This is a genomic window from Actinomycetospora lutea, from assembly GCF_028737205.1.
In the GTDB taxonomy this organism is placed as follows: Bacteria; Actinomycetota; Actinomycetes; order Mycobacteriales; family Pseudonocardiaceae; genus Actinomycetospora; species Actinomycetospora lutea.
The window spans coordinates 171,492-214,192 of sequence record NZ_JAQZAL010000007.1 but is presented as its reverse complement, the minus strand read 5'-3'; the positions used below and the strand labels follow the sequence as shown (position 1 = coordinate 214,192).

General features: G+C 76.1%; 41 protein-coding genes (1 of these 41 only partly in view). 29 read left to right on the top strand and 12 right to left on the bottom strand.

Features of this window, described 5'->3' with window-relative positions; translation table 11 throughout:
• On the top strand, positions 1-516 hold a 516-nt coding region (locus tag PHK61_RS10480; protein ID WP_274280905.1), incomplete at its 5' end, for a diol dehydratase reactivase ATPase-like domain-containing protein.
• Positions 513-956 (top strand): glycerol dehydratase reactivase beta/small subunit family protein, encoded by a 444-nt coding sequence (locus PHK61_RS10475; protein WP_274280904.1) that lies wholly within the window; start codon positions 513-515, stop codon positions 954-956. The genes PHK61_RS10480 and PHK61_RS10475, both read left to right, overlap by 4 nt.
• Positions 957-1,016: 60 nt before the next feature.
• Here the strand turns inward: PHK61_RS10475 and PHK61_RS10470 are convergent, their stop codons facing one another.
• Positions 1,017-1,982, bottom strand: a complete 966-nt coding sequence (locus PHK61_RS10470) for a patatin-like phospholipase family protein (protein WP_274280903.1) — start codon at positions 1,980-1,982, stop codon at positions 1,017-1,019.
• 82 nt (positions 1,983-2,064) lie between these two features.
• On the bottom strand, positions 2,065-3,765 hold the full coding sequence (locus tag PHK61_RS10465; protein WP_274280902.1) for a metallophosphoesterase: 1,701 nt from the start codon (positions 3,763-3,765) through the stop codon (positions 2,065-2,067).
• 132 nt (positions 3,766-3,897) lie between these two features.
• Here PHK61_RS10465 and PHK61_RS10460 point away from each other — a divergent pair, with 132 nt between their 5' ends.
• The 5 genes from PHK61_RS10460 to PHK61_RS10440 all read left to right on the top strand — a co-directional run bounded on the left by PHK61_RS10460 (position 3,898) and on the right by PHK61_RS10440 (position 9,294).
• The gene (locus tag PHK61_RS10460) at positions 3,898-4,905 is read left to right on the top strand and encodes a CocE/NonD family hydrolase (protein WP_274280901.1); all 1,008 of its coding nucleotides are present in this window, start codon (positions 3,898-3,900) and stop codon (positions 4,903-4,905) included.
• Positions 4,902-5,588 (top strand): CocE/NonD family hydrolase, encoded by a 687-nt coding sequence (locus tag PHK61_RS10455; RefSeq protein ID WP_274280916.1) that lies wholly within the window; start codon positions 4,902-4,904, stop codon positions 5,586-5,588. The genes PHK61_RS10460 and PHK61_RS10455 overlap by 4 nt, the downstream gene beginning before the upstream one ends.
• 145 nt (positions 5,589-5,733) lie before the next feature.
• Positions 5,734-6,744, top strand: coding sequence for an alpha/beta fold hydrolase (locus PHK61_RS10450; protein ID WP_274280900.1), 1,011 nt, complete (start codon positions 5,734-5,736; stop codon positions 6,742-6,744).
• Between the two features lie 163 nt (positions 6,745-6,907).
• A complete protein-coding gene (locus tag PHK61_RS10445; protein ID WP_274280899.1) occupies positions 6,908-7,699 on the top strand; it encodes a SigB/SigF/SigG family RNA polymerase sigma factor in 792 nt (263 codons plus the stop codon).
• A 47-nt stretch (positions 7,700-7,746) separates the two neighbouring features.
• Entirely contained in the window at positions 7,747-9,294 is a 1,548-nt protein-coding gene (locus PHK61_RS10440) for an FAD-dependent oxidoreductase (RefSeq protein ID WP_274280898.1), read from the top strand.
• Positions 9,295-9,310: 16 nt separating this feature from the next.
• On the opposite strand, the gene PHK61_RS10435 is transcribed toward PHK61_RS10440, so the two are convergent.
• On the bottom strand, positions 9,311-10,558 hold the full coding sequence (locus PHK61_RS10435) for an aromatic acid exporter family protein (RefSeq protein WP_274280897.1): 1,248 nt from the start codon (positions 10,556-10,558) through the stop codon (positions 9,311-9,313).
• Positions 10,559-10,739: 181 nt separating this feature from the next.
• On the opposite strand from PHK61_RS10435, the gene PHK61_RS10430 reads away from it, so the two are divergent.
• From PHK61_RS10430 to PHK61_RS10420, 3 genes are read left to right on the top strand one after another with little or no spacing between them, the layout of a single operon-like run.
• Positions 10,740-11,867, top strand: coding sequence for a hypothetical protein (locus PHK61_RS10430; RefSeq protein WP_274280896.1), 1,128 nt, complete (start codon positions 10,740-10,742; stop codon positions 11,865-11,867).
• A gap of 32 nt (positions 11,868-11,899) precedes the next feature.
• Positions 11,900-12,226 (top strand): YrhK family protein, encoded by a 327-nt coding sequence (locus PHK61_RS10425; protein ID WP_274280895.1) that lies wholly within the window; start codon positions 11,900-11,902, stop codon positions 12,224-12,226.
• A 60-nt stretch (positions 12,227-12,286) separates the two neighbouring features.
• Positions 12,287-13,165 (top strand): DUF1206 domain-containing protein, encoded by an 879-nt coding sequence (locus PHK61_RS10420; RefSeq protein WP_274280894.1) that lies wholly within the window; start codon positions 12,287-12,289, stop codon positions 13,163-13,165.
• On the opposite strand, the gene PHK61_RS10415 is transcribed toward PHK61_RS10420, so the two are convergent.
• The 4 genes from PHK61_RS10415 to PHK61_RS10400 all read right to left on the bottom strand — a co-directional run bounded on the left by PHK61_RS10415 (position 13,159) and on the right by PHK61_RS10400 (position 16,562).
• Positions 13,159-14,025: an acyl-CoA desaturase gene (locus tag PHK61_RS10415; protein ID WP_420791379.1), complete on the bottom strand. Its 867-nt coding sequence runs from the start codon at positions 14,023-14,025 to the stop codon at positions 13,159-13,161. The two genes, PHK61_RS10420 and PHK61_RS10415, sit on opposite strands and share 7 nt — an antisense overlap.
• 349 nt (positions 14,026-14,374) lie before the next feature.
• Positions 14,375-14,674, bottom strand: coding sequence for a hypothetical protein (locus tag PHK61_RS10410; protein ID WP_274280892.1), 300 nt, complete (start codon positions 14,672-14,674; stop codon positions 14,375-14,377).
• A gap of 64 nt (positions 14,675-14,738) precedes the next feature.
• Complete coding sequence (locus PHK61_RS10405) at positions 14,739-15,620, bottom strand: Rieske (2Fe-2S) protein (RefSeq protein ID WP_274280891.1); 882 nt, start codon at positions 15,618-15,620, stop codon at positions 14,739-14,741.
• Between the two features lie 81 nt (positions 15,621-15,701).
• Positions 15,702-16,562: an IclR family transcriptional regulator gene (locus PHK61_RS10400; RefSeq protein WP_274280890.1), complete on the bottom strand. Its 861-nt coding sequence runs from the start codon at positions 16,560-16,562 to the stop codon at positions 15,702-15,704.
• Positions 16,563-16,677: 115 nt separating this feature from the next.
• On the opposite strand from PHK61_RS10400, the gene pcaH reads away from it, so the two are divergent.
• The 5 genes from pcaH (at position 16,678) to PHK61_RS10375 (ending at position 21,769) form a co-directional block, all read left to right on the top strand.
• Positions 16,678-17,388, top strand: coding sequence for a protocatechuate 3,4-dioxygenase subunit beta (gene pcaH, locus PHK61_RS10395; RefSeq protein ID WP_274280915.1), 711 nt, complete (start codon positions 16,678-16,680; stop codon positions 17,386-17,388).
• The gene (gene pcaG / locus PHK61_RS10390; protein ID WP_274280889.1) at positions 17,388-17,996 is read left to right on the top strand and encodes a protocatechuate 3,4-dioxygenase subunit alpha; all 609 of its coding nucleotides are present in this window, start codon (positions 17,388-17,390) and stop codon (positions 17,994-17,996) included. The genes pcaH and pcaG overlap by 1 nt, the downstream gene beginning before the upstream one ends.
• Positions 17,993-19,192, top strand: a complete 1,200-nt coding sequence (locus tag PHK61_RS10385) for a 4-hydroxybenzoate 3-monooxygenase (RefSeq protein ID WP_274280888.1) — start codon at positions 17,993-17,995, stop codon at positions 19,190-19,192. Before pcaG ends, PHK61_RS10385 begins: the two co-directional genes overlap by 4 nt.
• 217 nt (positions 19,193-19,409) lie before the next feature.
• On the top strand, positions 19,410-20,246 hold the full coding sequence (locus PHK61_RS10380; protein WP_274280887.1) for an MBL fold metallo-hydrolase: 837 nt from the start codon (positions 19,410-19,412) through the stop codon (positions 20,244-20,246).
• Positions 20,247-20,347: 101 nt separating this feature from the next.
• Positions 20,348-21,769, top strand: a complete 1,422-nt coding sequence (locus PHK61_RS10375) for a glycosyltransferase (protein WP_274280886.1) — start codon at positions 20,348-20,350, stop codon at positions 21,767-21,769.
• A 66-nt stretch (positions 21,770-21,835) separates the two neighbouring features.
• Here PHK61_RS10375 and PHK61_RS10370 read toward each other — a convergent pair whose 3' ends face one another.
• Entirely contained in the window at positions 21,836-22,324 is a 489-nt protein-coding gene (locus PHK61_RS10370; RefSeq protein WP_274280885.1) for an Lrp/AsnC family transcriptional regulator, read from the bottom strand.
• Positions 22,325-22,404: 80 nt separating this feature from the next.
• Between PHK61_RS10370 and PHK61_RS10365 the strand changes: the two genes are divergently transcribed.
• Positions 22,405-23,439 carry an EamA family transporter gene (locus tag PHK61_RS10365; RefSeq protein ID WP_274280884.1) on the top strand — a complete coding sequence of 345 codons (1,035 nt, stop codon included), beginning with the start codon at positions 22,405-22,407 and terminating at the stop codon, positions 23,437-23,439.
• A gap of 311 nt (positions 23,440-23,750) precedes the next feature.
• On the opposite strand, the gene PHK61_RS10360 is transcribed toward PHK61_RS10365, so the two are convergent.
• Together PHK61_RS10360 and PHK61_RS10355 are read right to left on the bottom strand one after the other, a co-directional pair.
• A complete protein-coding gene (locus tag PHK61_RS10360; protein ID WP_274280883.1) occupies positions 23,751-25,058 on the bottom strand; it encodes a sensor histidine kinase in 1,308 nt (435 codons plus the stop codon).
• A 31-nt stretch (positions 25,059-25,089) separates the two neighbouring features.
• Positions 25,090-25,755, bottom strand: coding sequence for a response regulator transcription factor (locus PHK61_RS10355; protein ID WP_274280882.1), 666 nt, complete (start codon positions 25,753-25,755; stop codon positions 25,090-25,092).
• A 73-nt stretch (positions 25,756-25,828) separates the two neighbouring features.
• Between PHK61_RS10355 and PHK61_RS10350 the strand changes: the two genes are divergently transcribed.
• The 4 genes from PHK61_RS10350 to PHK61_RS10335 all read left to right on the top strand — a co-directional run bounded on the left by PHK61_RS10350 (position 25,829) and on the right by PHK61_RS10335 (position 30,391).
• Positions 25,829-26,869: a LolA family protein gene (locus PHK61_RS10350; RefSeq protein ID WP_274280881.1), complete on the top strand. Its 1,041-nt coding sequence runs from the start codon at positions 25,829-25,831 to the stop codon at positions 26,867-26,869.
• Positions 26,866-27,825: an ABC transporter ATP-binding protein gene (locus PHK61_RS10345; RefSeq protein ID WP_274280880.1), complete on the top strand. Its 960-nt coding sequence runs from the start codon at positions 26,866-26,868 to the stop codon at positions 27,823-27,825. The genes PHK61_RS10350 and PHK61_RS10345 overlap by 4 nt, the downstream gene beginning before the upstream one ends.
• Positions 27,822-28,715, top strand: a complete 894-nt coding sequence (locus tag PHK61_RS10340; RefSeq protein ID WP_274280879.1) for an ABC transporter permease subunit — start codon at positions 27,822-27,824, stop codon at positions 28,713-28,715. The genes PHK61_RS10345 and PHK61_RS10340 overlap by 4 nt, the downstream gene beginning before the upstream one ends.
• Before the next feature lie 248 nt (positions 28,716-28,963).
• Positions 28,964-30,391 carry an acyl-CoA synthetase gene (locus PHK61_RS10335; RefSeq protein ID WP_274280878.1) on the top strand — a complete coding sequence of 476 codons (1,428 nt, stop codon included), beginning with the start codon at positions 28,964-28,966 and terminating at the stop codon, positions 30,389-30,391.
• 40 nt (positions 30,392-30,431) lie between these two features.
• Here PHK61_RS10335 and PHK61_RS10330 read toward each other — a convergent pair whose 3' ends face one another.
• Positions 30,432-31,067, bottom strand: coding sequence for an SAM-dependent methyltransferase (locus PHK61_RS10330; protein ID WP_274280877.1), 636 nt, complete (start codon positions 31,065-31,067; stop codon positions 30,432-30,434).
• Entirely contained in the window at positions 31,064-32,020 is a 957-nt protein-coding gene (locus PHK61_RS10325; protein ID WP_274280876.1) for an NAD(P)/FAD-dependent oxidoreductase, read from the bottom strand. The genes PHK61_RS10330 and PHK61_RS10325 overlap by 4 nt, the downstream gene beginning before the upstream one ends.
• A 49-nt stretch (positions 32,021-32,069) precedes the next feature.
• On the opposite strand from PHK61_RS10325, the gene PHK61_RS10320 reads away from it, so the two are divergent.
• The 9 genes from PHK61_RS10320 to PHK61_RS10280 all read left to right on the top strand — a co-directional run.
• On the top strand, positions 32,070-32,630 hold the full coding sequence (locus PHK61_RS10320) for a helix-turn-helix domain-containing protein (RefSeq protein WP_274280875.1): 561 nt from the start codon (positions 32,070-32,072) through the stop codon (positions 32,628-32,630).
• A gap of 121 nt (positions 32,631-32,751) precedes the next feature.
• On the top strand, positions 32,752-34,698 hold the full coding sequence (locus tag PHK61_RS10315) for a methylmalonyl-CoA mutase family protein (RefSeq protein WP_274280874.1): 1,947 nt from the start codon (positions 32,752-32,754) through the stop codon (positions 34,696-34,698).
• On the top strand, positions 34,695-36,902 hold the full coding sequence (gene scpA, locus PHK61_RS10310) for a methylmalonyl-CoA mutase (RefSeq protein ID WP_274280873.1): 2,208 nt from the start codon (positions 34,695-34,697) through the stop codon (positions 36,900-36,902). Before PHK61_RS10315 ends, scpA begins: the two co-directional genes overlap by 4 nt.
• Positions 36,902-37,876 carry a methylmalonyl Co-A mutase-associated GTPase MeaB gene (gene meaB, locus PHK61_RS10305; RefSeq protein ID WP_274280872.1) on the top strand — a complete coding sequence of 325 codons (975 nt, stop codon included), beginning with the start codon at positions 36,902-36,904 and terminating at the stop codon, positions 37,874-37,876. Before scpA ends, meaB begins: the two co-directional genes overlap by 1 nt.
• Positions 37,877-37,901: 25 nt before the next feature.
• Complete coding sequence (locus PHK61_RS10300) at positions 37,902-38,531, top strand: SRPBCC family protein (RefSeq protein ID WP_274280871.1); 630 nt, start codon at positions 37,902-37,904, stop codon at positions 38,529-38,531.
• A 17-nt stretch (positions 38,532-38,548) separates the two neighbouring features.
• Positions 38,549-38,920 carry a hypothetical protein gene (locus PHK61_RS10295; RefSeq protein WP_274280870.1) on the top strand — a complete coding sequence of 124 codons (372 nt, stop codon included), beginning with the start codon at positions 38,549-38,551 and terminating at the stop codon, positions 38,918-38,920.
• A gap of 123 nt (positions 38,921-39,043) precedes the next feature.
• Entirely contained in the window at positions 39,044-39,421 is a 378-nt protein-coding gene (locus PHK61_RS10290) for a hypothetical protein (protein WP_274280869.1), read from the top strand.
• 140 nt (positions 39,422-39,561) lie between these two features.
• Positions 39,562-42,336: a helix-turn-helix transcriptional regulator gene (locus PHK61_RS10285; RefSeq protein WP_274280868.1), complete on the top strand. Its 2,775-nt coding sequence runs from the start codon at positions 39,562-39,564 to the stop codon at positions 42,334-42,336.
• Between the two features lie 125 nt (positions 42,337-42,461).
• Positions 42,462-42,701, top strand: the 5' end (the start) of a protein-coding gene (locus PHK61_RS10280; protein ID WP_274280867.1) for a methyltransferase. 801 nt of this gene lie beyond the right edge of the window; only the first 240 of its 1,041 coding nucleotides appear in the window; it begins with the start codon at positions 42,462-42,464; its stop codon lies beyond the right edge, outside the window.

Below are 42,701 nucleotides of genomic sequence, written 5' to 3'. Positions count from 1 at the left end.
ATCGACTCCGAGCTGGGCCTGGAGGACCGCGAGGCCGCGGAGTCGGTCAAGCGCCACCCGCTGGCGAAGGTCGAGAGCTTCTTCCACGTGCGCCACGAGGACGGCACGGTGCAGTTCTTCACCGAGCCGCTGTCCCCGCACGTGTTCGCCAAGGTCGTCACCGTGACCCCCGACGGGCTCGCGCCGGTGCCCGTGCGCGGCTCGCTGGAGGAGGTCCGGCGGGTCCGGCGCGAGGCCAAGCGGCGGGTGTTCGTCGTCAACGCGCTGCGGGCGCTGGTGCAGGTGGCACCGCAGGGGTCGCTGCGGCTGCTCGGCTCGGTGGTCCTGCTGGGCGGGTCGGCGCTGGACTTCGAGATCCCGGGCATGGTGGCCGACGCGCTCGCGCCGCACGGCGTGGTGTGCGGCATCGGCAACGTGCACGGCACGGAGGGCCCGCGCAACGCGGTGGCCGCCGGGTTGGTCGACGCCCACGCGGGCACCGCGGCCGGGCCCGCACCGGAGAAGGTCGCGTCGTGACCAGCCCGCTGTCCGGGGTGTCGGCGTCCGGCGGGCCCGGCTGCCACGGGCGGATCGACCGCCCGCCCCGGGATCGTGATCTGGCCGACCCGGCGCTGCCGCCCGCCGTGCTCGTCGCGGTGCACGACGACGCCCCGCCGGGCGTGGTGCGCGAGCTGTGCGCCGGTGCGGAGGAGCAGGGAGTCCCCACCGCGCTGCTCGGGGCCACCGCCACGGGGGCCGACGCCGCGGGGCGGCACGCCGCGTCGGAGTCCCGCCTCGAGGTCGGGGTCGGGGTCGGGGTCGACGGGGCCGTCGTCGTGCGCCACGCGCTCGTGCCCGACGCCGTGCTGGCCCTCGACGCCGGTGCGGCGACGCACGACCTGCGCGTGCTCGGCGGGGACGCCGCCCGGATCGTCGCGGGGTTGCCGCTGCGGATGGTGCTCGGTCAGGCCGAATGAGCGCGGTTACTGGCTGGTATCGCTCGCTTGATGAGCGATACCAGCCAGTAACCGCTCTCGTCAGGCGCTCGTGCGCTCCTCGTCCGGCACGTCGAGCGCCTCGCGCAGGGCGCTCTGCCCGGTCTCGATCCCGCGGCGCAGCACGTCCGGGTCGGTCTCGAGCGGGTTGATCGTGTCCGCGCCGGTCGGCGGGCGGACCTCGAACAGGTGGGGCTCCTCGCCCGGGGACGCCGTGGCGTGGGCGAGCCGGGAGTCGTCGGCGCGGCGGTTCTCGAGCCGGGTGCCCAGCACCTGGACCAGGCCCGGCACGTTCACCGCGCCCAGCCGGGACACCAGGGCCCGCTCGAGGCGGGTCACGTCGATCGCGGTCTGGTCGGAGCGGCGGGTGCGCAGCACGAGCACGTGGGTGGCGCCCTGCGCGAGCGCGGTGCGGAAGGGGATCGGCTCGGCGACCGCGGCGTCGACGTAGCGCCGGCCGTCGATCTCGACGGGCAGGCCCGCGAGCACCGGCACCGCGGCGCTCGCGCGCAGGGCGAGCTGGAGGCTCGCCTTGTCGACGAGCGTGTCGTGGAGGTCGACGGCCTCGCCGGTCTCGACGTCGGTGGCGATGGGGTGCAGGGGGACGTCGGCGTCGAGCACCTGCTGCCAGTCGAACGGCACGACCTCCTCGCCGACCGTGTTGATCAGGTACTCGACGTCCACCACCGGCTGGCCGCGCAGCCCGCGCCCGGGCCGGGTGACACGCTCCATGAGACCCGGGCGGTACCAGCCCGCGCAGCAGTGCGCGGCCTGCGCCCCGACCAGCCAGCTGCCCGCGAGCGCGCCGGCCGAGGAGCCGTAGACCGCGTCGAAGCACTCGGCGAGTCCGAGCTCCTCGAGGGCCAGGACCATGCCGCTGGAGTACGTCGCCCGGCTCCCGCCGCCCTCGACGGCCAGGGCGACGCGGTGGGGGTCGGTGCGGGTGCTCGGCAGCGTGCCCTCGGCGCGGCGGGCCGCGAGCACGTCGAGGACCGGGTGGGCGCGCACCGGGGCATCATGCCCGCTTCACAGCTCGCTGCGCCGAACGGGCCATGTGAGCGATCTCCGGGGCTATAGCCCCGGAGATCGCTCACCTGAAGGACCGGCGCTCCAGGACCACGCGGTCGATCTCGAGGCCGGTGTCGGTGGTCGCGCGGACGGTCAGGCTCGTCGTCGATCCCGGCGCGGGCGGGGGCGCGACGTCGACCGTGACGTACGCGTAGTCGAGGTAGCGCGCCTGCGACCAGTCGACCTGCTCGGGCTGCTGCGCGTCCTCGCCGAGGGCGACGTAGCTCGCCACCGTCGTGCCGCTGTCGGGGCCCGGGTTGCCCCGGTAACGGTCGGTCTCGCCGGGCTGCCAGCGGTAGCGGGGCCGTCCGCCCGACCCGACGCACACGTACGTCGTGCCGTCGGTCTCCGGGCGCACGGTGGCCCCGTCGGGCGCCCGCACGGCGGCCCGCCCGCGCCGGATCGGGTCGGTCCGCTCGTACTGGTGGTTGTGGCCCTGCAGCACGAGGTCGACCCCGAACTCGTCGCACAGCGGCGCGACCGCCGCGCGCACCCCGGCGTCCGACGCGTGCGCGCGCGACGTCGCGAACGCGCAGTGGTGGAAGAACGCGACGACCCAGTCGACGCCCGGGTCGGCCCGCAGGTCGCCGAGCGTCCGGCGCAGCCACGCCGCCTGCGCGCCGCCCGAGTAGCCGGCGTTGGTCGGGATCTCGGTCGAGAGGTCGTTGGCGTCGATGCTGACCACGCCGACCGTGCCGTACCGGAAGACGTACACCGACGGGCACGCCGACGGCCCGGTGCCCGGCAGGTCCAGCCGCGCCGCGTGCCCGCCGTAGCCGTGCGAGGCGCCGCGGGCACGGTTGTCGTCGTAGAGCGCCTCCATGTCGTGGTTGCCGGTCGCGAACATCCATGGCGTGGCGGCGGCGCTGCGCTCGATCAGTCCGAAGTAGGTGGTCCACACCGTCGGGTCGAAGCTGTCGAACCCGCCGCCGCTGCGGCTGCGCTCCGGCAGGCCGTGGCCCGAGGGGTCGGCGTAGCAGATGTCGCCCGCGAGCAGGTGGAACGCGGGGCGCTGCGCGGCGACGCGGTCCACCAGCGCTGTCGCGGGGGTCATCGTGCGGCGGGTGTCGTCGGGCTCGTAGGCGTTGGTGAACTCGTCGCGCCCGCTCGGCGGCACCGTGTCGACGCCCTGGTCGGCGAAGGCGGTGAAGCTCCACGGCGCCGTGGAGCCCGGGCCCGGCGCGGTGGTGAACCCGGCCTCGGCGGTCGTCGACCCGTCCGGGAGCCGGAAGCGGTAGCGGTAGTGCTCGCCGGGCGCGAGGCCGTCGGCGCGCGCGTGCACGAAGAACTGCTCGCTGCCCCGGATCGCGCCGTCGGACTGCGGCACCTGCGACACGAGCCGGCGCACCTCCACCGGCAGCGTCGTCCCGAACGACGAGTCGCGCCCCAGGTCGACGACGACCCCTCCCGCCGGCGGCGCCGCGGTCAGCTCGCCCGCGAGCGCCATCTGCCGCTGCGGGTCGGCGCCGAAGGCCAGGTGGCGGCCGACCACCGACACCGGCGCCCGCGCGGCCCGCGCGCACGCCGCGAGCGTCCACGGCGCCGACGCCAGCCCCATCGCCGCGACGACCCCGGCGCCGCCGCGCAGGGCGCTGCGCCGGCTCACCGGGTGCCGGCGCAGGTAGGACGCCAGCCACGCGTGCTGCTCGCCGACGGACATCCGCGCGGCGAGGTGCGCGGGGACGCCGACGTCGGGGGCGCCGCCGGGCGGGGTGGAGGTCACGAGAGGGCAGGCTCGCCCCTCGGGGCGCGCGAGGCCAGTCCGGGCGGCGGCCACGCCGTGCACAGGCGGCGACGCCGCGGGGCACCCGGCGCCCCTCGGCGAGCCCCCGGCCTGATCGGCGAGACTGCGGGCGTGAGCCTCGCGAGCGGGATCCTGCGGCGGGCGCTGCGCCTGCCCGCGCCGCGCACGCCCCGGATGGCGGTGGACCGCGACGTCGCGGTCCCGATGCCCGACGGCGTCGTGCTGCGCCACGACCTCTACCGGCCCGCGGGCGTGCACCGCGGGCCGGTCGTCATCGTGCGCAGCCCGTACGGACGGGCGGGCTGGGTGGGCACGGTGTTCGGGCGCCTCGTCGCGGAGCGCGGCCTGCAGGTCGTCGTGCAGTCGGTGCGCGGCACGACCGACTCGCAGGGCGAGCTCTCGCCGTTCGACGAGGCCGACGACGGCGCCGCCACCGTCGCCTGGGTGCTCGACCAGCCCTGGTGCGACGGCCGCCTCGGCACGCTCGGCCCCAGTTACCTGGGCCTGACGCAGTGGGCGCTCGCCCCCGCCGCCGGGCGCTCGCTGCGCGCGATGGGCACGCTGGTCACGGCGTCGTCGTTCCGCGACCAGACCTACGCCGGCGGAGCGTTCTCGCTGGACAACGCGCTGTCCTGGACCTCGATGATGCGCACGATGGCCGCCGGGCCGCTCGCGCGCTCGACGCGGCTGCTGCGCGGGCGCCGGACGATCCTCGAGGCGCTCGACGCGCTGCCCCTGCGCAGCGGCGACCGGCGCGCCACCGGCGGCGAGGTCGACTGGTACCAGGACTGGCTGCGCGAGTCGGCGCCCGACTCCGCCTACTGGGCGCGCCGCGACCACACGCGCGGCGTCGCCGCGGTCGCCCGCGCCGACGTCGCGGTGACGATGCTCGGCGGCTGGCAGGACATCTTCCTGCCCTGGCAGCTCGCCGACCACGCCGAGCTGCGCGCCGCCGGCGCCCGCCCGCGCCTGGTCGTCGGCCCCTGGGTGCACACCTCCGGGCCGGGCCTGGCCGCCGGGCTGCGCGAGGCCCTCGCCGCGTTCGAGCGCGCCTTCGACGGCACCCACGGCAGCGGCGGCGTGGCCGCGGCGACCACCGAGGAGGCGCCGGTCGCCTGACGCTGTCGGGCGACGGCGGCACGCGCCACCTCACCGACTGGCCGCCGCCCGACGCCGTGGCGCGCACCTGGTACCTGCGCGCCGACCACTCCCTGTCGGTGCAGCCGCCGCCCGACCGCACCGGCGGGTCGGTCCACTGGCCCGGCACCCACGTCGACTACGACCCCGCCGACCCCACGCCCGCCGTCGGCGGGCCGATCCTCACCGGGAGGTCGGGGCCGCGCGACCAGTCCGCGCTCGAGGCCCGGGCGGACGTGGCCGTGTTCACCTCGGACGTGCTCGCCGAGGACCTCGTCGCCCTCGGTCCCGTGTCGGCGACCGTGCACCTGCGCGCGGCGACCGAGCACCTCGACGTGTTCGTGCGGGTCTGTGACGTCGACCCCCGCGGCCGCTCGGTCAACGTCACCGACGGCCTCGTGCGCCTCGCGCCCGGCGCGCCCGCCACCGCCGCCGACGGCACCCGCGCGGTGACCGTCGAGCTGTGGCCCACCGGGCATCGCTTCGCCGCCGGGCACCGGCTCCGCCTGCAGGTCAGCGGGGGTGCGCACCCGCGCTTCTCCCGCCACCCCGGCACCGGCGACCCGCTGGGGAAGGCCACGACGCTCGTGCGCCAGCCCCGGGAGGTCCTCCACGACGCCGCGCACCCGACGGCCGTCACGCTCGCGGTGGAGCCGCGCCACTGATTCGTCCGGGGGGTGGCCGGGTCGGTGAGCGGCGCGGGCGTCGCCTGCGATCCCGTTCACACCGCCCGTCGGGTGCCACGGGCAGTTGGTCGACATCACGGTCGCGAAGGGTGGAGACCGCGGCCGCGGTGCCGATCCTGGGGACATGGCCGTCCTGCCCAGCGAGCGGGTCGGCGCGGCGTCCGCCCCCTCCGGCCGGACCGCTGCGCCCGCGACCCCCCACACCCCGGCGTCGCCGTCCGCGGCGACCGCCGGTGCCGCACGTCCGCGTCCCGTCCACGGTGTGCGCACCGCCGACGGGGTGCCGCTGCACGTCGAGATCCGGGGTCACCAGGGCCCGATCGTGGTGCTCAGCCACGGGTTCACCGTCGACTCCGGCGAGTGGTCGCCGCAGATCGCGGCGCTGGCGCACCGCGCGCGGGTGGTCACCTGGGACCAGCGCGGGCACGGGCGCTCGGGATGGGGCGACCCCGCCCACGCCACCATCGACCAGCTCGGCCAGGACCTCGCCACCGTCGTGGACGCCGTGTCCCCGTGCGGGCGCGTCGTGCTCGGCGGCCACTCGATGGGCGGGATGACCGTCCTCGCGCTCGCGCGCCAGCACCCCGAGTGGTTCGGCACGCGGGTGGCGGGGGTGTTCCTGGTCGCGACCTCGGCGGGCCAGCTGGTCTCCGACGGCCCGCTCGGCGTCCTGCACGCCGCCGCGCGCCGGGCCGGGGTGCTGCCCGCGGTCCTCGAGGGTGCCCGCCGGGCCGCACCGCTCGCCGACACGCTGCCGTGGCGCGACTCGGCCGTCGGGCGCTGGCTGGTGCGCCGCCTCGCGTTCACCCCGGACGCGAGCGACGAGGAGGTGCGCCGCCTGCAGGCGGTGACCGAGAGCCTGCCGCTGCCGGTGAGCTCGGCGTTCTCGTCGTCGTTGCTCGCCCACGACGAGTCGGGATCGCTGCCGGCGCTGGCCCGGGTCCCGACGACGGTCGTCGCGGCCACCGGCGACCGCGTCACCCCGGCCGCCCACGGGCGCCGCATCGCCGACGCGCTCGGGCCCCGGGCGCGGTTGGTGCTGGTCGAGGACGCCGGGCACGCGGTCAACCAGACCCACCACGAGGTCGTGGACGCCGCGCTGCTGGACCTCGTCGACCGGCTGCGTCACCGCTGACACGGCCGTCCGGGCCAGGAATGTGTGACTTCCCGCGACACGGGGCACAGACACGCGAAGGAACTCCGGTTCAGACACCAGCCGGGTCAGCTCACACATCACGAGCCCCCGCCTGGTCCGCCGAGACGGTCTAGCGCCCGGGGCCCCGTCACGGGGGTGACCGATGGCCGGCCGCAGCAGCGATTACGACGAGTACATCCCGCTCCTCAAGGAGTACGCCGATCTCGCCGAGGACGATCCTCGCCGCGAGAGGGTGCGCGAGCAGCTCGTCGTCGGCTTCCTGCCCGTGGCGCGCAACATCGCGCGCCGGTTCGCCCGTCGCGGCGAGCCCACCGACGACCTCGAGCAGGTCGCCTCCCTCGGCCTGCTCCACGCGCTCGACCGCTTCGACCCGGGGCGCGAGCGCGACTTCCTGTCCTACGCCGTCCCGACGATCATGGGCGAGGTCCGGCGCCACTTCCGGGACTCGGCCTGGTCGGTGCGCACCCCGCGCAGCGTCAAGGACCGCTACGTCGCCGTCGGGTCGGCGACCGCGGCGATGTCGCAGCGGCTCGGGCGCGCCCCGACGGCCGCCGAGCTCGCCGAGCACCTGAACATGAGCCGCGACGAGGTGGCCGAAGCGGTCGCCGCCCACGGCTCCTACCAGCCGGCCTCGCTCGACGAGTCGCTCGGCGAGGGCGACGACTCCGCGCTCGTCGACATCCTCGGGGTGATGGACGGCGAGCTCGACCGCGTCGAGGTCCGCGCGCTCGTCGGCAACCTGGTGCGCGACCTGCCCGAGCGCGAGCGCACGATGCTCGCGCTGCGGTTCGTGCACGAGAAGACCCAGGCCGAGATCGCCGCCGTCCTGTGCATCTCGCAAATGCACGTCTCGCGACTGCTGTCGCGCACGCTGGCGGCGCTGCGGGAGCAGATCGAGCGCGAGACCGGGGCCGAGCAGCTCGTGGCGGTCTGACCTGCGGGGGCCGTTTGTCGGCCGGGCGCCGCGGACACCTCCCTGGCATGGCGCCACCACTGCCCGCCCGCGAGCTCTCGCCGTGGCACGACCCCGAGCACGCCGAGGAGCCCGACACCTACCCGGCGCTGCGCGGTGACGTCCGGGTCGACGTCGCGGTCGTCGGCGCCGGGATCACCGGGCTGACCACGGCGGTCCTGCTCGCCCGCGAGGGCCTGCACGTCGCGGTCGTCGAGGGCCGGCGGATCGGGGCCGTGGCCAGCGGCAACACCACCGCCAAGATCTCCCTGCTGCAGGGCACGCGGACGGCGACGCTCGACGGGCGGCACGCGCCCGGGACCGTCGACGCCTACGTCGCCGCGCACCGCGCCGGCTTCGACTGGCTGCTCGAGCGCGCCCGGCGCGCCGACTGCGACCTCGAGCGCCGCGATGCCGTCACGTTCGCGACCACCGGGCGCTCGTCGGCGGGCGCGGAGGCCGTGCGGCGCGAGGCGTCCGTCCTGCGGCGCGCCGGGCTGCCCGCCGAGCTGGGCACCGACGTCGGCCTGCCGTTCGGTGTCTCCGAGGCCGTGACGCTCGCCGACCAGGCCCAGTTCGACCCCATGCCCTACCTCGCCGACCTCGCCCAGGAGCTGCACGAGGGCGGCCACCTGGTCTGCGAGAACACGCGGGTGCGCAGCGTGTCGCTGCTCGGCGCGCCGTGGGTGCGCACCGGGCACGGCGAGATCCGCGCCGAGCGGGTCGTGCTCGCGACCGGGCTGCCGGTGCTCGACCGCGGGCTGTACTTCGCGCGCGTCGAGCCCAGCCGCTCGTACGCCCAGGCCGTGCGGGTCGACGGCGAGCTGCCCGACGCGATGTACCTCTCGGTCGACGAGCCCACCGTGTCGCTGCGCACCGCGGTGATCGAGGGCGAGCGGCGCCTGCTCACCGGCGGCTTCGGCCACCGCGTCGGGGCGAGCACGCCCACGTCGTCGCACGAGCGGGCGCTCGCCGACTGGGCCGCCGAGCGCTTCCGGGTCCGCGAGATCACCCACCGCTGGTCGGCGCAGGACTACCTGCCCGAGGACGGGTTGCCGTTCGTGGGCCCGATGCGATGGCAGCCCCGCATCCTCGTGGCGACGGGCTTCGCGAAGTGGGGCATGACCGGCGGGACCGCGGCCGCGCTGGCCCTGCGCGACCACGTCGTCGGGCGCACGAATCCCTGGTCGCACGCGCTGCGCGCCGACCGTGCGCCCACCGCCTCGGCGCTGCCGACCCTGGCGCGGGCGAACGGCGAGGTGGGGCGCTACCTGGCCACGGGATGGGCGCGCCCGCACCTGCCGAGCGACGCCCCGCTGCGCGAGGGCGAGGGACGCGTCGAGACCACCACGCGCGGGAAGATCGCGCGCTGCCGCGTCGGCGGTGTCGAGCACGAGCTCGGCGCGGTGTGCCCGCACCTCGGCGGGATCGTCGCGTGGAACGACGCCGCGCAGAGCTGGGACTGCCCGCTGCACGGCTCGCGGTTCGCGCCCGACGGCGAGGTGCTGGAGGGCCCGGCCACCGCCGGCATGGTCGGCCCGCCCGGCCTCGCCCGCGTCGTGGCCCCGCGCGCCTGAGGTCCTCGCACGCCCCTCAGCCCGGCGAGCGTGGTCCCTCGGCGGGGGGCGGGCGGGTCGGGCGGCGGCCGGTGAGGTCCACGACCGCGCGTTGCGCCGCGTCGATCAGCGCGCCCTCGACGCTCCAGCCGGTGCGGACCTCGCCCGAGGCGCCGGGCAGGCGCCGGGCCGCGTCGCGGTGCACCGCGGTCATCAGCTCCAGCGCCGCCGACCCCGGCGGGTGACGGTCGGCGCGCGGGGACAGCGCTCCCGGGTCGTCGCGGATCTCCTCGAGCGCCTCCGCGAGGTGGTCGAGCAGGTCGGCGAACGACCCGACGAACAGCGGGTCGAGCTCCGCCTCCTCCTGCGCCTCGGCGGCCTCCTCGGCGGCCTCCTCGGCGGCGTCCTCGGCGGCGTCGACCAGCGCCTCGCACAGGTCGTGCACGTGCGCGGCGACCTCCACCACCGCGTCCGCGGCCGGCACGAGGACGGCGGTCGGCAACGGGGTCCGCAGCCGCCGGCGCAGCGGGTTGAGCCGCAGGCTCTCCCGGGCCCAGGCGACGCTGTCCCGCGCGCGGCGGGCCTCGCCGTCCAGGCCGCGGGCCCGCTGGCGCCAGTCGTGGGCGAGGTCGGTGCGCGCCTCCTGGTCCTCGCGCAGCGACGACGCCATGCCGCGCAGCAGGTCCGCGAGGCGCGCGGTCACGGCGGCGAGCGCCGCGCTCGCGTCGCGCTGGTACACCGGTGGCAGCACCAGCATGTTGACCACGACGCCCACGGCCGCCCCCACCGCGATCTCGGCGAGGCGCACGAGGGCCTCGACCGGCGAGCTGGCCGCCGGGCCCGCCTGGCCGACGAGGATCAGCGCGGTCACCGCCACCCACTGCCCGTGCTCGCCGAAGATCCGTAGTCGCCCGACCAGCAGCCCCACGAGCACGACGAGCACCAGCCCCAGGACCACCGCGCCCGTGAGCAGCGTGACCCCGAGCGCCAGCAGCACGCCCGTCGCCACCACCGCGAGCTGCTGCCCGGCGTCGCGCACCGAGCGGTACACCGTCACCTGGACGACCAGGAACACCGCGGCGTAGGGCGCGAGGAACGGCTGCGGCGCGTGCAGCACCCAGCGGGCGAGCAGCCATGCCGCCCCCGCGGCGGCCGCGGCCTTCGCGGCCTGGATGACGGCCTCGCGCTCGGGGCCGCTCGCCCGTCCGGCCCGGGCGAGGAACCACGCCGGGCGCAGGAACTGACGGCGTGCCCGACGGGCGAGCGTGCGCGGAGACGGCGCCATGCCGCAGGGTGTTCCCACCCGCGGCGCCGCCGCGAAACCACCGGACGGCCCCGCCGGCGAGGAGCGCCCGCGGGCGAGCGTCTGCTGTCCGGGACACGGCGGGTCGATCCCCACCGCGAGCACCGCGAGTAGGGCACCGTGGGCGTCACCCCAGACGGCCCGACCGACGGGAGCGCCCCGCATGACCCCGGGTCCCGACACGCCCACCGAGGACGACACCGAGACCGACGAGCTCCCCACCTCGCTCGAGGACGCCGCCGACCTGCTCTACGGCATCGGGCGCGAGGAGTTCATCCCCGTCCGGGACGCCATGGTCAAGGACGCGCGCAAGGCCGGCGACCGCGAGCTCGCCAAGGAGATCGGCGCGCTGCGCAAGCCGTCGGTGGCGGCGTGGGTCGCCAACCGGCTGGCCCGCGAGTACCCCGAGGAGATCGAGGGGCTCGAGGAGCTCGGCGGGTCGCTGCGCGAGGCCCAGGAGAAGCTCGAGGGCGACGCGCTGCGCCAGCTCTCCCGCCAGCGCCACGGGCTCATCAACGCGCTGGTCGAGCGCGGCCGGCGCATCGCCCGCGAGGAGGCCGTGCGCCTCGGCGACCCCGCGATCCGCGAGCTCGAGCGCACGATCGGCGCCGCGCTCGCCGACCCCGCGGCCGCCCGGGCCCTGGCGGGCGGGCAGCTCGCGGGCGGGATGGAGGCCGGCCCCGGTCTCGGCGAGGGCGGGATCAGCGCGGCCCTCGGCGGCCCGGCGTCGGGGGCGCGCTCCGCCCGCCGCGAGCGGCCCGGCCGCCCGACCCGCGTCCGCCCCGACCGCCGGACGTCACGCCCCGCGCCCCCCGCGGACGGCGACGGCGACCTCGACGGGGACCTCGACGGGGACCTCGACGACGACCTCGAGGACGACGACACCGACGACATCCGGGACGACCAGGAGACCCGCGAGCGCGAGGACCGCGAGCGCGCCGAGCAGGAGGAGCGCGAGCGCGCCGAGCGGGAACGCCGCGAGCGCGAGGAGCGCGAACGCGCCGAGCAGGCCGCCCGGCGGGCCCGCGAGCGCGCCGACGACCTCGCCGAGCAGGCCCGCGAGGCCGCCGAGGCCGCCGAGGCCGCCACGCACGAGGCCGAGGAGGCCGACGCCACGGTCTCCGACCTGCGCGCCCGCCTCGACGCCGCCGAGGAGGCCCGCCGCGCGGCCTGGGAGCGCTCCGACACGGCGGGGCGCGAGCGCGACACCCGGCGCCGCGAGGCCGACCGCGCCAGCGAGGACGCCGACACCGCCGAGCGTCACGCCCGCACGATCGGCGCGCGGACCTGACGCACGCCCCGCGAGGCGGCAGGCTCCGCACCATGAGTGCACCGACGGGCGGCAGCGGCGGGGAGACCCCGAGCGGGCACGCGCCGCCACTGGTCTACAAGCTGGGGCACGAGGAGCTCGTCATCCGCCGCCGCTACGAGGTGCTGTCGATCGTCAACGACATCCTCGTCGGCCTGTGGTTCCTCGTCGGGAGCATCCTGTTCTTCTCCGAGGAGACGACGTACGTGGGCACGTGGTTCTTCGTGATCGGCAGCGTCGAGCTGCTCATCCGGCCGGTCATCCGGTTCTCCCGGCGGGTGCACCTGCAGCGCGTGCCGATGGCCCAGGCCGTCCCGACCGACTACGGGCCGGACTTCTGAACCCGTGACGCGGGTCCCGGCGGGGTTTCGCCGACGGGCGGGTCCGGTGAAACCGGGGCGGTGAGCACCGAGGCGAACGGCGTGGAGGCGGTCGGCGAGGCCGCCGAGCACGCCGTGCACGAGGCCGCCGACCGGACCGTGCACGGCGGCGGCGACGCGCCCAGCCGCCTCGTGGAGATCCTCGGGCGGGCGGGGCTGATCGCCTACGGCGCGGTGCACCTGCTCGTCGGCGGTCTCGGGCTGCGTCTGGCGCTCGGTGCCGGGCCGGCCGAGGTCGACCAGCAGGGCGCCGTCTCGGCGGTCGCCTCCGTCGGGCCGCTCGGCATCGCCGTGCTCGTCGCGTTCGTCGCGGGGCTCGTGGCCTTCGCGGCCTGGCAGATCACGGCGACGATCGCGGGCTTCCGCTGGGTGTCCGGCGGCGAGCGCTTCCGCAAGCGCGTCGGCGCGGCGTCGAAGGCGATCGCGGTCCTCGCCGTGGCCGTTGTCGCCGCGCGGACCGTGCTCGGCGACCCCGAGAACGGGCGCGCCGGCCCGCAGAAGCTCGTCGCCGGGCTGCTCGCGCTCCCGCTCGGCTGGCTGCTCGTCGGCGCGGTCGCGGTGACCGTGATGGTGATCGCCGGGACGATGGTCTACACGGGGTGCGCCCGCACGTTCATGGGCGACCTCGTCGACGACCTGCCGGCGGGGGTCCGGCGGGCCGCGGTGGTGCTGGGCGCGGTCGGCAACCTCGCCCGCGCCGTCGCGTTCGGCGCGGTGGGCGTGCTGTTCGCCGTCGCCGCGCTCCGGGCCGATCCCGCCCGCGTCGGGGGCCTGGACGAGGCCCTGCGCGCGCTCGTCCGGCACGGGCAGGGCGTCGCACCCCTGATCGCGCTGTCGCTCGGTCTCGGGGCGTTCGGGCTCTACTGCGTGCTCGACGCCCGCTACCGCCGCGCCTACTGAGCGGCGCGCGCCGCCAGCTTCCCGAGGCGCCGCTCGGTGGGCCACTTGACGTGCGAGACCCAGCCGAGCTTCTCGAACAGCCAGATCGTGCGCGCGGAGATGTCGATCTGCCCGCGCCCGACGCCGTGGCGGGCCGAGGTCGGGTCGGCGTGGTGCAGGTTGTGCCACGACTCGCCCATGCTCGGGATCGCCAGCAGCCAGACGTTGGTCGACCGGTCGCGCGCGCCCCACGGGCGCTCGCCGACGAGGTGGCAGATCGAGTTGGTGGACCACGCGACGTGGTGGGTCAGCCCCACCCGCACGAGGCTCGCCCAGAAGAACGCGGTGACCGCGCCCCACCACGACCACGTCACGAGCCCGCCGATCAGCGGCGGCGCGGCGAGGCTCGCCACCGTCAGCCACGTGAACGCGCGGTGCACGAAGCGCATGTCCGGGTCGGCGATGAGGTCCGGGGTGAAGCGCTGCTGGTTGGTCAGCGAGCGCTCGAAGATCCAGCCCATGTGCGCGTGCCAGAACCCGCGTGCCAGCGCCGCCGGCGACGTCCCGAACGCCCAGGGCGAGTGCGGGTCGCCCTCCTTGTCGGCGAACAGGTGGTGGCGGCGGTGGTCGGCCACCCAGTGCCGGATCGGGCCCTGCACGGCCATGCTGCCCGCGACGCCCAGGGCGATCCGCAGCCCGCGCCGGGCGCGGAACGCCCCGTGGGTGAAGTACCGGTGGAACCCGACGGTGACGCCGAGCATCGTCAGCGCGTAGAAGCCGGCGGTCAGCCCGACGTCCAGCCAGCTCAGTCCCCAGCCCCACACCAGCGGGACCGCGGCGATCAGGGCGAGGAACGGCACGAACGCGAACACGTACACCATCACGTGCGGGGCGATGTGGCGCTCGTGGTCGGAGAGGTCGTCCTGCGGCGCCGCGGGGCGGTCGGCCAGGGGATCGGCCGGGGGTTCGGCCGGAGGGGCGACACGGGGGGCGGCGGGCGGAGAAGCCGGACCGGACGTCATGCGGGGAAGCTCCCGAGGGGGCGGGCGGTCCTCGGCGACGGGCTCGTCGTCCAGAGGGTGAGGGGCCAGAGGTTGAAGACTGTGCGGTCCCACCCTGACACGGCGTCACGGGTCGGGGACGCTGCGGGCACGGGCCGCCGGACGACCGACGGGCGTGATTCGTCCGACGGTCGCCGGGCGCTCACCCGGACGCCGCAGGCGGGGCGCGTCACGCGCTGGTCCGTGTGACGAGGTCGTCGTCCTCGGTCAGCTCGGTGAACACCGGCGGGGCCATGTCGCCGCCCGAGGCGACGTCCTTCTCGATCTCGGCTCGGAACCGGGCGAGCGCGTCGGTGTCGTCGAAGGACAGCAGGACGACGACGCGGCCGTCCTCGTCGTCCCCGGAGCCGTGGAACACGCGGGCCTCGCGGCACTCGCGGGCCGGGCCGTCGTCGAGGGCGTCGCGGAACGCCTGACGGAAGTGGTCGAAGCCTGCGGTGGGGAAGTCGGCCAGGGCGTGCGCGGTCATCGGGCACCTCTCGTGATCGGGAACGGAGCGGGGTGCCCGGCGCACGCCCCCGCGCACTCGTGACTCAGCTCGCCGGCACGCCCGGGTAGCCGGTGACCGCGAGCTCGAGGCGCCCGTCGCGCACCCGCGTCCGGAATGTCGGCTGGGGTGCGGTCGCGGGCCCGTGCACCACCGCGCCGGTGTCGAGGCGGAAGACGCTGCCGTGCCACGGGCACACCACGCACGGCGGGCCGTCGCCGTTCGTGACCTGTCCCTCGTGCAGCGGCGCCGAGGCGTGCGCGCAGCGGTCGGCCAGGGCGTGGATCTCCTCGCCCTGCCGGACGACGAGCACGCCGACGTCCCCGACGATGCGCCGCGTCGGCTCGCCCTCGGGCAGTTCGGCGACAGTGCCGACGTCGGTCCAGTCGCCGGGACCGATGTGCGGGTAGCCCTCGGCGTGGTTGGCGCCCATCGCCTGGTGGTAGGCCATGTGGCCGCCGAGCGTGGCGCCGGCGGTGCCGACCGTCAGCGCCGCCCAGCCCCACAGCGCGCCGCGCAGGCTGCGTCCGCGCGCCCGGGCCGCCAGCGATGCCGCATAGCCCGCGAGCATGACCCCGTTCGCCGCCGCGTGGACCACGCCCACGCGCTGCTGCTCCTCGTGCCCGTCGGCGTAGTCGGCCCACCCCGCCGCGGCCGTCGGCACCGCCGAGACGAGTCCGAGCGCGATCAGGGCGGTCGCCGGACGGCGGGTGCGGGGCAGGACGTCGAGCACGCCCGCGGAGACGAAGCTGCCGAGCGAGAGCTGAGCGAGCACCGGGTGCAGCGGGTGGCCCATCCACACGCCGTGCAGCGCGTCCTTGACGTCCTGGCGCCGCAGCACCCGGTGGACGGCGTCGCGCAGCGGCGCGGCGACCTTGTCGAGGGCGGGCGACTCGGCGAGGCGGTCGATGTCGTCGAACGGGCGCACGGGAGACCTCCGGGACGTGGTGGTGCCCGGGTGTCGCCGATCACGACGGTCAGCCAAACCCCGCGCCCGACCCGGCCGGCCTCACGTCCCGCGGCCGGCCCGCGGCGGCGTATCCGGGGCGGTCGGCACCGGGGTGACGACGCCGGTGGGCCGCCGCCGGGCCGAGGGCGCGCCGAGGGCCCGGGAGATGCCGCGGGCGGCCGCGCGCACCGCGGGGACGATCGTGCGCGGCTCCGCGCCCGCGCTGGGCACGACGACCGACAGCGAGGCGACGACCCGCTCGTCCTCGCCGCGCACCGGGGCGGCCACCGACAGCGAGAGCGGGTCGACCATGCCGTCGCACACGGCCACGCCCTCGCGGCGCACCGCGGCGAGCGTGCGACGCAGGTCCTGCGGGTCGGTGATCGTGCGCGGGGTGAGCGCCGGCAGCGGGCCCGCCAGCACCTCCTCCTGGACCGCCGGCGGCGCGAACGCGAGCAGCACCTGGCCGACGCCGGTGGCGTTGAGCGGCATCCGCCCGCCCACGCGGCTGAACACGCGGACCGCCTCGGGGTGCGCGAGCCGTTCCACGTAGACGACCTCGTGCCCGTCGCGCACCGCGAGCTGCACGTTCTGCCGGGTCGCCTCGTAGAGGTCCTCGAGATAGGGCATCGCGCGTTCCCGCAGGCCCAGGCTGCGCGGGGCGAGCGCACCGACCTCCCAGAGCCGCAGCCCGATCCGGTAGCGCCCGTCCTCGCCGCGTTCGAGGGCGCCCCACGAGGCCAGCTCGCCGACGAGCCGGTGGGCCGTGGAGAGCGGCAGCCCGGCGGTGCGGGCGATGCCCGACAGCGTCAGCGCCTCGGCGCCGGGACCGAACGCGGAGAGGATCCCGAGCACGCGCTCGGTGACCGACGGTCCGCTCGGGGATCTCCGGCCGCCGTGGCCGCCCTGCGCTGGGCTCACCGCGCCTCCTTCCGGCCACCGGAAGCTCGATTCTGGCACGGCGGGGCGAGGAGGCACCCTGTGGCGGGTGAGCGCACCCCAGCAGCCCGCGACGCAGCGCGAGGTCTCGGTCGAGATCGCCGCGGCCGCCGGCGCCCCGCCGCTCCCCGGCGGACACCCCGACCGGGCCTACGGGCCCTACCGCAGCACCGCGCTGCGGGCCCCGCGGCAGCCGCTGGTGGTGTCGCCGCCGAGCCTCACCGAGCTCGCCGCGCCGGTCTTCGGCCCGCGCGACGTCGCGCCCCTCGACGCCGACCTGACCCGCCACCACCCGGGCGAGCCGCTCGGTGAGCGGATCATCGTCACCGGCCGCGTGCTCGACGGCGACGGCCGCCCGGTGCGCCACCAGCTGCTCGAGATCTGGCAGGCCAACGCGGCCGGGCGCTACCGCCACGAGGGCGACCAGCACCCGGCGCCGCTCGACCCGAACTTCACCGGCGGCGGGCGCGCGATCACCGACGACGACGGTCGCTACCGCTTCGTGACGATCAAGCCGGGCGCCTACCCGTGGCGCAACCACCACAACGCGTGGCGCCCGGCGCACATCCACTTCTCGCTGTTCGGGACCGCGTTCACCCAGCGGCTGGTGACGCAGATGTACTTCCCGGGCGACCCGCTGTTCGGTCTCGACCCGATCTTCCAGTCGGTCACCGACGAGAAGGCCCAGCAGCGCCTGGTCGCCGCGTACGACCACGACGTCACCCAGGCCGAGTGGGCCCTGGGCTACACCTGGGACATCGTGCTCGACGGCGCCCACGCCACCCCGCCGGACCCGGACGGAGTCTGATGCTCGACCTCACGCCCTCGCAGACCGTGGGGCCGTTCTTCGCGTTCGGTCTGCCCGTCGACGGCGGCGGCGACGTCGTCTCGGCCGGCACGCCCGGCGCGATCACGCTCCACGGCACCGTGCGCGACGGCGCCGGCGCGCCGGTGCCCGACGCGCTGCTGGAGTTCTGGCAGGCCGGCCCCGACGGGCGGGTGCCGACCCGGCCCGGGTCGCTGCACCGCGACGGGCGCAGCTTCACCGGGTTCGCCCGCGTGCCCACCGACCGCGCCGGCGACTACCACCTGCGCACGCTGCGCCCCGCCGCGCCGGCGGGCTCGCCGCACGCCCCGCACCTGGCGGTGACCGTCTTCGCGCGCGGCCTGCTGCACCACCTGTTCACCCGCGTCTACTTCCCGAACCACACCGACGCGAACGCCGCCGATCCGCTGCTGTCGGCGCTCGACGAGGAGCGTCGCGCGACCCTGCTCGCGGTGCCCGACGGCGGCCCGACCGGCCCCGGCTACCGCTTCGACGTCCGCATGCAGGGCCCCGGCGAGACGGTCTTCCTCGACCTGTCGACCCACGGCCTCGCCCAGCCGCCGGCCGCGACCACCGAGACCCCGGCATGAGCGCCCCGGCGCCCGCCCGCACCCAGGTCGCGATCGTCGGTGGCGGCCCGGCCGGGCTGATGCTGTCGCACCTGCTGCGCCGGCGCGGGGTCGACACCGTGGTGCTCGAGTCCCGGCCCCGCGACCGGGTGGAGACCCGCCAGCGCGCCGGCATCCTCGAGCACGGCACCGTCGACGCCCTGCGCGAGGTCGGCGCCGACGCGCGCATGGACCGGCTCGGCCTGCCCCACGACGGGTTCGAGCTGCGCTTCGCCGGACGCAGCGTCCGGGTCGACATGCAGGAGCTCACCGGGCACCGCGTGATGATCTGGGCGCAGACCGAGGTCACCAAGGACCTCATCGCGCTGCGCCTGGAGCAGGGCGAGCCGCTGCTGTTCGACGCCGAGGTGCTCGCGGTCGAGGACGTCGAGAGCGACTCGCCGCTGGTGCGCTACCGCCACGACGGCGCCGAGCACGAGCTGCACGCCGACGTCGTGGTCGGCGCCGACGGGTCCTACGGGCCGTCGCGCCGGGCGATCCCCGACCACCTGGTGCGCCGCTTCGAGCGCGTCTACCCGTACTCGTGGCTGGGGATCCTCGCCGACGTCGCGCCGTCGTCCCACGAACTGATCTACGCGCGCGGGCGCACCGGGTTCGCCCTGGCGTCGATGCGCTCGCCGTCGGTGACCCGCGCCTACATCCAGGTGCCGAACGGCACGGACCCGCAGACGTGGGCCGACGAGGCGATCTGGGACGAGCTCTCCGACCGCTTCGCGCTCGACGACGGCTCGTTCACGCTGGCCCGCGGCCCGATCACCGACAAGTCGGTGACGCCGATGCGCAGCATGGTCACCGAGCCGATGCGTCACGGGCGGCTCTTCCTGGCCGGCGACGCCGCGCACATCGTGCCGCCCACCGGCGCCAAGGGCCTCAACCTCGCCGTCGCCGACGTGCGGGTGCTGGCCGAGGCCCTGGGCGAGTGGTTCGCGACCAAGGACGAGCGCCTCGTCGACGCCTACTCCGACACGGCGCTGCGCCGCGTCTGGAGGGCCTCGCACTTCTCCTGGACGATGACCACGATGCTGCACGTCGACCCCGACGGCGACCCGTTCGACGAGCAGCTCGCGCTGTCGCACCTGCACCACATCGAGACCTCCGAGTCCGCCCGTCGCGCGCTGGCGGAGAACTACCGGGGCCTCGCGCTGGGGGCGGTCTGACGGCGCGGCGGACCGCTCGGCGGGATGCGGGAAGGTCACGACGCCACGACCGGCACGCAGGACCCCGTCCGCGGGGATCTCCGTAGACCCCCCGGCCGAACTTGCGCCCCCTCACCCGATGGGCCGCTGTGGGTGCTCCCGCGCGGGTCCACCGTGCACGGACACCGCTCACCGGAGCGGTGGCCGCGCCGCGCGGTGAATTCGTCCGGGAGGTGTCATGACGACGACCGAGACCTTCGAGCTGCTCGAGCCGTACCCGATCGCCGAGGAGACGTTCGTCATCCCGTGGGCCCTCGAGGCCCCGCCGATGGGGCACTTCCCCATGAACTCGATGGTGATCCGCGGGTCGGAGCCGGTGCTCGTCGACACCGGGGCCCCGGCCGTGCGCGCTCGGTGGCTGGACGCCGTGTGGTCGATCGTGGACCCGCTCGACGTGCGGTGGGTGTTCCTGACCCACGACGACCGCGACCACGCGGGCAACCTGCTGCCGATCCTCGCGGCCTGCCCGAACGCGACGTTGCTGACCACCTGGTTCTCGCTGGGGCGGATGGCCGAGGAGTGGGAGACGCCGCTGGAGCGGTGCCGGTTCGTCAACGACGGCGACACGATCGACGTCGGCGACCGGACGCTCGTCGCGATGCGACCGCCGCTGTTCGACAACCCCACCACGCGCGCCCTGTTCGACCCCGCGACGAGCGTCCTGTGGGCGGTCGACACCTTCGCGACGAACCTGCCGGCGCCCGTGGGGGAGATCGGGGAACTGGGCGACGGCGACTTCCGCGACGGTCAACTGTTCGGCGGCCGTCTCGTGGCGCCGTGGACGGCGTGGTTGGACAGCGAGCGGTTCGGTGCGGTCGTCGACCGCTTCTCCTCGCTCGGCGCCGAGGTGATCGCGGGCTGTCACACGCCGGTGCTGCGCGGGCCCCGGGTGGCGGAGGCGTTCGACCTGCTCCGCCGGCTCCCGGACATCGAGCCGTGGCAGGAGTTCACCCAGACCGATCTCGACGCCTGGATGGCGGCCGCCGAGCAGGCGGCCACGCCCGGCCAGTCCTGACGGCGGTCCCGCGCGGGTCCCCGGCGGCCCCGGGCCCTCGCGCTGCGAGCCGAGGAGCGCTCTAGGCTGCGCCCGACGATCTCCAGACCCGGGGGTAGCGCATGGGCGACCGGCTGATCTTCCAGCTGGGCACCAACAACTGGCAGCGCGACGGGGAGTTCGCTCCCGGCTCCGGGATCCTCCACGAGGCCCATCACCGCGCGTACAACGAGCTGCCGGGCGTGCGCTGCTACTCGATGTATCCCTCGCGCGTGCAGCGCACCCGCGCCGGTGAGGACGACGTGCGGGTGTTCGCGCTCGACCACGACATCCCGATCTGCGAGTCGATCTCACCGGTCAGCAGCTACCGCTGGCACGCGATGGATCCCGACGAGGTCGCGGCCTACCGGGCCCGGCTCACCGCCGAGGTCACCGCGTTCATCGACGACGTCGAGGCCGCGACGGGCGACGAGTTCACCCTCGCCGTCGCCCACCACGCGTTCATGAACGCCGTGGTGATGCGCGACGTCGTCCGCGCGCGGGTCGCCGCGGGTCGGCCGCGGATCCCGCTCCTGGACTTCGCGCACGGCACCGAGCTCAAGATGTACGTCCACGAGCAGCGCGGGGAGAACCCGGCGGAGTTCCCGTGGCGCTTCCTGCCGTTCATGCAGGAGGAGAAGATCTTCGACTGGTCCGCGGGCCCGGAGCACGGCGTCGACGTCGTCGCCTCGATCTCCTCGGAGCAGATCGACGCGTTCGGGTCGGTGTTCCCCGAGTTCCCGCGCGAGCGGATCGTCCTCTCGCACAACGGCTACAACCAGGACGTCTTCCACCCCGCGCCGGAGACGTACGCCGACCGCGAGCGGGTGCTCGCCGGCTTCACCACCCAGCCGCCCCCCGGGGATGACCGCACGCCGTCGTCCGCGTCCCGCGCGGCAGCTCCACCGCGCGTCGTGCCGCAGGCCGTGGCGCCCGAGGGCGGGTTCGACGCGGTCGTCGCCTTCGTCGGCAAGTTCGCCGACTGGAAGCGCCTCGACGCGCTGCTGCGCGCGGCCGCCGACTACGAGCGCGGCGAGCGGCGCGTGCTGACCCTCGTGGCCGGCTCCGGCCCGGTCGAGGAGCAGGTGCGGATGCACGAGCTCGCCGCCGAGCTCGGCCTGCGGCGGACCTACTTCCTGGGGCCGCGCCCGCAGGAGGAGCTGGCGACGATCTTCGCCTGCGCCGACGTCGGCGTCTTCCCCTCCTATCGCGAGCCGTTCGGGCTGGTGTTCCTCGAGTGCATGGCCTGCGGGACGCCGGTCGTCGGCGCCGACTCGGGTGGCCCGCGCGACTTCGTCACCGACGCGGTCGGCACGCTCGTGCCCGAGACCGACGACCGGCAGGCGCTCGCCGACTCCCTGGCGGCCGCCGTCACCCGCTCGCTCGACGAGGGCTGGAAGCAGACCAAGGGCCCGGAGGCCGCCCGCTACGCGCGCGACGGGTTCAGCGTCCTCAAGCAGGTGTCCGACCTGCTCGCCGAGGTCGACCGGCTCACGGCCGGCTGAGGTCCGTGGGGCGGGCGAGGGACGCCCTGGCTGCGTGGAGCGCAGCCAGGGCGTCCCTCGCTCCCCTCAGACCTGCGTGACCCGGTCGGCCACCGCCGAGGTGGCGACCATCGTCGTGCAGCGCGCGACGCCCGGCACCCGGGCGAGGGTGCGCCGCAGCAGGACGTCGAGGGCCTCGACGTCGGCGACGTCGACCCGGATCAGGTAGTCGATGTCGCCCGTGACGTGGTGGCAGCTCACGAGCCCCGCCAGGTCGAGGACGTGCCGCTCGAAGCGCCCGACGGTGTTCGTCGTGTGGTCGACCAGGGTCACCGCCAGGTGCACCACCAGCCCCCGGTCGACCGCGACCGGGTCGAGCACCGCCCGGTAGCCGCGCACGACCTCCTCGCTCTCGAGACGCCGCAGCCGCCGCTGCGCCGACGACGCGGAGATCGACACGGCCTCCGCGAGGTCGGCGATGCTCGATCTCCCGTGATCGGCGAGGTGATCGAGGATGCGCCGGTCGACGCGGTCGAGGTCCGGCTGGGTGGATCGTGCACGCTTCGGCGCAGTCATGGGTCCATCGTGCGCCACGGCGGGCTGCGACCTCGAAGATCGCCCGACATCGCCCGCAGGTGCGCGCGCATCGTGGAGTCATGACGGGAGGCGTGTCGCGCCGGACGGCGCTGGTGTTGATGACGCTCGCGTGCGCGGGGTGGGCCGCGGTGTTCGTGGCGCCGGAGCTGGCGCCGCTCGCCCCGGCCCTGCTGCTGGCCATGGGGCGGTTCGTGGCGTTCGGCGCGGTGTCGCTGCCCCAGGCGCGGGCCGTGCTGCGCGCGGACGTCCCGTGGCTGCGCGTCCTCGGGCACGCCGTCACCGGCTCGCTGCTGTACTTCGGCCTCGTCGCGGTGGCGGTGCGCCTCGCCGGCCCCACCATCGCCGTCGCCACGATCGGGCTGGTGCCCGTGGTGATGGCGCTGCTGTCCAACCGCCGCGGGCTCGCCGGCGTGCGGGCGCTGCTGCCCGCCCTGGTGCTGGTGGGCGTCGGGCAGGTGCTCGTGCACCTCAGCCCGGTGCCCGGTCCCGGCGGGGCCTCCGCGGTGCTTGGCACGGTGCTCGCGCTGGTCGCCGTCGCCTCCTGGAGCTGGTACGGCGTCGACTCGCACCGCCTGCTCGCCGCGCGCCCCGACCTCGGCCCGGTGCTCGCCGGGGCCCAGGGGCTGGCCGCGGGCGCGCTCGCGCTGCCGATCGCGATCTGGCTGCTCGCGAGCGAGGGCGTGCCCGCCCAGCCGGGGCGCGCGCTGCTCGTCGTCCTCTTCCTCGGCCTGGTGTCGTCGTGGCTGGCGGTGCGGGCGTGGCACGCCGCCGCCGCGCGGCTCTCGCCGGTGCTGGTCAGCCAGCTCATGGCGCTCGAGACCGCCTGGGGCTTCGTGTTCGCCGCCCTGCTCGCCGGCGCCCTGCCCGGCCCGGTGGCCCTGCTCGGCGAGGTGGCCCTCGTCGCCGGCGTCGCCCTCGCGGTCGTGGCCGACGGGCGCCGGGAGCGGGCGGAGGCTCACGAGGAGCTCGGCTCGTCGGCGAGCACCGCCCGCGCGGCCCGCAGCGCGGCGTCGCGGATGCGCGAGGACCGCGGGTCCTCGGCCGAGGAGTGGGCGACGGCCTCGAGCAGCGCGCACACCTCGAACCCGGCGTAGTCGCCGGCGAGGCCGGCGTAGCGGCCGATGGCCACCCGCCGCCGGAGCACGGCGGCGGCGCGGTCGATGGTCTCGGCGTCGAGGCGCGCGCGGGCGCGGCGGTGGTCGACGGAGGACATGGGGGCTCCCCTCGGGCAGGGCCGGCACGGCGTCGGACGGCGATGCCGCGGGGGAAGCGCGACGCCGACCAGTGTGCCCCGGACCCCCGACAACGGCGCCCGCGCGGCCCGGGGTGGTGGCCCGGGGTGGTGGCAGCGAGGGCGTCCCTCGCTGCCACACCACGAGCCACCCCGCCGCCGCGCGGCCCCCGCTCAGGCCACCGGCCAGCGCACGATCAGGCGCGTGCCGCCGTCCGGCGAGGTCGTGGCCCGCGTCGTCCCGTGGCGTCCGGCGACGAGGCGCCCGACGAGGGCCAGGCCGAGCCCGCTGCCCTCGCCGGCGTCGGGCTGCAGGCGGGTGAAGCGGTCGAAGATTCGCTCGCGTTCGGCGGGCGGGATCCCGGGCCCGTCGTCGTCGACGAGCAGGCGCACCCACCGCCCCGCGGGCACCACCGACACGTGCACGACGGTCGCGGCGTGCCGGCGTGCGTTCGCGAGCACGTTGTCGAGCACGATCGCCACCTCGGCGGGGGTCGCCGCGACCGCCACGGGCATGGGCGCCCACAGCGTCATCGCGAGCACCGGCTCCTCGGGCAGGCGGGCGAACGCGTCGCCCACCGCGTCGACGAGGTCCACCGGCCGGGCGGGCATGCGCTCGCCGGCGTCGGCGCGCGCGAGCGCCAGCAGGTCCGCGACCAGGCCCGACAGCCGCTCGGCCTCACGCGCCACCGACCGCCAGGTCTCGTCCGCGGGCACCTGGTCGGGGTGGGCGACGGCGACGTCGGCCTGGGCGCGCAGGGCGGCGATGGGGGAGCGCAGCTCGTGCGCGGCCTCGCTGGTGAAGCGCTCGAGGCGCGCGACGGCGTCGTCGCGGCGGGCCAGCAGCTCGTTGATCTCGACGGCCAGGGCGGCGAGCTCGTCGCCGGCGGGCGGCACGGGCAGGCGCTCGCCGGGCGGGAGCGCGGCGGCCGCGGCGCGCATCCGGTCCACCGGCCGCAGCGCCAGCCGCGTCGCGGTCCAGGTCGCGGCGATGACGGCGACGGCGCCGAGCAGGGCGGTGACCGCGAGCCCGCGGGCGGCGTCGGCGAACAGCCCCGCCGCCCCGACCAGGTCCCCGGACGCGAGGACCAGGCGCGGCGACCCGTCGGGCGCCGGCACCGGCACGGCGACCCAGCGCTGCGGCCCGTCCGGTCCCGCGGGCACGGTGACGGGCTCGCCGGCACCGAGCCGGCGGATCGCGTCGGCGTCCACCGGGCGCGGCCCGCGGCCGTCGACGGGCGTCCCCGCGACGTCGACCACCCGGACCCCCGGGGGCACCGCCGTGCCCGCCGCGACCGCCCCGGCCGCGGCGGCGGCCCGCTGGGTCAGCGCGCCGTCCCCGCCGGTCAGCACCGCCGAGAACAGCAGCCCGCCCGCCACCCGGCCGAGCGCGAGCAGCGCCACGACGGCGACGACCCCCACGACGAGCGTGATCCGCGTCCGCCACGAGCGCCGCGCCCACCAGCCGGCGGTCCGGGTCACGGTCCAGCTCCGGCCCGCGGCCTGTCCGGCCTCACCCGACCCCCAGGCGGTAGCCGCGCCCGCGCTCGGTCCGGACCAGGTCCGCGGCGCCGACCGCGGCGAGCTTGCGGCGCAGGTAGCCGACGTAGACCTCGACGACGTTGCGGCTCGCCGACCCGCCCCCGCCCCACACCGCCGTGAGCAGCTCGTCCTTGGTCAGCACGGGGTGGACGGCGAGCGCGTAGAGCACGGCGAACTCCCGCTCGGAGAGCTCGACGTCGCGGCCCTCCCAGGTCGCCGACCGGGCGGCGGGGTCGAGGCGCAGCGCGCCGCGCTCGACCCGCGCCATCGGGCGACCCGAGCGGCGCAGCATCGCGCGGAGCTGGGCGACGAGCACGACGAACGAGAACGGTTTGACGAGGTAGCCGTCGGCGCCGAGGTCGAGCCCGTCGGCCTGGTCGACCTCGCCGTCCTTCGCCGAGAGCAGCAGCACCGGGGTCGCGATGCCCTCGCTGCGCAGCGTCTCGAGCACCCGGTAGCCCGACAGCCCGGGCAGCATGATGTCGAGGACCACGGCGTCGTAGGCGCCGGTCGCCGCCTCGCGCAGGCCCGCGTGGCCGTCGGCGACGGCGTGCACCTCCATGCCCTCGGCGGCCAGCCCGCGGGTCAGGGCCTCGCGCACCCCGGGCTCGTCGTCGACCACCAGCACCCTCGGCACGCCCCCGACGGTAGGGCGTCGCGCCCCGGCCGATGCTGAGACCGTCTCAGCTCGGCGCGGCCACGATGGGGTCATGGGACGCAGGAGCTGGGTCGGGGCAGGGATCGGGGCGGCGCTGGTGGCCGCGGTCGGCGTGGGGCTCGTGGTCGCGCCGGCCGGTGCCGCCGCGGCGCCGCCGCTGCCGCCGGTGAGCCCGGAGGACCTGGTGTCCTCGGTGATGACGGCCCAGCGCGGCCCGTTCGCCGGGGAGGTCGAGGTCGACAACGCCCTCGGGCTGCCCGCGGTGCCCGGCGTGCCGCAGCTGGCCAACGGCACCTCGACGATCCGCGTGTGGTCCGGCGGCGAGGACCGCGGGCGGGTCGCGATCCCGTCGGCCGAGGGCGAGCGGACGCTGGTCTCCGACGGCACGACGCGCTGGGCGTACGACTCCCGGGACCGCACGGCGACGCGCTCGCCGGCCGGGGACCGCCAGGGCCCGCCCGAGGGCCAGGGCCAGCAGGACCCGACGGCCGCGGCCACCCAGGCCATCGCGACCCTGCGCCAGACGAGCACCGTCGCCGTCGACGGCACGGCCGAGGTCGCCGGGCGGGCGGCCTACCAGCTGGTGCTGACCCCGCAGCCCACCGAGCGCACCCTGCTGCGCGAGGTCCGCGTCGCGGTCGACGCCGAGACCCGCCTGCCGCTGCAGCTCACCGTGCTCGCGCAGGGCGCGGCCGAGCCGGCGCTGCAGGTCGGCTTCTCCGAGCTCACCTACGGCCCGCAGGACCCGGCGCTGTTCACCTTCACCCCGCCGCCGGGCACCACCGTGCGCGACGCGCAGGAGCAGGACCGGCCGGACGGCCAGCAGGACCGTCCCGAGGGCGAGCGCCGCACCGTCGGCGACGGCTGGGACACCGTGATCGTCGGCCGCGCCCCGACCGCCGAGGGCGGCGGGCAGCAGCAGCGCCCCGAGGGCGCGCCCGACCTCTCCGCGCTCGGCCAGCCCGTCAGCGGCCCGTGGGGCACCGGGCGCGTGATCACCACCGCGGTCGCCACGGTGATCGTCACCGACGACGGCCGGATCGCCGCGGGCGCCGTGCCGCAGCAGGTGCTCACCGAGGCCCTTGCCCAGTGACGGCGGCGACCTCCACCCCGCCCACCGAGGCGGCCGCGTCGCGCCCCGACGCGGTCGCCGCCCGGGTCCGCGGGCTGCGCAAGACGTTCGGGTCGACGGTCGCGATCGACGACGTCGACCTCGACGTCCCCGCCGGCGCCGTCCTCGGGATGCTCGGGCCCAACGGCTCGGGCAAGACCACCCTCATCCGGATGCTGCTCGGGCTGACCCGGCCCACCGCCGGCACGGTCGAGCTGCTCGGCCACGGCGGCGACGACCTCGCGGCGGCGCTGCCCGACGTCGGCGCGCTCGTCGAGGGGCCCGGCTTCCACCCGTTCCTGTCCGGACGCGACAACCTGCTGCGCTGCGCCGCCGCCGAGCCCCGCCTGGACGGCGACCTGCGGGCCCCGGTGGACGCGGCGCTGGAGCGGGTCGGGCTCGCCGACGCCGCCCGCCGGCGCTACCGCGGCTACTCGCTGGGCATGAAGCAGCGCCTCGGGCTCGCGGCGGCGCTGCTCGTCCCGCGCCGGCTGGTGGTGCTCGACGAGCCCACCAACGGGCTCGACCCCGCCGGCACCCGCGACGTGCGCCGCGTGGTCGCCGACCTGCGCGACGCCGGGGCGACGGTGCTGCTGTCGTCGCACCTGCTCGCCGAGGTCGAGGCGGTGTGCACCCACGTGGCGGTGCTGCAGACCGGGACGCTGCTGGTGTCCGGCGAGCTGCGCGCGCTGCTCGACGCGGACGCCGGCGGGCTGGTAGTCAGCACCCCGGACGTCGACGACGCGATCCTCGCGCTGCGCGAGGCGGGGGCGCCGTCGTACCGCGCGGAGGGCGGCGTCGCCGTGCCCCCCGGCTCGCTGGAGGCGCCCGAGATCGTCGCGGCGCTCGTCGGGGCCGGGGTCGCGGTGTGGGAGGTCCACCGCCGCCGCGCCCACCTCGAGGAGCTGTTCGCCCGCCTCACCGAGGAGGACGCGTGACCACCGTGACCACCGTGACCACCGTGTCCACCGTGTCCACCGCGGCCGCGACCCGGACGACGGCGCCGCTGGGCCGGCTCGCGGCCGCCGAGGTCCGCTGGGTCCTGCGCCGGCCCCGCACGCTGGTGCTGCTCGTCCTGCTGGGGCTGATCCCCGTCGCGCTCGGGGTGGGCATCGCCCTGACCGGCGGGCCGGGCGGCGGCGACGGGGACGGCGACGGCCCGGGGCTGGTGGCGGCGGTGGCCGGCAACGGGCTGGTCCTGCCGATCGCCGCACTCGGCCTCGCGCTGACGCTGCTGCTGCCGCTGACGGTCTCCACCGCGGCCGCCGACGCCCTGGCCGGCGAGTCGGCCCACGGCACGCTGCGCGGGCTGCTGCTGGCGCCCGTCGGCCGGGGCCGGCTGGTGGTCATGAAGGCCGTGGGGGTGGTGGCGGTGGCGGTGCTCGCCGTCGCGGTCGTCGCCGTCGTCGGGGTGATCACGGGGATGGTCGTCGTGGGCGGCCCGAGCGGCACCCTGATCACCCTGTCCGGCACGACGCTCGGGCTCGGCGAGGCGCTCGGGCGGGTCGCCCTCGTGGCCGGCTGGACGGTGGTCCAGCTCCTCGCGGTCGCGGCGGTCGCCCTCGCGGTGTCGGCGTTCACCGAGCACCCGCTCGTGGTGCTCGCGGCCGTGCTCGGCGGGCTGATCGTGTTCGGGGTGCTGGCCGCCGTGCCGTCGCTCGAATGGCTCCAGCCGCTGCTGCTGACCTCGGGGTGGGCCGCGGGCGCCGACGCGCTGCGCGACCCGCTCCCGCTCGACGGGCTGGCCTCGAGCAGCCTGCGGGCGCTGGTCTACCTCGTCCTCGGCGTCGCCGTGACGGTCTGGCGGATGCGGCGCCGGGACGGGTAGGGCGGGCTCAGAGGAAGGCGGCCCGGTGCTCGTGGGCCCACTGCGCGAAGGTGCGGCCGGGCTTGTCGAGCAGCGGCTCGACGTCGTGCACCGGCTGCGGCACGCGCGACGATCACCGCGCTGCGCCCGCTGCTGACCGCCGGCGGGGGCGACGCGCGCGCCGCCTGGAAGCTGCGGGTGATCGTCGACGGGCTCCTGACGCAGGGGTAGTCGCGCGGCGCCGGGCAGCGGTGCCCATGATGGGCGCCATGACGACGCTGCTCGCTGCGCTGCTCGACGGCGGACTCGACGACCCCGAGGCGATCCGGGTCGGCGACGTCGCGATGTCCGGGCCCGAGCTGCTCGGCGCGGCGGCCGTCGTCGCCGACCAGATCGCCGACCGGGCCGACGAGGGGCCCGTCGCGGTGTTCGCCGAGCCGACCGCGCAGACGGTGGTCGCGATGGTCGGCGCGCTGCTCGCCGGCGTGCCCGTCGTCCCGGTGCCGCCCGACACCGGGCCGGGCGAGCGCGGCCACGTGCTCACCGACTCGGGGGCCTCGCTGTGGATCGGCGAGCGGCCGCCGGAGGTCACCCTGCCGGTGCGCCGGGTCGACATCACCCGGCGCAGCGGCGACGCCGCCCGCGAGGCCCCGAACGACGGCGCGGCGCTGATCCTCTACACCTCGGGCACCACCGGCGCACCCAAGGGCGTGCTGCTCTCCCGGGAGGCGATGGCCGCCGGGCTCGACGGGCTCGCCGACGCATGGGGGTGGACCGCGGAGGACACCCTCGCCCACGGCCTGCCCCTGTTCCACGTGCACGGGCTCGGGCTCGGCGTGTTCGGCGCGCTGCGGATCGGGTCGCGGCTCGTGCACGTCGGGCGCCCGAAACCCGAGTCGTACGCGGCGGCCGTCCGCGACCACGGCGCGAGCCTGCTGTTCGGGGTCCCGACGATCTGGTCGCGCATCGCCGCCGACCCGCAGTCCGCCGCCGCCCTGCGCCCGGCGCGCCTGCTCGTGTCCGGCAGCGCGCCGCTGCCGGTGCCGGTGTTCGAGCGGCTGCTCGAGCTCACCGGTCAGGCGCCGGTCGAGCGCTACGGGATGAGCGAGACCATGATCACGCTGTCGGTCCGTGCCGACGGCGAGCGCCGTCCGGGCTGGGTCGGGCAGCCGGTCGCCGGCGTGCGCACGCGGCTGGTCTCGACCGACGAGGAGTCCGAGGGCGAGCTGCTCCCGCACGACGGCGAGACGATCGGCGAGCTCCAGCTGCAGGGTCCCGGCCTCTTCGACGGCTACCTCGGGCGCCCCGAGGCGACGGCGGCGACCTGGACCGACGACGGCTGGTTCCGCACCGGCGACGCCGCGGTGATCGACGCCGGCGGCTACCACCGGATCGTCGGCCGGCGCTCGGTCGACCTCATCAAGACCGGTGGCTACCGCGTCGGCGCCGGCGAGATCGAGACCGCGCTGCTCGAGCACGTCGGCATCAGCGAGGCGGCGGTGGTCGGCGAGCCCGACGACGACCTCGGCCAGCGGATCGTCGCCCACGTCGTGGTCACCGGCGAGCCCGTCGACCCCGACGAGGTCATCGCCTTCGTCGCCGACCGCCTCTCGGCCCACAAGCGCCCCCGCGAGGTCCGCGTCGTCGACGCCCTGCCCCGCAACGCGATGGGCAAGGTCCAGAAGGCGCGCCTCTAGGCATGTGAGCGAGATTCCCGGCTATAGCCGGGAGTTTCGCTCACAAGGGGCGGCGGGCGCGCAGGACGGCGTCGTAGGGGAAGCCCGGGCGTCCGTCGGGCTGGACGCCGGTGCGTGCGCGGCGCTCGGCGACCTCGATCGTCCAGCCGTCGAGCGCCTCGGCGAGCTCGGCGACCAGCTGGTCGGCCGTCGCGAACATCTCCGGCGGGTGGTGGCCCGCGAACTCCTCGGGCATGCCCTCGGGGTCGTGCCCGACGAGCAGCAGCCGCCCGCCCGGCGCGACGGCGCCGGCCAGCGCCGAGAGGATCCGCGGGCGCACGTCGGCGGGCAGCTGCAGGAAGTGTGCGGTGACGAGGTCCTGGGGGCCCGGGATCGGGTCGGCGAAGACGTCCACCAGCGCCGTCGCCACCCGCTCGCCCAGCCCCTCGGCCGCGGCGCGGGCCGCGACCCGCTCGAGCCCGACGCGCGAGACGTCGATCGCGGTCACCGTCCAGCCGCGCGCGGCGAGCCAGATGGCGTCGCCGCCCTCGCCGCTGCCGACGTCGAGCGCCGTGCCGGGCGCGAGGTCGGCGACCTCCTGGACGAGCACGGCGTTCGGCTCGCCGCTCCAGATCTTCTCGCTGCTCCCGTAGCGCTCGTCCCAGAAGGCGGCGGTGAACTGCTCGGGTGCGGTCATGCGGGGACTCCCTCCCGGTGACGGGCGACGGCCCGCGCGATGTCCTCCTCGACGAGGTCGGCGTTCAGGCGGGCCCCGGCCATCGTGCCCTCGGCGGCCGCGGCGACGACCTGGGCCGAGAGGTCGGTGACGTTGCCCGCCACCCAGACCCCCGGCACGGGCGTGCGCCCGGTCGTGTCGGCGGTGGTGACGTAGCGCCCGCCGAGGGGGTGGTCGGCGACCTCGACCCCGAGCTCCTCGAGCAGCGCGCTGCGCGCGACGAACCGCGGTCCGACGACGAGGGCCTGGCGTGCCACGACCCGGCCGTCGGACAGGCGCGCGCCGACCAGGCGTCCGTCGGCGATCTCGAGGCCCGTCACCTCCTCGTCGATCACGGCGACGTCGAGCGCCGCGAGCTGCTCGGCCTCGTCGGCGGTCAGGGCCGGACCGTGGTGGCGGAGGTAGACGAGGTCGTCGGTGAGCTGGGAGAAGAGCTTGACCTGGTGCAGGCTGTTCGGTCCGGTGCCGAGGACGGCCACTGCCCGGTCGCGCACCTCCCACCCGTGGCAGTACGGGCAGTGCAGCACGTCGCGACCCCACAGCTCGCGGACGCCGGGCAGGTCGGGCAGCTCGTCGACCAGCCCGGTGGCGACGAGCAGCCGGCGCGCGTGCAGCGTGTCGCCGTCGGCGGTGTCCACGGCGAACAGGTCGCCGACGCGCCGGGCCGCCACGGCCGTGCCGGCGCGGATGCGCCCGCCGTACGACTCGACCTCCGCGCGCCCGAGGCGCACGAGCTCGGCGGGCGGCAGGCCGTCGCGGGTGAGGAACGCGTGCACCCCGGCGGCCGGGGCGTTGCGGGGCTCGCCGGCGTCGAGCACGAGCACCGAGCGGCGGGAACGGGCGAGGGTCAGCGCGCCGGACAGGCCGGCCGCGCCGCCCCCGAGGACGAGGACGTCGAGGGGTTCGTCGGTCATGGCCCCACAGTGCGACGCGAGAGGACGCCCGGCGAGGGAATTTGCCAGTATGGCAACCGTGAACGACGTGCTCGACGACCTCGGGGCCCGCCTCGCGACCCGCCGCCGCCGCGAGGGGCTCGGGCTCGCCGAGCTCTCGGAGCGCACCGGGATCTCCACCAGCACCCTCTCGCGCCTCGAGCACGGCGGCCGGCGCGCCACCCTCGAGCTGCTGCTCCCGCTCGCCACGGTCTACGGCACCGGGATCGACGAGCTGATCGGCATCCGCGAGGCGACGCCGGCCCGGGACGCGCCGGTCTCGCGCACCGAGGACACCGTCATGTACCGGCTCTCGCGCAGCCCCGGACAGCCGGCGGCGTACAAGTTCGTCTTCTCCCCGGCCCGGAACACCCCGCCGGCCGAGCTCCCGACCCACCAGGGCTGGGAGTGGGTCTACGTGCTGGCCGGGCGGCTCCGGGTGATCAACGGTGACGCCGACCTCCTGCTGCGCCACGGCGAGGCCACCGAGATCGACACCCGCCGCCCGCACTGGCTCGGCACCACCGGCGGCGGGCCCGTCGAGCTCGCGCTCTTCGGGCGCCAGGGCGAGCGCGTCCACATGCGCGCTTAGGACCAGCGCCCGCGCGCCGCCCCGGCGCACCCGCCCATCTCGAACGATTCCGCTCGCCCGCTCCGGTGGCCTGTCGCACGGTGGGGAAACAGTCGGTAGCGACCGTTCTACGATCCGGCGTATGACATCGGGCGGGACACGGAGCGCAGCGGAGCTGGACCCCTCTGCCCAGCTGGACGACGAGGCCCCGGAGGAGCTCACCCTGGCCGGGGAGTTCGAGGCCCCGACGCGCGAGCAGTGGCGCGAGCTGGTCGCCGGGGTGCTGGCGAAGTCGGGCCGCGAGGTCTCGCCCGAGGAGGCCGAGGCCGCGCTCGCGACCGTCACCGACGACGGCATCACGATCGCCGGGCTCTACGCCGCCGAGGACGCGCCGGACGTCGACACCGGGGTGCCGGGTCTGCCGCCGTTCGTGCGCGGCGCGCGGCCGGAGGGCCAGGTCGCCGAGGGGTGGCTGGTCCGTCAGCGCCACGCCTTCGCGCGCGACGCCGACCTCGGTGCGGCCCACGACGTCCTCATGGCCGAGCTGGAGAACGGCGTGTCGTCGCTCTGGCTGGTGCTCGGCGACGCCGGCGGCCCGGCCGTCGACGCGCTGCCGACCCTGCTCGAGGGCGTGTTCGTCGACCTCGCGCCGATCGCTCTCGAGGCCGGCCGCGACACCCCGGACGCCGCCGCCGCGCTCCTGCGCTTCGCCGAGCAGGCCGGGTCCGGGGCCATCGGGGGGTCGCTCGGCTACGACCCGCTGCTCGACCGGACGCAGGGCGGCGCGCCGCTCGACGACGCGTACCGCGACGCCCTCGTCGAGCACAGCAGGGTCGCCGCGCAGGGCCACCCCCAGCTGCGCACGGTCGTCGCGGACGCCCTGCCCTACCACCGCGCGGGCGGCAGCGACGCTCAGGAGCTCGGCGCCGCGCTGGCCGCCGGGGTGCACGCGCTGCGCCTGCTCACCGGGGCCGGGCTGAGCACCGACGAGGCGTTCGCGCGGATCGAGTTCCGCGTGGCCGCCACCGCCGACCAGTTCGCGACGCTCGCCAAGCTCCGCGCGGCGCGCCGGTGCTGGGAGCGGATCGGCTCCGTGTCGGGGGCGTCGGAGAGCGCGCGGGCCATGGAGCAGCACGCCGTCACGAGCCCGGCCATGATCACCCGTCGCGACCCGTGGGTGAACATGCTGCGCACCACCGTCGCGGCCGTGGGCGCCGGGCTCGGCGGGGCGGGCGCGGTCACGGTCCTGCCCTTCGACAGCGAGCTGGGGCGCCCCGACGAGGCCGCCCGGCGCCTCGCGCGCAACACCCAGACGCTGCTGCTCGAGGAGTCGCACCTCGCGCACGTCATCGATCCGGCCGGGGGCTCCTGGTACGTCGAGTCGCTCACCGACGCGCTGGCCCACGCCGCGTGGGAGGAGTTCACGCGCATCGAGCGCGACGGCGGCATCGAGGCGGTGCTCGATCCAACACTGCACGCCGATAGGGGGAGCCTGCTCGCCCGCCTCGACGCCACCTGGGAGCAGCGGGCCACGCGGATCGCCCGCCGCAAGGACCCGATCACCGGCGTCAGCGAGTTCCCGAACCTCCACGAGGAGCTGCCCGTCCGCGACCCGCTCCCGATCGCCGAGCACGAGGGCGGCCTGCCGCGGCGCCGCTACGCGCAGGTCTTCGAGGAGCTGCGCGACCGCGCGGACGAGGCCGACACGAGGCCGACGGTCTTCCTCGCCACCCTCGGCAGGCTCGCCGAGTACACCGCCCGTGTCTCGTTCACCGCGAACCTGTTCGGCGCCGGGGGTGTGGCCACCACCGACGGGCCCGGCGGCACCGACCCGCAGGAGATCGCCGCGGGGTTCCGCGAGGCCGGGACGCCGGTCGCGGTCATCGCGTCGTCGGACGAGCTCTACGACCAGCACGCCGCCGACGTCGCGGCCGCCCTGCGCGAGGCCGGGGCGACGCGCATCCTGCTGGCGGGGAAGAAGGACGTCGAGGGCGTCGACGGCACCCTGTACGCCGGGTGCGACGCCGCGGCCGTCCTCCGCGACACGCTCGAGGCCCTTGCCACGAGGAAGACGGGAGAGGTCCGATGAGCATCCCGAACTTCGGCGACGTCGAGCTCGGCACGCCCGAGAGCCCGTCCGGCGACTGGGAGGCCGCCCTCGAGGAGGCCACCGGCAAGGGCGCCGAGGACCTCGTCTGGGAGACCCCCGAGGGCATCGGCGTCAAGCCGCTCTACACGCAGGCCGACCTCGAGGGTCTCGACTTCCTGCGCACCTACCCGGGCGTCACGCCCTACCTGCGCGGGCCGTACCCGACGATGTACGTGACCCAGCCGTGGACCGTGCGCCAGTACGCCGGGTTCTCGACCGCGGCGGAGTCGAACGCGTTCTACCGGCGCAACCTCGCCGCGGGGCAGAAGGGCCTGTCGGTCGCGTTCGACCTGCCCACCCACCGCGGCTACGACTCCGACAACCCGCGGGTGTCCGGCGACGTCGGCATGGCCGGGGTGTCGATCGACTCGATCCTCGACATGCGCCAGCTGTTCGACGGCATCCCGCTGGACCGCATGTCGGTGTCGATGACCATGAACGGGGCCGTGCTCCCGGTGATGGCGCTCTACGTCGCCGCCGCCGAGGAGCAGGGGGTGTCGCCGGAGCAGCTGGCCGGGACCATCCAGAACGACATCCTCAAGGAGTTCATGGTCCGCAACACCTACATCTACCCGCCGAAGCCGTCGATGCAGATCATCTCGGACATCTTCAGCTACACCTCGGAGAAGATGCCGAAGTTCAACTCGATCTCCATCTCGGGCTACCACATCCAGGAGGCCGGGGCCTCGGCCGACCTGGAGCTGGCCTACACGCTGGCCGACGGGGTGGAGTACCTGCGGGCCGGGAGCGACGCCGGCCTCGACGTGGACAAGTTCGCGCCGCGCCTCTCGTTCTTCTGGGGCATCGGCATGAACTACTTCATGGAGATCGCCAAGCTCCGCGCCGCGCGCCTGCTCTGGGCCAAGCTCGTCCACGCGTTCGGGGCGCAGAACCCCAAGTCGCTGTCGCTGCGGACGCACAGCCAGACCTCCGGCTGGTCGCTGACCGCCCAGGACGTCTACAACAACGTCGTCCGCACCTGCGTCGAGGCGATGGCCGCGACCCAGGGCCACACCCAGTCGCTGCACACCAACGCCCTCGACGAGGCCCTGGCGCTGCCGACCGACTTCTCCGCGCGCATCGCCCGGAACACCCAGCTGCTGCTGCAGCAGGAGTCGGGCACGACGCGCACCGTCGACCCGTGGGGCGGCTCGGCGTACGTCGAGCGCCTGACGCGCGAGCTCGCCGGCCGCGCCTGGACCCACATCCAGGAGGTCGAGTCGACCGGCGGGATGGCGCAGGCCATCGACGAGGGCCTGCCGAAGATGCGCATCGAGGAGGCCGCCGCCCGCACCCAGGCGCGGATCGACTCCGGGCGCCAGCCGCTGATCGGCGTCAACAAGTACCCGCTGACCTCCGGCGAGGAGGTCGACGTCCTCAAGGTCGACAACGCCGACGTGCTGCGCCAGCAGGTCGAGCGGCTCAAGCAGCTGCGGGAGGACCGTGACGACGAGGCGGTCCGCTCGGCGCTGCAGCAGCTGACGAACGCCGCGCGCGCCGCGTCGGAGGGGACGCGGGACGGCGACCTCGACGGCAACCTGCTCAAGCTCGCCATCGACGCCGCGCGGGCCAAGGCGAGCGTCGGGGAGATCTCCGACGCGCTCGAGGAGGTCTACGGCCGGCACCGCTCGGACGTCCGGACGATCTCCGGGGTCTACCGTGACGAGGTGGGCGAGAACTCGGCCGTCGAACAGGCGCGCGCCGCCGCCGCGAGGTTCGAGGAGGCCGAGGGCCGCCGGCCCCGCATCCTCGTCGCGAAGATGGGCCAGGACGGGCACGACCGCGGGCAGAAGGTCATCGCCACCGCGTTCGCCGACCTGGGCTTCGACGTCGACGTGGGCCCGCTGTTCCAGACGCCCGCCGAGGTCGCGCGCCAGGCCGTCGAGGCCGACGTGCACGTCGTCGGCGTGTCGTCGCTGGCCGCGGGGCACCTCTCGCTGGTGCCGGCGCTCCGGGACGAGCTGAAGGACGCCGGGGCCGAGGAGATCCTCATCGTCGCGGGCGGCGTCATCCCGCCCGGTGACCACCAGGAGCTCCTCGACAACGGCGCCAGCGCGATCTTCGGACCGGGCACGGTGATCGCCGAGGCCGCGACCCAGCTGCTCGGGACGCTGTCCGAGCGGCTGGGGCACGGCACGGGCTAGTGGACCTCGACCAGTACGTCGACGGCGTCCGGTCCGGCTCGCGGCTCTGGATCGGGCGGGCGATCACGCTCGTCGAGTCGACGCGTCCCGACCACCGCGAGGCCGCCCAGGAGCTGCTCGTCGAGCTGCTCCCGCACGCGGGCGGCGCGCGGCGGATCGGCATCTCCGGGGTGCCCGGGGTCGGGAAGTCGACGTTCATCGGCGCGCTGGGCTCCACGCTGACCGCGGCCGGGTCGAAGGTCGCGGTGCTGGCCGTCGACCCGTCGTCGACCCGCAGCGGCGGCTCGATCCTGGGCGACAAGACGCGCATGAACGAGCTGGCCACCGACGACGACGCGTTCATCCGGCCCTCGCCGACGGCGGGCACGCTGGGCGGGGTCGCGAAGGCCACCCGCGAGACGATGGTCGTGATGGAGGCGGCGGGCCACGACGTCGTCATCGTCGAGACCGTCGGCGTCGGGCAGTCCGAGACGACCGTGGCGCAGATGGTCGACTCGTTCCTCTTCCTGACCCTCGCGCGCACCGGCGACTCCCTGCAGGGCATCAAGCGCGGCATCCTCGAGATCGCCGACGTGATCGCGGTGAACAAGGCCGACGGGCCCCACGCGCGCGAGGCCAAGCGGGCCGCGCGCGAGCTCGAGCAGGCGCTGGCGATGCTGCGGGGCGAGCGGGAGACGTGGAAGGTCCCCGTGCTGACCTGCAGCGCCGCGGAGAGGACCGGGCTCGACGACGTGTGGTCGGCGCTCGTGCGGCACCAGGAGCACCTGGAGTCCGAGGGCGGCCTGGCGGAGAAGCGGGCGCGCCAGCAGGTCGACTGGACCTGGCAGATGGTCCGCGACCGGCTCCTCGACCGGCTCACGGACCACCCGGACGTCAAGGCGATGCGCGGCGAGCTCGAGCGCGAGGTCGAGGCGGGCGAGCTCACCCCCGCCCTGGCGGCCGACCGGATCCTCGACGCCTTCCTTGAGTCCTGACTTATATCAGTCGATACTGATACGCATGGACATCACCCACGAGATCGCGGCCACCCGCCGCACCGTCGGCTCCCGCACGCTGGAGGCGGGGGAGGCGGCCGTCGTGACCCTGAGTCGCGCGTTCCCCACCGACGTCGCCGACCTCTGGTCGGCGTGCACCGAGGCCGATCGCATCGCCCGCTGGTTCCTACCGGTCAGCGGCGAGCTGCGCCTCGGCGGGCGGTACCAGCTCGAGGGCAACGCCGGCGGCACCGTCACCGCCTGCGACCCGCCGACGGGGTTCGACGCGACGTGGGAGTTCGGGGGCGGGGTCAGCTGGATCGAGGTCCGGCTGACCCCCGACGACGACGGGGCGCGCTTCACCCTGACCCACATCGCGCACGTCGACGACGACCACTGGCGGATGTACGGCCCGGGTGCGGCGGGGATCGGCTGGGACCTCGGGATGCTCGGGCTCGGGCTGCACCTGGGCTCGGGCGCCGGCGTGTCGCCCGAGGACGCCGAGGCCTGGTCGACGTCCGACGAGTGCCGGCTGTTCATCGCCGCGGCCGGGCGGGCGTGGGCCGAGGCGAGCGTCGCGTCCGGGATGGAGCACGGCGAGGCCGAGGCCCGCGCGGACCGCACGGTCGCGTTCTACACGGGCGCGGAGGTCTGAGCGGGTATCCCGATCCCATGAGCGAACAGCCCGGTCAGAACCCCTTGTGGGGCGTGATCAGCGGCCTGCGCGGCATGGCCGAGAACGTCGTGCGCGCGGCGGGCGCCCCGCTGGGCGACCTGCCGGCGCTGCCCGAGGTCGCGACGCACCCGGGCGCGATGTCGGCGGCACAGCTCGGGGCGATGCGCACGGCGATCCAGGCGCAGCGCGACGCCGTCGCCGCCATGCAGAGCCAGCTCGCGGCGTTCGACGAACAGCTCCAGGTGCTCCAGCGGCTCCTCGTACCGCTGGCCGAGTGGAGCGCGACGTGGGCGAAGCTCGAGGGCCGCGTGGTCCCCGGCGGCCGGGCCGGCACGGAGGACGGCACCGACCACGGCTCGGCGTCCTGAGCGAGCGACCGCTCGGGTTGGTCGCGGCCGGGGCACGGGTAGCCGGAGAGGAACACCGCGCGCTCTGAGCCCCCACAACGCTGCCGGACCCATCGCGCACCGGACCAACGAGGGCGGTCTCCGATGGGGGTCTCGACGGCGAGCTTCGTGACGACGGTGGTCGTCGGCATCGTCATCACGGTGGTCGTGGGTGTGCTCCTGCGCCGGATCGGGCGTGACTTCCTCGCGGAGGTGTACGGCGACCGGTCGTTCTCGGCCTCGCTGAACTACCTGCTGGTCACCCTCTATCACCTGTTAGCCCTGGGTCTGCTGACCGTGGTGGCGGGCGCGGACCTGGGCCTCACCGGCGTCCAGCTCGTCGTCGTCCGGCTCGGGATCTTCCTGCTGGTCCTCGGCGCGGTGTACGGGCTGGCGGTGCTGGCGCTGGAGCGTGCGCGCAGACGTCAGCGGGAGGAGAGCCTCGAGGACGACTTCCGCCGGCGCACCGAGGGGCGCCGGTGAGCGTCTAGTTGCTGATCGCCGGCGCGGCGCCGACGAAGCGGTCGTCGGTGAGCTGGTCGACGAGGAACGCGGCGACGTCGGTGAGCACCGCTCCGGTCGGCGGATCGACCGCGGGTCCGCGGGCCGAGATACTCGGCCGGGTGACCAGCGCCGAGGGCCTCGTCGCGACCGTCGGCCGCGAGGCGGAGCTCGGCGCCGTGGCGCGGCGGCTGGTCGAGGCCCAGGGGGGCGTCGGCAGCGTCCTGCTCGTGGCGGGTGAGGCCGGGATCGGGAAGTCCCGGATCCTCGCGGAGGCCGGCCGGCGGGCGCGGGCGCGGGGCATGGCCGTGCTGAGCGGTCGGGCGGTCCCCGGCGGCGGCCCCTTTCGTCCCGTCGCCGAGGCGCTCCTGTCGCTGGCGACCCCCGCGACGGCGGAGCACCCCCGGCTCGCCCCGTACCGGCCCGTGCTCGGGCGGCTCCTCCCGGGCTGGCCCGCGACCGCGGCGCCGGACAGCGCCCTGGTCGACCCGGTCGTCCTCCTGGGTGAGGCGGTCCGCGAGCTCCTCGATGTCGGCGGCGGGGAGCGCGGGCTGCTCGTCACCCTCGACGACCTGCACTGGGCCGACCAGGACACCCTCGCCCTGCTCGACTACCTCGTCGGCCGGGTCGCCGGGACGCGGGTGCTGGTGATCGGGACCGCCCGGGACGACGAGCACGCCCCGCCGGGCCTCGCCCAGCTGCACCGCCATCCCGCGGTCGGGGTCGCGCCGCTGCACCGGCTCGCGCCGCCCGAGATCGCTGCGCTCGCGCGGGACCGCGCCGGGCCGCTGTCCGATGCCGCGGTCGACCTCGTGGTGCGCACCTCGGACGGCCTCCCGCTGCTGGTCGAGGAGCTCGTCGATGCCCTGCCGGGCGACGGGGACGACCCCGGGGTGCCGCACACGGTGGCCGACCTGACCCGCCGGCGGATGGACGCACTGCCGGAGGCGGCCCGCGACGTCCTGCGCACTGCGGCCGTCCTCGCCACGACCGTCGAGTGGGAGCTGCTGCCGGCCGCCGCCGGTCGGACCGAGCATGAGGTGGCGACGGCCCTGCGGGCGGGCGTCGAAGCGGCCCTGCTGGTGCGGGAACCCGGGCCGGCCGGAGCGCTGCGGTGGCGGCACGCCCTGACCCGGGACGCGGTCCTGGCCGCACTGCTCCCGCCCGAGCGCGCGGCGATCGCCCGGGCGGCCGCGGCGGCCCTGGACGCCGGACCCGACGGCGAGACCGCGGACCGTGCCCGGCTCGTCGCCGAGCTGTACGTGCAGTGCGGGCGCGGACGCACGGCGGGGCGTCAGCTGCTGGGTCCCGCCCGGGCCGCCGTCGACGCCGGTGCTCTGGGCAGCGCCGAGGCGACCCTGCGGCGCGCCGCCGAGCTGGCCCCCGACGACCACGAGATCGCCGTCGAGCTGGTCCGGGTCCTGACGCTGGCCGGACGTCTCGACGAGGCGGCCGCCCGCGGGGCGGAGCTCCGGCCCGTGGTGCGCGGGGAGCAGCTGACACTGCTGTGCCTGCACCTGGCCCGGGCGGCGGCCGCGGCCGAGCGCTGGGCGGCGGCCGACGAGCTGCTCGCCCCCGTGGCTTCGGCGGGGGACCCGCGCGTGGACGCCGTGCGCGCGCACGTGGCGCTGGGCGAGCACGACGCCGGGCGGGCCGCCGCGCTCGCCCGGACCGCCGCCGCGCGCGGCGCGGAGCACGGCCCGCCGGAGGCGGTGTGCGAGGCGCTGGAGATCGTCGGCCGGGCGCTGCGACGCACCGAGCCGTCGGTGTCCGAGGCCGCGCTCGCCGAGGCCGAGCGGTGCGCGGCGCAGCACGGCCTCACGGTGTGGCGCATCCGCGCGCTGTTCGAGCTGGGCGTCAACGACGTCTACCACGCGAGCCGCAAGGACCGGTTGCTGCTGGCCCAGCAGCAGGCCGAGGACGCCGGGATGCTCGCCACCGCGGCCGTGCTCGACGTCCACATCGGCACCTGCGTCGCGCTCTGCGACGGCCACGTGGCCATGCTGCCGTGGGCCGAGCGCGCCGCGACGCGCGCCGACCTCCTCGGCTTGGCGCCCGTCGCCGCCGCGGCCCGGTTCTTCGCCGCGATCGGGCACCTGTGGGCCGACGAGCGCGCCCGGGTCGCCCCGCTGCTGGCGGAGGCGCGGGAGCTGGCGCCGGAGTCGATGGACGCCGGCGCGCACTACGCGGACGTGGAGGGCATGGCCGCGTGGGTCGACGGTGACCTCGCCGGCGCCGTGTCGATCTTCGACTCCAACGACGAGCGCCGGCGCCGCAACCCCGGCGACATCGCGAGCCCGATGTGGGGGGTGCGCGCGCTCCTGCGGGCCGTGATCGACCCCGACGACGCGTCCGCGGCCGACGACCTGCTGGCCGACGAGATCCGCTGGCACGCCTGCAACGAGGGGGCACGGCTCTACGTGGACGCCCTCGTCCACGCCCGTGCCGGCGATCTCGACGGTGCCGAGAGGTCGATCACCGAGGGCGACCGCGTCCTGTCCGGTTACCGCGTGTGGCGGCACCTCCTGCGCCTCGAGCTGGTCCGGCCGGCCGCGGCCGGGGGATTCGGCGCCCCCGAGCGCTGGCTGCGCGCCGCGTTCGCCGACCTGGAGGGGACCGGCGAGGTGTGCATGCTCCGGCATTGCCGCGACCTCATGCAGGAGCTCGGCCTGCCCGTGCCGCGGACCCGCCGCGACGCCCCGGTGGTGCCCGCCGACCTCCGCGAGCTGGGCGTGACGCCGCGGGAGTGGCAGGTCCTGGCCCTGGTGGAGCAGGGCCGTACCAACGCGCAGATCGCCGAGTGCCTGTTCCTCTCGCCGCGGACGGTCGAGACCCACGTCGCCAGCCTGCTGGCCAAGACCGGGCTCTCGCGGCGTACGGAGCTGCGCTCGCGCTAGCTCCGTAGATCCGTCGCGGTGTCTCGGTGGTCCGGTCCGGATACGGACGCGCCCCCGGCGCGGCAGCGTGACCGCTGTCACCCCGCAGCCACTCCGAGCCACTCCCGCAGCCACCAGGAGGCGTCATGCCGCCGCTGTCCGCATCCCCGGTCGACCCTGCCCGCATCCTGGAAACGGGCTCGGCGTTCTGGGCGTCGAAGACCCTGCTCTCGGCCGTCGAACTGCGCCTGTTCACCCACCTCGGCGCCGCCGGCCCGATGACGGGCGACGCGATCGCCGACCGCGTCGGCCTGCACCCGCGCGCCACCGACGACTTCCTCGACGCGCTGGTCGCGCTCCGGTTCCTCGAGCGGGAGGGCGAGGGC

Coding starts and splice junctions, on each gene's coding strand:
- PHK61_RS10370 (WP_274280885.1), bottom strand. CDS start 22,324: ATGACTGCGCCGAAGCGTGCACGATCCACCCAGCCGGACCTCGACCGC.
- PHK61_RS10325 (WP_274280876.1), bottom strand. CDS start 32,020: ATGACCGACGAACCCCTCGACGTCCTCGTCCTCGGGGGCGGCGCGGCC.
- scpA (WP_274280873.1), top strand. CDS start 34,695: ATGAGCATCCCGAACTTCGGCGACGTCGAGCTCGGCACGCCCGAGAGC.
- PHK61_RS10330 (WP_274280877.1), bottom strand. CDS start 31,067: ATGACCGCACCCGAGCAGTTCACCGCCGCCTTCTGGGACGAGCGCTAC.
- PHK61_RS10445 (WP_274280899.1), top strand. CDS start 6,908: ATGGCCGGCCGCAGCAGCGATTACGACGAGTACATCCCGCTCCTCAAG.
- pcaG (WP_274280889.1), top strand. CDS start 17,388: ATGCTCGACCTCACGCCCTCGCAGACCGTGGGGCCGTTCTTCGCGTTC.
- PHK61_RS10425 (WP_274280895.1), top strand. CDS start 11,900: ATGAGTGCACCGACGGGCGGCAGCGGCGGGGAGACCCCGAGCGGGCAC.
- PHK61_RS10450 (WP_274280900.1), top strand. CDS start 5,734: ATGGCCGTCCTGCCCAGCGAGCGGGTCGGCGCGGCGTCCGCCCCCTCC.
- PHK61_RS10315 (WP_274280874.1), top strand. CDS start 32,752: ATGACATCGGGCGGGACACGGAGCGCAGCGGAGCTGGACCCCTCTGCC.
- PHK61_RS10410 (WP_274280892.1), bottom strand. CDS start 14,674: ATGACCGCGCACGCCCTGGCCGACTTCCCCACCGCAGGCTTCGACCAC.
- PHK61_RS10435 (WP_274280897.1), bottom strand. CDS start 10,558: ATGGCGCCGTCTCCGCGCACGCTCGCCCGTCGGGCACGCCGTCAGTTC.
- PHK61_RS10290 (WP_274280869.1), top strand. CDS start 39,044: ATGGGGGTCTCGACGGCGAGCTTCGTGACGACGGTGGTCGTCGGCATC.
- PHK61_RS10375 (WP_274280886.1), top strand. CDS start 20,348: ATGGGCGACCGGCTGATCTTCCAGCTGGGCACCAACAACTGGCAGCGC.
- PHK61_RS10365 (WP_274280884.1), top strand. CDS start 22,405: ATGACGGGAGGCGTGTCGCGCCGGACGGCGCTGGTGTTGATGACGCTC.
- PHK61_RS10350 (WP_274280881.1), top strand. CDS start 25,829: ATGGGACGCAGGAGCTGGGTCGGGGCAGGGATCGGGGCGGCGCTGGTG.
- PHK61_RS10380 (WP_274280887.1), top strand. CDS start 19,410: ATGACGACGACCGAGACCTTCGAGCTGCTCGAGCCGTACCCGATCGCC.
- PHK61_RS10295 (WP_274280870.1), top strand. CDS start 38,549: ATGAGCGAACAGCCCGGTCAGAACCCCTTGTGGGGCGTGATCAGCGGC.
- PHK61_RS10430 (WP_274280896.1), top strand. CDS start 10,740: ATGACCCCGGGTCCCGACACGCCCACCGAGGACGACACCGAGACCGAC.
- PHK61_RS10335 (WP_274280878.1), top strand. CDS start 28,964: ATGACGACGCTGCTCGCTGCGCTGCTCGACGGCGGACTCGACGACCCC.
- PHK61_RS10300 (WP_274280871.1), top strand. CDS start 37,902: ATGGACATCACCCACGAGATCGCGGCCACCCGCCGCACCGTCGGCTCC.
- PHK61_RS10440 (WP_274280898.1), top strand. CDS start 7,747: ATGGCGCCACCACTGCCCGCCCGCGAGCTCTCGCCGTGGCACGACCCC.
- PHK61_RS10385 (WP_274280888.1), top strand. CDS start 17,993: ATGAGCGCCCCGGCGCCCGCCCGCACCCAGGTCGCGATCGTCGGTGGC.
- PHK61_RS10415 (WP_420791379.1), bottom strand. CDS start 14,025: ATGGTGTACGTGTTCGCGTTCGTGCCGTTCCTCGCCCTGATCGCCGCG.
- PHK61_RS10320 (WP_274280875.1), top strand. CDS start 32,070: ATGGCAACCGTGAACGACGTGCTCGACGACCTCGGGGCCCGCCTCGCG.